This is a genomic window from Streptomyces albus subsp. albus (assembly GCF_000725885.1).
Classification (GTDB): domain Bacteria; phylum Actinomycetota; class Actinomycetes; order Streptomycetales; family Streptomycetaceae; genus Streptomyces; species Streptomyces albus.
In genome coordinates, this window is record NZ_JODR01000002.1 from 1 (window position 1) to 56,357 (window position 56,357).

The window sequence follows — 56,357 nt, forward strand, 5'->3', positions numbered from 1 at the left end:
AAACGCTCGGCTGGGAAACCCCAGCCGAGCGCCTGCATAAACTGCTCGCGGCCTGATCAACACAACCACGTGTTGCAACGACCGCTAGAAACCGCCGTCGCGGTGGGCCCCTCTTCGCGTTCGGGGGGGGGCTTCCCGCCCCGGCCCCGGAGGTCAGGAGGTCAGAGCCGGTCGGCGGCCAGCCGCTCGGCGAGGGCCTCCAGCAGCGGGCCCGCCTCGGCGATGCAGCGCTCCACGTCGGACTCGATGTCGGTCAGCGCGTAGGCCCGCTCGATCCCGGCGGCCTTCAGCCGGGCGGCGTCGATCGCCAGACGCCCGCACACGGCCACCACGGGCTTGCCCGCCCGCCGGGCCGCTGCGGCGACTCCGGCGGGGGCCTTGCCGTGCAGCGTCTGCTCGTCCAGCGAGCCCTCACCGGTGATCACCAGAGAGGCCCGCCCGATCGCGGCCTCGACGCCCAGCTCCTCCATCATGATCTCGATTCCGGGGCGGAACCGGGCGCGGAGCCCGACGAGGGCCGCGAAACCGATACCGCCGGCGGCACCGGCGCCCGGCGAGGCGGCGGCCTCCTGGGCGCCCAGCACCTCGGCGAGATGTGTGAGGGCGTCGTCGAGGAGCGTGACGTCGGCGTCGCTCGCGCCCTTCTGCGGGCCGTAGACGGCGGCGGCTCCCTTCGGACCCGTCAGCGGGTTGTCCACGTCGCTGGCGAGGACGAACTCGGTCTTGCCCAGCCGCTCGTCCAGACCGGACAGATCGGCCGTGACCAGCTCCCGCAGCCCGCCGCCGCCCCACGGCACGGTGTCCCCGTCGCGGTCCAGCAGACGGGCGCCGAGCGCGTCCAGCATGCCCGCGCCGCCGTCGGTGGTGGCCGAACCGCCGACGCCGAGGATGACGGTGTGCGCGCCGGCGTCCAGCGCCGCCAGCAGCAGTTCACCGACGCCGTAGGTGGTGGCGGTCAGCGGGACGAAGACGCCGCGCGGCAGGTGCTGGAGCCCGGCGGCCTCGGCCATCTCGACCACAGCGGTGCCCTCGCGGAGCGCGAACGCGGCCGTGACGGGGGCGCCTGTGGGGCCGGTGACCTCGACCTCGTGGCGGGTGAACCCGCCCGCGACGGCCGCGGCCACGGTGCCGTCGCCGCCGTCGGCCACCGGCACCGCCTCGATCCTGGCCTCGGGACGGGCCTTCCGGATCCCGGCACTCACGCGGTCGGCGACCTCGACGGCCGTCAGCGATCCCTTGAACTTGTCCGCGGCGATCAGTACGCGCGCCGGTGTGCTCCGCGCCGTCGTAGTCATGTTCTGCCCCTGGGTCTCTCAGTCGTTCGAACAGGCAGTCGCGCCGTGGGGACCCTATCCGCCGCAAGGGGCTCCCGACCATGGGGCCATGATCCGAAGGCGTCCCGCTACGCCCTGCGGCGCAGCCGGCGCCAGACGGCGCGGGCGGCGTGGTGGCCCGCCATGCCGTGCACGCCGGGACCGGGCGGGGCGGCGGAGGAGCACAGGTAGACGGAGGGGTGCGCCGTCTCGTAGGGGACGCGCTTGAGCTTGGGGCGGATCAGCAGTCGCAGTCCGGCGGCGGAGCCGCAGGCGATGTCGCCGCCCACGTAGTTGGCGTTGCGGGCCGCGAGCTGCGGGGGGCCCGCGGTGGCGCGGGCCAGCACCCGGTCGCGGAACCCGGGGGCGAAGCGTTCGATCTGCCGTTCGACCGCCTCGGTGGCGTCGCCCTCCCAGCCGTTGGGCAGATGGCCGTACGCCCAGAAGACGTGTTTGCCCTCGGGGGCGCGGCTCGGGTCCACCAGGCTGGGCTGGGCGGTGATGAGGAAGGGCCGCTCGGGGGCACGGCCGCGCACGACCGCGTCCCGCATCGCGGTGTCGATGTCGTCGATGGTGGGCCCGACGTGGACCGTTCCGGCCCGGGCCGCCTCGGGGGAGGTCCAGGGGACGGGCCCGTCCAGCGCGTAGTCGATCTTGAAGAGGCTGGCGCCGTAGCGCACGCCGTCGTAGGCGCTGCCCAGGCCCGCGATACGGGCGAGCGCGGTCGGCGAGGTGTCGAAGACGTAGGCGCGCGCGGGCGGGAGTTCGTCCAGCCGTCTGACCTCGACACCGGTGTGGATGGTGCCGCCCAGGGCCCGCAGATAGCCGGCCAGCGCGTCGGAGATGGCCTGCGAGCCCCCGCGCGGGACCGGCCAGCCGACCGCGTGGGCGGCCAGCGCGAAGACGAGCGCGGGCGCCGTCATGAACGGGTTGTTCATCGGCGCGATGACGTGCCCCGCCATCCCGGCAAGCAGCGCCGGGCCCTTGGCGTCCCGGAACCGGATCTTCGACCAGGTGACCGGCTGGAGCCCGGTCAGTCCGAACCGGACGAGCTGGACGGGGTCGGCCGGGAGACGGCCGTTGAGGGCGGAGCCGTAGCCGAAGAAGTCCTCCGCGAGGGTCTCCCAGCGGCCCAGGTAGGGGGCGACCAGCCGGCGGTAGGCACCCGCGTCGCGCGGTCCGAGCGACGCGGCCGTCTCGCCCACCGAGCGGGAGAGCACCGCGGCGCTGCCGTCCGGGAACGGATGGGCCATGGGCAGTTCGGGGTGCAGCCACTCCAGCCCGTGCTCCGCCAGCGGCATGGCACGGAAGGCGGGCGAGCCGGCACCGGTGGGGTGCACCGCGGAGCACGGGTCGTGGCGGAAGCCGGGCAGGGTCAGCTCCTCGGTGCGGGCGCCGCCGCCGACCGTCTCCAGCGCCTCGAACACCTCGACGGTGAAACCGCGGCGGGCCAACTCCACCGCCGCCGTCAGCCCGTTGGGCCCGGCACCTACGACGACCGCGTCCCGGATCGATGGCACGTGTGGCTCCCCTCGCCCGGCCCCGGCCCGGACACGGCGGGCCGGCTGATGTCGCTCTCGTCAGTCGTTCTGGTCGCGCAGCAGGCCCACCATACGCCGCGCGGTGGCGGCGTCCCGCGCCGCGGTGAACGGCAGCGCGTTGCCGCCGGCCAGCCGGAAGGGCGCGCCGGCGACCGTGCTGTGGGCGCCGCCCGCCTCGGTGACCACCAGCAGCCCCGCGGCATGGTCCCAGGCCGACTCCCAGGTGTAGGCGACGGCGTCCAGCCGGCCCCGCGCGATGGCGAGGTACTCCAGCCCGGCCGAGCCGGTGTCGCGCGGCGCGACGCCCTCGGTGTGCAGCCCGCTCAGCGCCCGCTTCTGCGACTCGTCGGTGAAGTCGGGGTGCGAGACGGCGACATGCAGCGGCGCGCCCTCGGCGGGCGAGCCGGCGTGCAGCGGCCGGCCGTCCAGCAGCACTCCCCCGCCGCGGCGTGCCGTGGCCGTCAGACCGAGCGCCGGCGCGTGTATCCAGGCGCCCAGCGTCTCGCCCCGCCGTGCCAGCGCCACCAGTGTGCAGAAGCCCTCGTCGCCGGCGACGAACTGACGGGTGCCGTCGATCGGGTCGATGATCCACACCGGATCGTCGCCCTCCAGCGCCGTGTAGGTCGCCGGGTGCGCGTGCACCGTCTCCTCTCCGACGACCACCGAACCGGGCAGCAGTTTGCGCAGGTCCTCGGAGAGCCGCTGTTCGGCACGCTGGTCGGCGACGGTGACCAGGTCGTGGCTGCCGGTCTTGGTGGTGACCTCGTCCTCGGCGAGCTGCCGCCAGCGCGGCATGACCTCCGCCCGTACGGCCGAAAGGACTGCTTCTTCCACCGCTGTCATCAGCTCGTCGTCGATCACACCTCCATACAAGCACGGTGTCCGACCGGGCGGCGAGGCCGCCTTCGGGCGCGCGGAGTCGTCCCCCGGGGCGGCGGCTACGCTGGGCGCATGGCCGAACGTGACAGCGCGCCGGGCGGCGGTGCGCCGCTGGTGGCGTTCCTGACCGGCGCGGGTATCTCCACGGATTCCGGCATCCCCGACTACCGGGGGCCGCAGGGTGTGTGGCGCAAGGACCCGGAAGCCGAGAAACTGGTCACCTACGACCACTACGTGACCGACCCCGACGTCCGCCGCCGCTCCTGGCTGATGCGCGGTGAGAGCCCGGTGTGGCGGGCCCGGCCCAACGCCGCGCACGAGGCCGTCGCCCGGCTGGAGGCCGCCGGGGTGCCGGTGCGGGTCATCACCCAGAACGTGGACGGGCTCCACCAGGCCGCGGGCGTCCCCGCGCGGAAGGTGCTGGAACTGCACGGCAACGCCCGTTCGGTGGTGTGCACGGAGTGCGGGGCGCGTTCCACGATGGCCGACGCGCTTGAGCGGGTCGCCGCCGGGGAGGAGGACCCGGACTGCCTGGCGTGCGGCGGCATCCTCAAATCCGCCACCGTGATGTTCGGTCAGGCCCTCGATCCAAAGGTGCTGGGCGAGGCGATGGCCGTGGCCCGGGCCTGCGAGATCTTCTACGCCGTGGGAACCAGTCTCCAGGTGCAGCCCGCCGCCTCGCTGGCGGGGCTGGCCGCCGAGCACGGTGCCCAACTCGTCGTCGTCAACGCGGAGCCGACGCCCTACGACGCGCTGGCCGACGAGGTGGTACGGGACCCCATCGGCACCGCCCTGCCCCGGTTGCTCGCCCGTCATATGACGGCCTGAGCCGGTTCCCGCTCAGCCTCCGGCCGCCTCGGCGCCGGCGGCCGTCGCGGTCGGCGCCGTCCGCGGCCCGAAGCGCAGCAGCCGGCTGTCGGCCCACATCAGCAGCGCGAGCACGGCTGCCGTCAGCGTGGCGTTGGCCGCGTACTTGGCCACGGGAGAGGTGTCGCCGCCCAGTGGTACGACCACGAACGAGAGCCCCGCGTTCACCACGAGGGCCGCGCCGCCGGCCATGAGCGCGTGGCGCCTGCCCCAGCCGGGGCGCCGCGACCAGCACAGCAGCGCACCGCCGCCCGCGCAGAGCACCACCAGGTCGAGCACGGTCCCCCACCAGCCGGCCGGCACCAGCTGGTGGACGGCCAGCGCGACCACGGCCCCGCCGCCGACGGACCACGGCGACGGCACCCGGCCCGGGGAGGGCGCGGGACGGCGCGGCAGGACGAACGCGGAGGCGACGAGGGCGGCGGCGACGGCCCCGGTGACGCCCAGCTGGGCGGGGCTCGCCATAAACGTCCTGGTGTGCTCGTGGAAGAAGACCACCACCGCGCACGCGTACAGCACCGCCATCGCCGTCAGGCCGACGCGTCCCAGCCAGGGGCGGTCGGCCAGTCGCGGAACGCAGGACTCGATCACGACGACCGGCGCCGTGAAGCTCCAGATGACGTGGCCGACGACGAAGCCCAGCAGATGGTGGACGCTGACACCGACGGCGGGCACGAGTGTGGGCTGCCGCTCCCGGGCCCAGGAGGCGTCGTCGACGAAGTGCGGGTTGAACAGGCTCTGGTCGATCAGCCCGGCCTGGATCAGCCCGAACGCCGCGCTCAGCAGCAGGATGCTCGGCCATCCCCGGCCGGTCCGCCGAACGGCCTCCCTGATGAGCACGGCGACCGAGCCGTAGAGCGGGGCGAGCAGCAGCAGTCCGGTCAGCAGTTCCCGCGGGCGGCCGATGATGCTGTCGTAGCCGATGAGGTACTCGGCGCAGACGGGAGAGAGCACGAGGAGTGCCAGTGCCGCCGTCAGCCGGCCGGACAGCGGTGTTCTTCCGGGCGGAACGGACCTGTTGTCTGCCATGCGGGCCCCTGGGGTGCGCGGTGCGGGAATCGGTGGCGGGGCGCCCCTTGTCGCGGGCGCCACCGCGGATTTCCCGACTGTAGGCACGGGGTCCGGGCCGGTGGATCAGTCTTCGGTCTGCCGCCGGACGACCAAAGTCGCCGTCTGGGGCGGGAGTCGGCTTCGAGGGTTTTTCCCGCCGCCCCGGAGGACGCTGCGGGGCGGCGGGCCCGGCCTCGTCCCGCCTGTGTCAGGCCGGAGTGGCGCGCAGGAGGCGGGAGGTGAGGACCGCCTCCGGGTTGCCGGCACTGAGGGCGTCGGTCAGGGCGCGGCCCGCGGCCTCCAGTGCGGCGTCGTCCATCGCGCCGAGCGCGTCGAGGATGAAGACCGCGCGTGTCGTCTGCGTCGTCAGGCGGGTGCGTACGCACTGGCGCCAGTTCCAGCGGCGGCAGGTGACGCCCGCGTCGTCCCGCCAGACCACCTCACCGGCGCGGGGGTGCTCGGTCACCGGTTCGCCGCCCGACATCAGCTCGAACGGTTCGGTCCCCTCGGCGCGGGTGAGGCGCAGCGGCCCCTGGTAGTGGTCGAGGTCCTCGCCGCCGAGCGGGACGACGTGGGCGACGGAGACCGCGTTGTAGATGTCGGTGAGCCGGTCCACGCGGGGCAGCCCCTCCGGGGCGCGGCGCAGCAGCGCGTCCACGCTGGAGCGGGTGCGCTTGGGCTTGGCGCCGAACGCGCGGAACGCCTCGCGCCACTCGGCGACGTGCGGGTGCTCCTCGGGATCGCACGCCTTCGCCTCGGCCTCGGCCAGCATCTCCTCGCTGAACGCGTCACCGGGTCCGGGGCGCAGCCCTTCGCCGACGATCAGCAGCGCGCGGTAGTCCGGGCGCAGGGCACCGACGGACGGGTCGATGGTGGCGGCGTGCAGCCACTCCTCGGTCGTGTTCATGGGTTGCGTCTCGCTCCTCGTCGCGGTGCCGTCGGCCGGCCACAGGCCGGCGCAGTGCAGCACACCGTACCAACAAGTCCAACGTACAGCACTGGCGAGAGCGGCCCGGCCTCACCCGATGCGGTGCCGCCGGGTGGCCCCGGGTGCGGGTCCGTGGTGCGCTGGTCGGGCGGACCGCCCGTGCCGCCGGACGGCTCGGGCCGGGGCACCGCCGCCCCCGAGGAGGCGCCATGAGGAACAGCGCGGAACAGGTCCCGGGCGCCGTGCCGGCGGCGCCGTCCGCCGCACGCCGGGGCGCGTCCTCGGCGGGCCGGGCGCCCGGCGGGCGCTGAACCGTACGCGACGGCACCGGGGCGCCCTCGGCGGTGTCCCGCACACTGTGACGGCGGGAGAGGCCATGACCGCGAACAGCTCCACCCCTCCGCCCGCACCCCACGGGCCCGCGTACCGCGCCGTGCAGTTCGCCGCCCGGGTGCTGTCCGCGGGCGGTCTGGCCGTGGTCGCGTACGTGCACGCCACGCTCGCCGGCCGGTTCGACCGCGTCACGGCGGACATCAGCCAGGGCGATCTGTTCCGCATCGAGGCCGGACTGGCGGCGCTCGGCGCCCTGCTGGTGCTGGTGTGGTGGCGCGCCTACTGCGATGCGTACGCCTGGCTGGTGGCCGCGGGCGGGATGGCGCTGCTGCTGGTCTACCAGTACGTCGACGTCGGCCGGCTGGGGCCGTTCCCCGGCATGCACGACCCGGTGTGGTCCGACGACAAGCGGCTGGCCCTCGTCGCGCAGGCAGTCACGCTGATCATGTCCACGTTTTTGCTGGTCAGCCACACACGGCGGTCGCGCAGGCTGACGACGGACGTATGGTTGGACCCCGACCGGACCAGATACGGAAGGTAGGGGGCCGGGGTGCACGGCGAGTACAAGATTCCGGGCGGCAAGCTCGTGGTGGTCGACCTCGACGACCGGGACGGCGTGCTGCGCGACGTCCGGGTCGCGGGGGACTTCTTCCTGGAGCCGGACGAGGCGCTCGCCGCCATCGACGGGGCCCTCGAAGGGGCGCCTTCGGACACCGACGCGGCCGGGCTGACCGCCCGTATCGAGGCGGCGCTGCCCGAGGGCACCGCGATGTACGGCGTCACGGCCGAGGGGATCGCGGTGGCCGTCCGCCGGGCGCTGGCGCAGGCCACCGACTGGTCCGACTACGACTGGCAGCTCATCCACGAGCCGCCGCAGTCGCCCGCGCTCCACATGGCGCTCGACCAGGTCCTCACCGAGGAGGTCGCCGCCGGACGCCGGGCCCCCACCCTGCGGGTGTGGGAGTGGGGTGCACCGGCGGTGATCATCGGCAGCTTCCAGTCGCTGCGCAACGAGGTGGACCCCGAGGGCGCCGCCCGGCACGGTGTCACCGTGGTGCGGCGCATCTCCGGTGGCGGCGCCATGTTCGTGGAGGCCGAGAACACCATCACCTACTCGCTGTCGGTGCCCGCCTCCTTGGTCTCCGGCCTCTCCTTCGCCGACTCCTACGCGTATCTGGACGACTGGGTCCTGGGGGCGCTGGGCGACATGGGCATCAAGGCGTGGTACATGCCGCTCAACGACATCGCGTCCAAGGAGGGCAAGATCGCCGGTGCCGCGCAGAAGCGGCTCACCAGCGGGGACGGCGCCGTCCTGCACCACGTGACGATGTCCTACGACATCGACGCGGAGAAGATGCTCGACGTGCTGCGCATCGGCAAGGAGAAGATGTCCGACAAGGGCACCAGGAGCGCCAAGAAGCGGGTGGACCCGCTGCGCCGGCAGACCGGGCTGCCCCGCGCGGACGTCATCGACCGGATGATCACCTCCTTCCGCACCCGCTACGGCCTCAGCGAGGGGCACGTCACGCCCCAGGAGATGGCGCGCGCGGAGGAGCTGGCCCTCACCAAGTTCAGCAGCGAGGAGTGGACGGCCCGGGTGCCGTAGGGGCCCCGCCCGCCGCCATGTGGTGACGGCGGGCGCAGCGCTCAGGTGAAGTCCGCCAGGTGGTCGGTGACCCACTCGCGGTAGGTGCGCGGCGGGCGGCCCAGGAGGGCTGCCGAGGCGGGCGCCGGGGATTCGGGCTCGGTCTCCATCGCCGCGTGGGCGTCGAGGATGCCGTCGGCGTAGGCGGGCGGCAGTCCGGCGGCCAGCAGTCCGGTGCGGGCCTCGGCGCGGGTGAGCCGTTCGACGGCGAGGGGGCGGCCCACGACCTCGCCGATGACGGCGATCTGTTCGGCCTGGGTGAGCACCTCGGGCCCCGTGAACTCGGGGACGGCGCCCAGCAGATCGTCGGTCAGCAGGGCGCGGACGGCGAGCGCGGCGATGTCGGCCTCGTGCACCAGGGGGCGGGCGGCCTTCGGGTACGCGGTGCGCACGGTGTCGCCGGAGCGCACCTGGGCCGCCCATTCCAGGGTGTTGCTCGCGAAGCCGCCGGGGCGCAGCAGTGTCCATGCGGGGACCGCCTCGCGCACCAGGCGTTCCAGTACGGCGTGGGTGCCCAGGATGTGGGCTGCCGGCTCGCTTCCGTCGCCGGGTGCCTCGGGAACGCCGCGTGCCGACAGGTAGACGATGCGGCCGGTGCGCCGGGCCAGGGCCGTGACCGCTTCCGCGGCGCCGCCGGGGCCGGGCAGCGGCCACATCAGGAAGACACCCGTCACCTCCTGTGTGAGGGCCGCGGTCAGGGCTGCCGGGTCGGCCAGATCGCCGCGGACGGGTTCGACCCCGGGGGGCAGCACGGCGGTCTCCGGGTTCCGGACGAGGGCACGTACGGGGACGCCCGCCGCCACGAGCTGCGCGGCCACCTGGCCGCCGACCTTCCCTGTCGCTCCGGTCACGAGTATCACGGGTGTCTCCTTCGTCGTACGGGTGCGCGAGGGGCGCTCCGCCCGCCTGTGCGGCGGCGCGTGCCCACACCCTCCGACTTGAAGTCGACTTGAAGTCAACCCTGATCCATCCGCGACGGGAGGGCGGAGGCCACCCCATCGGACCGCCACCCGTTGCCGCTCCCCCGCGCACCGGAGGAGGCTGGGGGACGGCACGGTGCGGCAGTCAGGAGTGGCGGTGAGCAGCATGGCCGGTCAGGAGCGGATCGAGATCGCGGACAACACCGCCGAGAGCCGGTACGAGGCCCGGATCGGCGGCACGCTCGCGGGCGTCGCGCAGTATCTGCGCGCCCCCGGGGTGGTGGCCGTGACCCACACCGAGGTGGAGCCCGCCTACGAGGGCCGGGGCGTGGGCAGCGCCCTGTCGCGGCACATCCTGGAGTCCGTCCAGGAGGCGGGCGAGAAGGTGGCGCCGGTCTGCCCGTTCTTCGCCGACTACATCCGCCGCCACCCCGACTACCGGCCGCTGGTCCACAACCGGGAGGGCCAGTAGTGCGCCCGCCTGACGCTCACTCCAGGGCGGCCAGCGCGGGGATCACGGTGGCGCCGTAGGCGTCGATGGTCGGCTCCTTCGCGTCGTGCATGGCGTAGAGCGCGAACTGGTCCACGCCCAGCCGGGCCAGCTCCCGCAGCCGGGCCGTGTGCGCCTGTTCGGGGCCCAGCAGGCAGAAGCGGTCCACGATGTCGTCGGGCACGAAGGCGGTGTCCGGGTTGCCGGCCCGGCCGTGGTGCGCGTAGTCGTAGCCCTGCCGTTCCTTGATGTAGGCGGTGAGCGCCGCCGGTACCGCGTCGGAGTGCTCGCCGTACCGCGCCACGAGGTCCGCGACGTGGTTGCCGACCATGCCGCCGAACCAGCGGCACTGCTCACGGGCGTGGGCGAGCGCGTCGGGGGTGTCCTCGCACACGTAGGCCGGCGCCGCCACGCAGATGGTGACCTCGGCCGGGTCCCGCCCCGCCTCGGCCGCCGCCTCGCGGACGGCGCGCACCATCCAGGCGGTCAGCACCGGGTCGGCGAGCTGGAGGATGAACCCGTCCGCCTCGCGGCCGGCCAGGGCGAGGGCCTTGGGGCCGTAGGCGGCCATCCACACCGGGAGCCGGCCGTCTCGCACCCACGGCAGCCGCATCGGGGTGCCGTCCACCACGGCCTCGCGGCCCTCGGCCAGATCCCGGATGGCGGCCATGGCCTTGCCGAGGCGGCCCAGCGTGCCGGGCGGGCGGCCGGCGACGCGCATCGCGGAGTCGCCGCGCCCGATGCCGCAGACGGTGCGGTTGCCGTACATCTCGTTGAGGGTGGCGAACGTGGAGGCGGTGACCTCCCAGGCGCGGGTGCCCGGGTTGGTGACCATGGGGCCCACGGTCAGCTGTGTGGTGTGGGCGAGGATGCGGCTGTGGATGACGTACGGTTCCTGCCACAGCACCGGCGAGTCGAACGTCCAGCCGTAGCGGAACCCGTTGCGTTCGGCGCGGCGCATCAGATCGACGGTCGCGTGGCCGGGGGGATCCGTCTGGAGCACGAGTCCGAAGTCCATCAGCATGACCCCTCAGTTGGTGTCGGAACGCATCCGGTCAGTCGAGGAACTGGCAGACCCCGCGCGGGACGTACCGGCCGTGCCCGGCGCGGCCCACCCAGGTGCGCCTGTCGAGCACCGTCTCGCCCCGGGAGAGCACCGTGACGACCTGACCCGTGACCGTCCTGCCCTCGTAGGCGGAGTAATCGACGTTCATGTGGTGGGTTTCCGCCGAAAGGGTCTGCTCGGCGTGCGGGTCGTAGAGGACGACGTCGGCGTCGGAGCCCGGCGCCAGCGTGCCCTTCTGCGGGTAGAGGCCGAACATCCGGGCGGGGGTGGCGCAGGCGAGGTCGATCCAGCGGCGGCGGGTCAGATGTCCGTCGACGACCGCCTGGTGCAGCAGGTCCATCCGGTGTTCCACGCCGGGCATCCCGTTGGGAATCCTGGAGAAGTCGCCCCGGCCCAGGTCCTTCTGGCCCGTGAAGCAGAACGGGCAGTGGTCGGTGGAGACGACCTGGAGGTCGTCGGTGCGCAGTGCGCGCCACAGTGCCGCCTGGTGCTCGCGGGGCCGCAGCGGTGTGCTGCACACGTACTTGGCGCCGCCGAAGTCCGGCTCGGCCAGGTTGTCGGTGCTCAAGTAGAGGTACTGGGGGCAGGTCTCGCCGAAGACCGGGAGGTCCAGCGCGCGGGCCGCGGCGAGCTGTTCGACGGCCTCCCGCGCCGAGACGTGCACCACGTACAGCGGCGATCCGGCGACCCGCGCCAGCTGGATCGCACGGTGCGTGGCCTCGGCCTCCAGCAGCGCCTTGCGGACCTCGCCGTGGTGGCGCGGGTCGGTGCGGCCGGCGGCCAGTGCCTGTTCGACCAGGACGTCGATGGCGATGCCGTTCTCCGCGTGCACCATGGCCAGCCCGCCGTTGCCGGCGGTGCGCTGCATGGCGCGGAGGATCTGCCCGTCGTCGCTGTAGAAGACGCCCGGGTAGGCCATGAACAGTTTGAACGAGGTGACGCCTTCGGCGACCAGGGCGTCCATCTCGCGCAGCGTGCCGTCGTTCACGTCGGAGAGGATCATGTGGAAGGCGTAGTCGACGGCGCAGCGTCCGTCGGCCTTGGCGTGCCACCGGTCCAGCCCCTCGCGCAGCGCCCGGCCTCTGGTCTGGACGGCGAAGTCCACGATCGTGGTCGTCCCGCCCCAGGCGGCGGCCCGGGTGCCGGTCTCGAAGTCGTCGCTGGAGAAGGTGCCGCCGAACGGGAAGTCCATGTGGGTGTGCCCGTCCACGCCGCCCGGGATGACGTACAGGCCGGTGGCGTCCAGCGTGCGGTCGGCGGTCAGGGAGGCGGCGACCGTGCTGTGCCGGTCCACGACGGCGGCGACGCGTCCGCCCTCGATGAGGACGTCGGCGGCCACCTCGTCGGCGGCGGTCACCACGAGGCCGCCCGTGATGAGGGTGGAGGTCATGCCTCGGCGCCTCCCGTCAGCCGGGCCTCGGCGGTACGCAGGGCGCTCTCCAGCACGGCGGCCCCCGCCTCGGCCTCCGCGACGGTGAGGGTCAGCGGCGGGGCGATGCGCAGCACGCTGGGGGTGGCGTGGCCGCCGCCCTTGCCGATGAGGACGCCGCCTTCCCTGGCCGCCTCCAGCACGAGGGAGGCCGCTTCGGGCGAGGGTTCGCCGGTGCCGGGCCGCACCAGTTCGATGCCGGCCATCAGTCCGCGCCCGCGCACCTCGCGGACGATGCCGACGCCGGCGGCGGCCGAACGCAGCCGCTCCAGCAGCAGTCCGCCGACGCGGCGTGCGTTGGCCTGGAGGTCGTGCTCCAGCAGATAGGCGAGGTTGGCGTTGGCCGCGGCCATGGTGACGGGGCTGCCGCCGAAGGTGGAGATGGAGTTGGCCCCCAGGCAGTTCATGACCTCGGCGCGGGCGACGACGCCGCCGATGGACATACCGTTGCCGATGCCCTTGGCGAAGGTGAGGATGTCGGGCGGGCCCGCGGCGGCGTGCGCCTGCCAGCCCCAGAAGTGGTCGCCGGTGCGGCCCCAGCCGGTCTGCACCTCGTCGCTGATCCACAGGATGTCGTGCTCGTCCAGCACTTCGCGGAAGGCGGCGTACAGTCCGTCGGGCGGCGAGGTGAACCCGCCCACGCCCTGCACGGGTTCGGCGATCAGTGCGGCGACGTTCCCGCCGGACTGGCCCAGCAGGTCCCGCAGGTCGGCGACGCAGGCGGCGGTGAACGCGGCGTCGTCCAGGTGCGCGAACGGGCCGCGGGTGCGTACGCCGCCGTGCACGTAGAAGGTCTGGAGCGGCGTGAGGGAGGTGGGCGACCAGGCGCGGTTGCCGGTGATGCCGACGGTGGTGAAGGAACGCCCGTGGTAGCTGTTGCGCATCGCCAGGACCTGGTTGGACCGCCGGTAGGTGGTGGCCAGCAGCAGGGCGGCGTCGTTGGCCTCGGTGCCCGAGGTGGTGAAGAAGACCCGCGCGTCGGGGATGCCGGAGAGGGAGGCGATCCGCTCGGCCAGCTCCACCATGGGCCGGTTGAGGTAGAGGGTGGAGGTGTGTAGGATGCGCCCGGCCTGTTCGGCGACCGCCTTGGTGACCTCGGGCAGCGCGTGGGCCGTCATGGTGGTGAGGATGCCGCCGAAGAAGTCGAGGTAGCGGCGCCCCTCGGCGTCCCACACATGGCGGCCCTCGCCGTGGGTGATCTCCAGGGGCTGTGCGTAGTACAGCGCCAGCCAGTCGGGCAGCACCGCCTTGTGACGGGCGTGGAGTTCCGCGTGGGCGGCGCCGCCGGCCGCCGTGGAGGGCGTCGGGGCGTTCACGGCCGCACCAGCCCTTCGTAGGCGTCGGGCCGCCTGTCGCGGTAGAAGGCCCACTGTTGGCGGACCTCGTCGATGAGCGCCAGGTCCAGGTCGCGGACGAGCAGTTCCTCCTCCTTGTCGGAGGCGGTCTCCCCGACGAACCGGCCGCGCGGGTCGACGAAGTAGCTGGTGCCGTAGAAGTCGTTGTCGCCCCACTCCTCGGTGCCCACGCGGTTGATGGCGGCGACGAAATAGGCGTTGGCGACGGCCGCCGCGGGCTGTTCGAGCTGCCACAGGTGGGCGGACAGACCGCGGGAGGTGGCCGAGGGGTTGTAGACGATCTGGGCGCCGCCCAGGCCGAGTGCCCGCCAGCCCTCGGGGAAGTGCCGGTCGTAGCAGATGGAGACCCCCACCTTGCCGACGGCCGTGTCGAAGACCGGCCAGCCGAGGTTGCCGGGGCGGAAGTAGAACTTCTCCCAGAAGCCCTTGAGCTGCGGGATGTGATGCTTGCGGTAGCTGCCCAGCACGGTGCCGTCGGCGTCGATGACGGCGGCGGTGTTGTAGTAGAAGCCCGGGCGCTCGACCTCGAACACCGGGGCGACGACGACCATCCCGGTCTCGCGGGCCAGCTCGCTCATCCGGCTGATCGTCGGTCCGCCGGGCACCGGCTCCGCCCAGCGGTAGTGCTCGGCGTCCTGGACCTGGCAGAAGTACGGGGCGTTGAAGACCTCTTGGAAACCGATGATGCGGGCGCCCCGGCGTGCGGCTTCCCGGGCGTGCTCCTCGTGCTTGGCGATCATCGATTCGGTGTCGCCCGTCCAGCTCGCCTGGACCAGCGCGGCACGTACAACGTCGGGCATGAGCAGCTCCTTTGTGAGCGCGGCAGCCTGTTCGACACGCGTAGATATACGTGAGATTGAGACCGTAAGCCCCCTCTGGGCACCTGACAAGAACCCCTGCGGGGCGGCGCGGGCGGCCACTCCTTTACTGGTCCGTAACCTACCGACGGGTTACCTCGGGTAGCCGCCGGTGCTTACTCTCCAGTCACTTCGCAGCCCGGTCGCCGACGACAACTGGAGACGTGCATGCGCCCCTCCCCCACCGCAGTGCGGTACGCCTCGGTCCTCCTCGCCGGAACACTCACCACCACCGGCCTCGCCCTCGCCCCCACCGCCACCGCCCTGCCGGCGCGCGACACTGCCGCGGCCACCACCGGCGCCGCCCCGGCCGTGGCCGGGATCGACTTCACCGACATCGAGGGCGACGGCGGCATCACCCTCAAGGCCAACGTCGCCCTGCCCGAGGGCGCCACCGCCGGGAGCACACGCAAATACCCCCTCATCGTGCTGCCCACCAGCTGGGGCATGCCGCAGATCGAATACCTCGTCCAGGCCAAGAAGCTCGCCGACGCCGGTTACGTCGTCGTCAGCTACAACTCACGCGGCTTCTGGCAGTCCGGCGGCCGGATCGAGACCGGCGGGCCCGAGGACATCGCCGACGCCTCCCGCGTCATCGACTGGGCCCTCGCCCACACCCCCGCCGACAAGGACCGCATCGGCATGGGCGGCGTCTCCTACGGCGCCGGCATCAGCCTGCTGGCGGCCGGCCACGACCCTCGCATCAAGGCCGTCGCCGCGCTCAGCGGCTGGGCCGACCTCATCGAGTCGATCTACAGCGGACGCACCCAGCACCTCCAGGCGGCCGGGCTGCTCGGCGGCGCCGGAGAACTGACCGGACGGCCCAGCCCCGAACTGCGGCAGATCCTCAAGGACTTCCTCGCCTCCGACCTCGACAAGGAGGACGAGATGATCGCCTGGGGCAAGAAGCGCTCGCCCGCGACCTACCTCGACAAGATCAACCGCAACGGCGCCGCCGTCATGCTCGGCAACGCCTGGGGCGACTCCATCTTCCCGCCCAACCAGTACGCCGACTTCTACGAGAAGCTGCGCGTGCCCAAGCGGCTGGAGTTCCGCCCCGGCGACCACGCCACCCCCGAGGCCACCGGCCTGCTCGGGCTGCCCAACGACACCTGGTCGCACGCCCACGACTGGTTCGACCACTACCTCAAGGGCGAGGACAACGGCATCGACACCCAGCCGCCCGTCCAGCTCAAGTCCCGCACCACCGGTGCCTACGAGGGCTACGCCGACTGGAAGGACGTCCCCTCCGGCGCCCGCACCCTCGCCCTGAACGACACCAGGAAACTGGCCACCGGCAAGGACTCGGGCGCCAACGGAGGGACGATGTTCCTCACCGGCATCCTCGACCAGTTCCTGAAGCTGCCGCCCGTCGTCAGCATGCCGCTGCTGCCCCGCTCCCGCGCCGCCGTCTGGGAGTCGGGCCGCTACGGAAGCGACACGGCGGTACGCGGCACCACCACGCTGCACACCACCGTCACCAGCACCGCGAGCAGCGGCACCTTCTACGCCTACCTCTACGACGTGGGCCCGCTGGGCACCGGGAAGCTGATCACCCACGCCCCCTACACCTTCCACGACCGCACCCCGGGCAAGCCGTTCGCCGTGGACCTCGACCTGTTCTCCACGGCGTACGACGTGCCCGCAGGACACCGACTCGCCCTCGTCGTCGACACCGCCGACCCGCTGTACGCGGAGTACAACCCCGACGGCGCACGGCTCACCTTCAGCTCGCCCGCCCAGGACCCCTCCCGGCTGACGGTACCCACCCGGGACGCGGACCGGCGCCAGTGACCGGGCGGCTCAGGGCCGGCGGAAGACGAGCGGGGGCGCATCGGCGGGCGTGGCCGGCGACATCCGCAGCTCGTCGTCACCGACTGCGGTGAGGGTCACGGAAATCCCCTTGGTGGAGCAGCCGGCGCGGGTACCGCCCCGGGTCACCACGTCCGGGCCGTAGGAGAGCGTGTTCCCGTCCGCTGCGGCCAGTTCGCTCTCCCACTCGCAGTCGCCGCTCGGCCCTCTGCCCGACACCACCAGCCTGGCCGAACCGACCCGGCCCCGCTCCACGGAAAGGGTGCGCTCCCGCCCGTCCGCGGCAACGCCCTTCCACTCACCGGCCAGCCTCGCCGGCACGGGCCGGGCCGGATCGCCCACCCTGTGCAGCTTCGCCGAGAGGGAACCGGCCGGATAGGTCCACGACAGACTGCCGTCACCGCGCAGCACAAGCCGCTGCTCCCTGTACGGGGAGCAGGGTTTGTGCATCGGGTGGCTCTGGGTGATGGTGCTGGTGATGCGCAGTCCGGCGGCGCCGCCGTCGAACGCCACCAAAGTGGCCCTCCCCTCGCACATCATGCCCGCGCGGAGGTTCACCGTCTTGGCGATCACCTCGCCCTTCCGTCCCTGCCGGATCTCGAAACGGCGCGTGATGGTCGAGCCGTCCGCGTCCTGGACACTGCCCTGCCAGGCCCCCAGATAGCCCCTCGGCAGGGCGCCGCCCGGGGCCGGGCTGCTGATGTCCCGCTCGGAGGGCTCGGGCACCGCGGCCCCGCCGCTTGCCCCCTCCCCCTGCTCTCCCCGGCCGGGCGAACGCCCCGCCTCCGAGCCCGGCTTCCCGCCGCCGCCGTCCTGGTCGTAGACCTGCAACGCCACGAAGGTGCCGGCCCCGGCGGCCACCGCCAGCACCACGCCGAGCGCCCCGAGCAGCACCGCGCGCCCCCGCCGGCGCCCCTGCGCGGGCGGCTCCCCCGGCGCCGGGAAGTGCGCCTGGGGGCCGCCGGGCCCGCCCGGCACCGCCCACTGCCCCGACGGTGGGGTGTGCTGCACCGGCCCGGTGACGGTGAGCATGCCGTGCACATCCGTACCGTGCGGACCGCCGAGGCCGCCCGGCGGAGGCGGCGGCGTGCCCCCGCCCGGCGAACCGCCCGGCGCGGCGGCGCCATCCGCGCTCGCGGCGCCGGGCGCCCCGACGCCGGCGGGGCCGGCCCCAGACGCCGGGGAGGGCGCCGTCCCGGAACCGGACGCCGGGGCCGTGCTTGGTGGGGCGGCCGACGCCGAGTCGTCGGCCGATGCGGACTTCGCGGCCGACGCGGACTTCGCGGCCGGTCCGGACGTCGTTGCCGACTCGGACGCCGCGGCCGGCGTGGCGGACGTGGCCGGCTTGGAGGTCGTGGCTGACGTGCCTGACGTGGCTGCGGTGGGCGACGTGGCTGATGTGGGCGACGTGGGTGCGGTGGGTGTCGTGGTCGCCGTGACGACTGCCGTCTTCGAGCCGGTGTCGGTCACCGGTTGGACGGCGGTCACCGGTTCGGAGGCGTCCGTGGTTCCGCCCGCGTCCGTGGCTCCGGCCTCCGTCGTTCCGACCGCGTCCGTGGGTCCGGCGTCCGCCGGTCCAGCGGCGTTTGTCGTCGAGTCGGCGGTGTCCGCCGGGTCCGTGCCGCTGTCCGGTGCGGCGCCGCGCCCGGCCTGCCCGGTACCGGTCTCTTCCGCCGCGTCCTCCGTGGCCGCCCCGTCCGCCGTCCCCTCGCCCCTCCCGGAATCCGTCCCGGCGCTCGTCGCGGGCTCTTCCGGGGTGCGCCCTCCGGCTGCCGGGGCGTCCGCGTCCGGTGCGGGGCCGGCCGCGACGCGGGTGGGCGGCGGTACGGCGGGGGCCTCGGCGGCGCGGTCGGCGGCGGCCTGGGCGCCGGGGACCTCCATGTCCAGCAGTTGTGCGGCGTGTCTGCCCAGTTGGGCCACCAGGGCTGCGGGCAGCCAGGGTTCGGCGGCGTCCGCAGCGGCGGGGCCGGGGCCCGGCGCGTCCTGCGGGTCGGCGGTCCGCTCCAGCAGGCTGCCGATGTCCGGGCGCCGGGCGGGGTCCTTGGCGAGGCAGTCGGCGACCAGTTCGCGCAGGGCGTCGGGCACGCCCTCCAGGCGGGGCTCCTCCTGGGTGATGCGGTACATCTGCACGTGCCCGGCGACGCCGTCGCCGCCGAAGGGGGTGCGCCCCGTCGCGGCGAAGGCGAGGACGGAGCCGAGCGAGAAGATGTCGCTCGCCCCGGTCAGCCGCTCGCCGCGCACCTGCTCGGGCGACATGAACCCGGGCGAGCCGACGACGGCGCCGGTGCGGGTGAGTTCGGCGTCCGCCGCGACGGTCTCCAGCGCGCGGGCGATGCCGAAGTCGATGACGCGCGGCCCGTCGATGGTGACCAGGATGTTGGAGGGTTTGACGTCGCGGTGGACGATGCCCGCGGCGTGGACGGCGCGCAGGGCCAGCCCGAGCCGGTTGGCGAGGATGCGCAGGGTGCGCCCGGGCAGCGGTGCGCTGCGTCCGGCGACGGCTTCCTGGAGGGTGATGCCGGGGATGTAGCCGGTGGCGACCCACGGCTGTTCGGCCCCGGTGTCGGCGTCCAGCACGGGCGCGGTCCACTCGCCGCCGACCCGGCGTGCCGCGCCGACCTCCTGTTCGAAGCGGTGCCGGAACTCGGCGTGTGCGGCCAGTTCGCGCCGCACCAGTTTGACGGCGACGGTGCGTCCGCGCGGGGACTGGGCGAGGTAGACGCTGCCCATGCCGCCCTCGCCCAGCCGCGCCAGAAGCCGGTAGTCACCGATGCGTTCAGGATCCTCCGCGCGCAGGGACCGCATGCCCTCTCCCCCGGGTCCGTGGCCAGTAGCTCAGCCGCTGTCAGCAGATGAAGAGCGATGGTACGGCCTGCGACGAGGGGGCAACCACGCGCCGGTCGGCCGTCTCGGCGGACCCGCCGGGATCGACAGGCAAACTTGCAAGTCTGTCTGTCGAACTCGTACTGTCGGTGTATGCCCCGTGAGAACCCGGCCACCAGGAAGCCCGCCCCCCGGGAGCCCACCGGGGCCCCGGTGGGCGGGACCGGCGGGGAGACGGCGGAACTCGCGGCACAGACCGCCGCCGCCGTGGCCGCGCTCGGCAGACGCCTGCGTGCCGCGTCCCCCGCCGGGGCGCTCACCCCCACCCAGCGTTCGGTGCTCGCCCGAATCCTGCGCACCGGCCCCACCACCATCGCCGCCCTGGCCCGCGCCGAACTGGTGCGGCCCCAGTCGATGCGGGTGACGGTGGGTGCACTGGAGGAGCGCGGGGTGCTCACCCGCAGCCCGCACCCGACCGACGGCCGGCAGGTCGTCTTCGCCCTCACCGAGGAGGGCCACCAAACGCTCAGGGCCGTGCAGCGCGCCAAGCACGACTGGCTCACCGAGGCCCTGGCCACCCGCCTCGACGCCGCCGAGCAGCGCACCCTCGCCGAGGCCGTCGTACTGCTCCGGCGCCTGGTTTCGGAGCAGCACGACGGCCCGGAACCGGACGGCAGTGCCCCGCGGGACGCCGGGTGAACCGGCGGGCGGACCGGAGCGGCCGGCTGTCCCTCGCCCGGGAAGAGGTACGGCCGCGGCCGGAGCCCGGCCCTCTCCCCGGACCGGCCCGCGGCTTCGGCGCCCGGCTGATGACGCCGCTGCTGCTGGGCTCCCTCCTCAATCCGGTCAACTCGACGATGATCGCCACCGCGCTGGTGGCGATCGGCCGGGGCTTCGGCGTCGGCGCGGCCGACACCGCCTGGCTGGTGGCCTCCCTGTACCTGGCCAGCGCCGTGGCGCAGCCGGCCATGGGCAGGCTGGCCGATCTGCTCGGCCCGCGCCGGGTGTTCCTCGCCGGGCTGCTGATCGTCGCGACGGCCGGTGCGGTGGGGGCGGCGGCGCCCGCCTTCGGCTGGCTGATCGCCTCCCGGGCGCTGCTGGGCGTGGGCACCTCGGCCGCCTATCCGTGCGCGATGGCGCTGCTACGCGCCGAGGCGGCCCGGCTGGGCACCCAGGTGCCGCGGCCGGTGCTGGCGCGGCTGTCGCTGGCGGCACTGGGCAGCGCCGCCGCCGGCCCGGTGCTGGGCGGTCTGCTGGCCGCGACCGCCGGCTGGCGGGCGATCTTCGCGGTGAACGTTCCGGTGTCGCTCGTCGGGCTGGTGCTGGCGCTGCTGTGGCTGCCCCGGGACACGCCCCGCGCGGCGCGGCCGGCCGGCGGGCGGGGCCCGTCCGTCGACGGCCTCGGCATCGCGCTGTTCGCCGGGACGCTGACGACGGTGATGCTCTTCCTGATGGAACTCACCGCCCCGCGCTGGCCGTTGCTGGCCCCGTTCGCGGTGCTGGCGTGCGCCTTCGTGTGGTGGGAGCTGCGGTGCCGGGCACCGTTCCTGGACCTGCGGGTGCTGGCCCGGCACCGGCCGCTGGTGCTCACCTATCTGCGGCACGGGCTGACCTATCTGGTCGTCTACTGCGTCATGTACGGCTACGCGCAGTGGCTGGAGGAGTCGCGCGGACTGTCCTCGTTCCACGCCGGGCTGCTGATGCTGCCCATGTCCCTGGCCGCCGCGGTCTGTTCGCTGCTGGGTGCCCGGACGAAGGGCATCCGCGGGCCCCTCACGCTGGCCGCCGTGCTGCTGCTCGCCGGGGCGGGGGCGCTGGCCCTCGCGCACGGTGACACGCCCGTGGCGGCGCTGCTGTCGGCCTCCGTCCTTTTCGGGCTGCCGCAGGGTCTGGCCGGCACCGGCAACCAGGCGGCTGTCGCCCGTCAGGCCCCCGCCGACGGGATCGGCGCGGCGGCCGGGCTCCAGCGCACCTCCCAGTACCTGGGTGCCATCACCGCCTCCGGTCTGATCGCCCTGTTCTACGGGCAGCGGGCCGGCGACGCGGGACTGCACTCGATAGCCGTGACGGCGGCGGGGCTCGGCCTCGTTCTGCTCGTGCTGACCGTCACCGACCGCGCGCTGCGCGGCCGTTCGTAGGATCCTCCCCCTCTCCAGGAGCACCACCCATGCCTCTCACCACGCTGGACGCGCAGACGGCGCTCGTCCTCATCGACCTCCAGAAGGGCATCGTCGGGCTGCCGACCGCGCCCTACCCTGCCCAGGACGTCGTGGCGCGTGCCGCGCGGCTGGCCGCGGAGTTCCGGCGGCGCCGGCTGCCCGTCGTCCTCGTCAACGTCGCGGGCAACGCGCCGGGACGCACGGCGGCATCTTTGGGCGGGGGCGGCGAGCGCCCGGCCGACCACGCCGAGCTGTGCCCCGAACTCGGCCCGCAGGACGGCGACATCCGCGTCACCAAGCAGAACTGGGGCGCCTTCTACGGCACCGCCCTCGATCTGGAACTGCGGCGGCGCGGGGTCACCCAGATCGTGCTGGGCGGTATCGCCACCCGCTTCGGTGTCGAGTCCACCGCCCGCTCCGCGCACGAGCACGGCTACCACGTGACGATCGCCGAGGACCTGTGCACCGACATGGACGCGGACGGTCACCGCGCCAGTGTCGAGGGCGTCTTCCCGCTGCTGGGCGAGACCGGCACGACCGAGGAGGTGCTGGCGGCCCTGCCGGCTGTCTGACGGCGGGCCCGGCCAGGTGGCCGCCCCGGGGGCGGGGCGGCCACGGGCCCGTCAGTGCGCGGCCGGGGCCAGGCCGGGCAGCAGATCGGGCACCCCGATCGGCAGGTCGCGGACCCGGACGCCGGTGGCGTGGAAGACCGCGTTGGCGACGGCGGCCGAGACGCCGACGGCGCCCAGTTCGCCTATGCCCTTCGACCCCAGCGCGCTGGCGTGGTGGTCGACCTCGTCGACGAAGGAGACGTCGATGTCGGGCACGTCGGCATTGACGGGCACGGCGTACCCGGCCAGGTTCTTGCTGCGGAACCGCCCGTGCCGCGCGTCGAACCGCGAGTCCTCCAGCAGCGCCTGGCCGAGCCCCCAGATGATCCCGCCCGTCATCTGGCCGCGGGCGGTCAGCGGGTTGATGATGCGGCCCGCCGAGTAGACGCCCGTCACCCGGCGCACCCGTACGGTGCCCAGCAGCGCGTCCACCCGCACCTCGGCGAAGACCGCGCCGTAGGTGTGGATGGCCACCTCGGGGTGCCGGCCCAGCCCGTCCGAGCCCTCCTGCGGCGCCCACGAGCCGGTCGCCTCCGCCTCGGCGGCGCCCGCCGCCAGCCGGTCGCGGACCTCGGTGGCCGCCGCGTGGACGGCGGAGCCGACGCTGCCGGTGGCGCTGGAACCGGCCGTCATCGCGGCGGCCGGCAGCCGGGTGTCGCCGATGCGGACCTCCACCGTCGCGGGCGGTACGCCCAGCACCTCGGAGACGATCGTGGCGATCACCCCCGGCTGGCCGGTGCCGATCTCCTGGGTACCGGTCTCCACGACGGTGCGGCCGTCGGCGGTGTGGCGGACCCGGGCGGTGGAGGCGGAACGGTAGGTGTCCATCGTGGCCGCCGCCATGCCCCAGCCGACCAGTTCGTCGCCGTCGCGCATGCTGCCGGTGCGCGGGTCGCGCTCGCGCCAGCCGAAGAGTTCGGCGCCGCGCAGCAGACAGGCCCGCTGCTCCCGGGAGGAGAAGGGGCGGCCGGTGAGCGGTTCGCGGTCCGGCTCGTTGCGCAGCCGCAGCTCCACCGGGTCGATACCGGCCTCGTGCGCCAGCTCGTCCAGCGCCGACTCCAGCGCGAACATGCCCGGCCCCTCGTGCGGGGCGCGCATCGGGGTGGGGTGGGCCCGGTCGGTGTGCCGGATGCGGCGGCGCAGCCTGAGGGCGGGCGTGGCGTACATCCAGCCGCTGGCGGCGGTGGCGTCCTCGCCGTACTCGTCGTCGCGCGAGGCGGCGTTGACGCTGTGGTGCTCGACGGCGGTGAGCCGGCCCTCGGCGTCCGCGCCCAGTGTCACGGTCTGCCGTGTGGTCGGCTGGTGCCCGCAGGAGGTGAACATCTGGGCGCGGGTGAGCGGCAGCCGCACCCCGCGCCCGACGACGCGGGCCGCCGCCGCGGTCAGGTACTGGTGCGGCCACACATAGCCCTTGCAGCCGAACCCGCCGCCGATGTACGGGCACACGACGCGGATCTGCCCGGCGTCGATGCCGAGCACCTCGGCCAGTGCCGTCCTGGCGAGGGATATGCCCTGCACCGAGTCGTACAGCGTCAGCGTGTCGCCGTCCCACCGGGCGTGGGTGACGGAGGGCTCGATGGGGCTGTGGTGCCGGTCGGCCGTGGTGTAGGTGCGGGTGACGCGGTGGCGGGCGGCGGCCAGGCCCGCCTCCACCTCGCCCCGCTCCTCGTCCGTGGGCGACATGCTCGGCGCGCTCTCGACGGCGTCCTCGGCGTCGTCGAAGCCGGTGGCCGCCCGGAGCCCCTCGTAGGAGACGCGCACGAGCGAGGCCGCGTACCGGGCCTGTTCGACGCTCTCGGCGAGTACGAGCGCCACCGGCTGCCCCTCGTAGCGGACGCGTTCGTCCTGGAGGGGCATGACGGTGGTGCCCAGCAGCGGCGAGGGGTGGAGCCGGGGCATGTCGGCTGCGGTCAGCACGGCCACCACACCGTCCGCGGCGCGGGCCTCGTCGGCGTGCACGACGGCACGGTCGGCGCGCGGTACGGTCGCGCACACCAGCGTGCCCACGGCGGAGCCTTCCAGCGGCAGGTCCCCGGTGTAGCGCGCGGCCCCGGTCAGCTTGGCGAGCCCGTCCGGACGGCGCAGTCCCGCGTCCGGGCCGGGCGGCGCGGGGCGCGCGGCGGTGCTGGACGGGGCGACGGTCGGTGCGCTCATCAGCGGTCCCCTTCCCGGACGGCGGCGGCGTCGCGCAGCGCGCGCACGGTGGCGCGCCGGGCGAGGTCCGCCTTGAACCCTTCGCCGGCCGGTGGCCGGGCTTCCTCGAACAGCGGCCCGACGGCCGCGTGCAGCGCGGCCGTGTCGGCCGGCCGCAGCCCCTTCACCAGCGGGGTGATCCCGTCCAGCACCCAGGGCTTGTGGGCGACGCCGCCGAGCGCGACCCGGGCCGCGCGCAGGGTGCCGTCGTCGGCGAGGTCCACCAGTGCGGCGGCGGAGACCAGGGCGAACTCGTAGGAGGCGCGCTCCCGCACCTTCACGTACGCGGACGGCCATGCGGTGCCGGGCACCTCGACGGCGGTGATCAGTTCGTCGTCGCGGAGCACGGTGTGCCGCTGGACGGGCGCTTCCTGCGGCGTCAGGTGGAAGGCGTCGGCCGGCACCCGCCGTTCGGTGCCGCCCGGCCCGCACACCACCACGGTGGCGTCCAGCGCGGCCAGGGCAACCGCCATGTCGGACGGGTGGGTGGCCACGCACTCCTCGGTCCAGCCGAAGAGGGCGGCGGTGTCCTCCGCGCCGGCGGCGAGGGCCGCGCAGCCCGACCCGGGGGTGCGCTTGTTGCACGGCAGCGCACCGGTCTCCGCGCGGAAGTAGGGGCAGCGGGTGCGCTGCTGGAGGTTGCCCCCGAGCGTGGCCATGTTCCGCAGCTGCGGCGAGGCCGCCAGCAGCAGCGACCGGGCGAGGGCCGGGAAGCGGCGCACCACATCGGGGTGCCGGGCCACGTCGGCCATCTTCTGCAACGCCCCGATGCGCAGCCCGCCGTCGGCCGTCTCCTCGATGTCGTACAGCGGCAGGCCGCCTATGTCGATGAGGTGGTCGGGGGCCTCGATGCCTTCCTTGAGCCAGTTGAGCAGCTCGGTGCCGCCGGCCAGCAGCGCGACGCCCGGCCGCTCGGCGAGGGCGGCCAGCACGCTGCCGGTGTCGGCGGCACGCGTGTAGGTGAACTCCTTCATGCCCGCTCCCCCTTGCTGCCGGCCCGCTCGGCGTCCCGGCGCCGTACGTCGGGTGCCGCCTGGGCGACGGCCGCGGTGATCTGGGAGTAGGCGGCGCAGCGGCACAGGTTGCCGCTCATCCACTCGCGGATCTCAGCGGCGGAGCCAGCGTGCCCCTCGCGGACGCAGGCGATGGCGGACATCAGCTGTCCGGGGGTGCAGAAGCCGCACTGGAAGGCGTCGTTGGCGTGGAACGCCTCCTGCATGGGGTGCGGGGTGCCGTCCGGTGCGGCCAGTCCCTCGACGGTGGTGACCTCACCGCCGTGCGCGGAGGCCGCCAGTGTCAGACAGGAGAGGACGCGGCGCCCGTCCAGGTGCACGGTGCAGGCGCCGCACTCCCCCTGTCACATCCCTTCTTCGCCCCGGTCAGCCCGAGGCGTTCCCTCAGTACGTCCAGGAGGGTGGCCCGCACGTCGCAGGCCGGCACCTCCCTCTTCTCCCCGTTGACAGTCAGCAGCAGGTGGTTTCCGGTGCGTTGTTCAGCGCTGTAGTCCACGACGGACATTGGTACAGCCTGGAGCGCACTCGAAGGCAAGAGGCCGTACGGAAGGTCAACTTCCTTTGCTGGAGTGTCAATTCATCGTTCGTGCGGTGTGCGGGCCGGACGGACGACCATCGCGGAGCCGCCGCCCCGCCGTTCGGTCTCGGCCGCCGCGCGCCAGCGCCCGTCCGGCAGCCGCTGCACCCCGGTGGCCGCGCCGATCTCCTTCGTCTCCTTGAAGGCGTGTCCCAGCTTCTCCAGCCGCTGCCGCACGGGGCTGTTCAGCAGTCCCGGCTCGGCCTCGGTCTGTGCGGCGTTGCGCTGGCTGGCGCGGGGCGCGGCGATCGCGTCCACCAGCGGCATGCCCCGGTCGAGGTGGTTGGTGAGGGTCTGGAGGACGGTGGTGATGATGGTCGCGCCGCCGGGTGAACCGAGGGCCAGCACCGGCTTGCCGTGCTTGAGCACGATGGTCGGCGACATGGAGGAGCGGGGCCGCTTGCCGGGGCCGGGCAGGTTCGGGTCGTGGACACCGGGGCTGACCGGGGTGAAGGAGAAGTCCGTCAGCTCGTTGTTGAGCAGGAAACCGCGGCCCGGCACGGTGATGCCGCTGCCGCCGGTCTGCTCGATGGTCAGCGTGTAGGCGGCGACGTTGCCCCACTTGTCGGCGACGGTCAGGTGGGTGGTGTTCTCACCCTCGTAGGTGGTGGGCGCCGCCTGGTCCGCGTCACCCCGCTCGCACGCGGCCGGGTTTCGCGGATCGCCCGGCGGAACCGGGCTGGTGAGGGCCTTCTTGTCGTCGATCAGGCACTCCCGCGCGTCAGCGAACCGCTGCGAGGTCAGGCCCTTGGTGGGCACGTCCTCCTGCGTCGGGTCGCCCACCCAGCGGCCCCGGTCGGCGAACGCGATCCGGCTGGCCTCCAGATAGCGGTGCAGGTACTCCTTCTCGCTCAGCTTGCCCAGATCGCTGCGCTCCAGGATGTTGAGCGCCTCGGCGACGCTGGTGCCGCCGGAGGAGGACGGCGCCATGCCGTAGACGTCCAGCCCCCGGTAGCCGGTACGGGTCGGCTGCTGGGAGCGGGTCGTGTAGGCGGCCAGGTCCTTGTCCGTCAGATCACCGGGCCGCACCCGGCGCCCGGAGTCCGGGGCCACCGGCGGCTTGCGCACGGTGCGGACGATGTCGCGGCCCAGCTCGCCGCGGTAGACGGCCTTGGTGCCCTTGCGGGCCAGCAGGTCGTAGGTGCGGGCCAGGTCCGGGTTCTTGAGGGTGGAGCCCACCTTCGGCAACTCGCCGCCGGGCAGGAACAGCCGCGCCGTCGCGGGGAAGTCGCGGAACCGCTCCTCGTTCTCGGCGGTCTGCTGACGGAACGTCCTGTCGACGGTGAAGCCCTGCCGGGCGAGTTTCGTGGCGGGCCTGAGCACCTGGGCCAGCGACTTGGTGCCGTGGTCGCGCAGCGCCTTCTCCCAGGTCGCCGGGGTGCCGGGGGTGCCGACGCTCAGCCCGCTGGTGACGGCCTGGTCGAACGGGATGGCCTTGCCGTCCTCGGTGAACAGGTCCTTGCCGGCGCTCAGCGGCGCCTTCTCCCGGCCGTCGATCGTGCTCACCTTGCGGGTGGCCGCGTCGTAGTACACGAAGTACCCGCCGCCGCCCACCCCCGCCGAGTACGGTTCGGTCACCCCGAGCGCCGCCGCCGTGGCCACCGCCGCGTCGGCCGCGGTACCGCCGCGCTTGAGGACCTCGATGCCCGCCGCCGACGCGTCGGCATCGACGCTGGAGACGGCGCCCCCGTACCCGGTGGCCACCGGCGACTTCGCGGGCTGCCCGCCCGCCTCGCGGGACGCCGCCCCGGCCGGTGCGGCACCCATCAGGCCGGCCACCACGGCGCCGGTCGCGAACAGGGCGAGGACGCGCCGCTGCCGCACCGCCACGCGGGGACGGCGCGCCACGGACGCCGGGGACGGGACGGACCACGGGGCCGCTTTCCCGGCCGTGGCGAGCTGCTCCCTTCCGGCGGCGGGCCGTGGCGCGGTACGGCGCCACCGTGCCCGCCCCACAGCGGCGGACGAGCGGCGCTCACCGCCGTCGGCACCGGGCGAAGAGGACGTCATACAGGGGCCTCCTTCTGTGCGGACTCCGCGCGTCGTGCGCGTGATCCGCGCAGCCTAATGTGCTTGTCGCGAATGCGTCAGCACCCCCGTCCGCCGCCCGGTCACGTACCGGGCACGGGCCGGCGGCGGACGGGCACGGGCCGGCCCTCGACGGCCCCGCGCCGCAGCAGGCCCGTCCGTCAGGGGCGGGCGCCCGGCATGGTGGAGCCGGCCTGGGCGGGGGCGACGGCGACGGCCTCGTTCTTGAGGTTGCCCCTCTCCCGCCGGGCGACCCAGTTGGCGAACCAGGACAGCAGCATGCACAGACCGATGTAGATGGCGGAGACGACGATCACCACGGGGATGAACGGCATCGTGTAGTCCATGTTGATGGCGATGAGCCGGCCCGCGTGCAGGAACTCCTCGTAGGTGATGAGGAAGCCGAGGGAGGTGTCCTTGAGGGCGACCACGAGCTGGCTGATGATCGTCGGCATCATGGCCCGGACCGCCTGCGGCACCAGGACGTGCACCATCACCTGCGTCTTGCGCATGCCGAGCGCGTAGGCGGCCTCCCGCTGGCCCCGGTCCACGGACTGCACCCCGGAGCGGAACACCTCGGCGAGCACCGACCCGTTGTAGAGCGTCAGCCCCGTCACCAGCGCGGGCAGCGCCTGGACCCGCAGCGCGACGAAGACGAAGAAGATCATGACGAGGACGGGCATGGCCCGGAAGAACTCGACCAGCAGCGTGCTCACCCAGCGCACGGGCCGGTGGTCCGAGAGCCGGCCGGCCGCCAGCACGGCGCCGAGCGCCAGGGCGAGGACGGCGGCCATGGCGAACGCCTTGAGGGTGTTGCCCAGTCCGCCCAGCAGCAGTTCCTGCACGCCCTCGTAGGCGAACGGGCGCCATTTGACGTGGGCGAACTGGCCGGTGTCGGTGAGCAGGTAGAACACTCCGGCCAGCAGCACGGCGAGCGCGGCGGTGGTGAGGAGTCCGTAGACCAGGTGACGGGCGCGGGCGCGGGGGCCGGGGATGTCGTAGAGCGCGGACGCGGCCCCCGGCGCCGGCTGGCCGCCGCGACCGCGCAGCAGCGTGGCCAGCCCCGACGGCTTTCCCGAGGGCTTGGGTCCGGACGGCGGCGTGGCGGGACTGCGCGTGGTCACCTGGCCACCCCCCAGCGCCGCTCCATCAGGTGGAAGAGTCCGCTGATCGCCAGGGTGAGGATGAGGTAGCCCAGCGCGATCCACACGAAGCTCCACACGACGCTGTAGCCGTTCTCGCTGAGCGTCTTGTAGGTGCTCAGCAGCTCCACCACGCTGAACGAACCGGCGATGGCGGAGTTCTTGGCGAGCGCGATCAGGGTGGAGCCGATGGGCGCGATGACGGTGCGGAACGCCTGCGGCAGCACGATGGTGCCCAGCGTCTGGCCGAAGGTCATGCCCAGGCTGCGGGCCGCCTCGCCCTGGCCGAGCGGCACGGTGTTGATGCCGGAGCGCACCGCCTCGCAGATGAAGGCCGAGGTGTAGCAGCCCAGCGCCAGCACCGCGAACAGTTCGAACGGCAGTGCCACCCCGAACCGGGGCAGGCCCAGCAGCATGGCGAAGAACAGCAGCGTGAGCGGGGTGTTGCGGAGCACCGTCACCCAGGTGGTGCCCACGGCGCGCAGCGCGGCCACGGGCGCCACCCGGAAGCCCGCCATCACGACGCCGAGGGCCAGCGCCAGCAGCGAGGAGTAGACCGTCAGCCGTACGGTGCCCAAGAAGCCCTCGCCGTAGAGGGAGAAGTTGTTCGTCAGTACGTCCATTTCGAGCCGCTCGGCTCCTCTCGCCTGGTCGGGTTGGCGCTCGTCTCCTGCGGCGTCGCCCTGCGTCTCAGCCGGTCAGGGAGCGGTCCACGCGGGGCGGCCTGGGCGCCGGGGTGCCGGAGAGGCCGAGGGTGGCGTCGTAGGCGCGCTTCCAGTCGCCGCTGCGTTCCCGCCCGGTGAGCGCGTCGTCGAGGGCGCGGGCGAACGCACGGTCCGTGCGCGGGACCCCGATGCCGTACGGCTCCTTCGAGAACGCCCGGCCGACGACCTTGAGATGGGCGGGGTCCTTGGCCGCGTAGCCCAGCAGGATGGTGTCGTCCGTGGTGACCGCGTCGACCTGGTTGTTGAGCAGGTTGTCGACACAGATGGCATAGCTGTCGTAGGCGACGGGCCTGGCACGCGGGTAGTCGGACTGGATCCGCTGCAACGGGGTGGAGCCGACGGCCGAGCAGATCTTCTTGCCCGCCATGTCCTGCGGCCCCTTGAGGTGCTTCTCGTCGGTGCGGACCAGCAGCCGCTGCCCGGCGATGTAGTACGGCCCGGCGAAGCCGACGAGCTTCCTGCGGCCCCCGTTGATCGTGTAGGTGCCGACGTAGTAGTCGACCTGGCCGTTTTGCAGAGACGTCTCACGGTTGGCGGAGGCGATGGCCTTGTACTCGACCTGCCGGTGCGGATCGAAGCCGAGGGAGGCCGCCATCATCTTGGCGATCTCGATGTCGAAGCCCGTGTACGTGCCGGTGGCCGGGTTCTTCTCCCCCATGCCCGGCTGGTCCTCCTTGACGCCGATGACCAGGTGTCCGCGCTGCCGGGCGGCCCGCCAGGTGGGCGAGGAGGGCAGGGAGAAGTCCCGGTCCACCGCGTAGTGCGGCAGCCGGGCCGGCTGCGGGCCGCGCGCGGGCGGGCTGCCCGGCGCCCCGCAGGCGGCGAGGGCGAGCAGCAGGACGAGGGCCGGACCGCGGGCCGGCCGGGCCCCGGTGCGTGATGCGGTGGGCGTGCGCACGAGGGACCGCCTCTCAGTGCTTGAGGATCTTGGAGAGGAAGTCCTTGGCGCGCTCGCTGCGGGGCGCCGTGAAGAACTCCTCGGGCGAGCGGTCCTCCACGATCCGGCCGTCCGCCATGAAGACCACGCGGTTGGCGGCCGAGCGGGCGAACCCCATCTCGTGGGTGACGACCACCATCGTCATACCGTCCCGGGCCAGCTGCTGCATGACCTCCAGCACCTCGCTGATCATCTCCGGGTCGAGCGCCGAGGTCGGCTCGTCGAACAGCAGCGCCTGCGGGTCCATCGCCAGCGCCCGGGCGATCGCCACCCGCTGCTGCTGGCCCCCCGACAGCTGCGCCGGATACTTGTGCGCCTGCTCCAGCAGCCCCACCCTCTCCAGCAGCTCACGGGCCCGCCGCTCGGCCTCGTCCTTCTTCTTGCGGCGCACCTTGACCGGCGCCAGCATCACGTTGGCCAGCACCGTCTTGTGGGCGAAGAGGTTGAACGACTGGAAGACCATGCCGACTTCGGTGCGCAGCCGGGCCAGTTCCCTGCCCTCCTCCGGGAGGGGGTGCCCCGCCAGGCTGATGGTGCCGGAGCCGATGGCCTCCAGCCGGTTGATGGTGCGGCACAGCGTGGACTTGCCGGAGCCGGACGGGCCGATCACGACCACGACCTCGCCGCGGCCCACCGTCAGGTCGATGTCCTTGAGCACGTGGAGCGGGCCGTAGTGCTTGTTGACTCCGCGCAGCTCGATCAGCGGTTCCATAGGAAAGGGAAACTATCGGGCTGAATGGGTCACTACCGGGATGACACGCAGCGAGCGCGGACAACGGCGGCCCGGCCGCTCCCCGCCCCGCGGCAAGGTCCGCGGGCCCCCGCCGTCAGGCCTCGCTGACCTCGGCGTACACCTGCGACAGCTCCGGCGAGCCGGTCTCCGCCCAGGCGCCGCCCTCCGCCAGCACGTCCACCTCACGGCCCGAGGGCAGCCGCACCACGGGCTGCCCGTCGGGCCAGCGCGCCCAGCGGGCACCCGGCACCGTGCGCACCATCACGGTGCCCAGGTAGAGCCCGGCGTCGGTCCCCAGCCAGGGGGTCACCTCCGGGTCCTCGCGCCAGTGCGGCAGCAACTGGTCGAGGGCGGCCAAGGATTCGACGGAGTCGTCGAGCCCGACCCCGGCGGCACGCGCGTGCTCGCGCAACAGTTCGCATTCGGAGAGGAGCTGCGCCGCGCTCTCCTGCTCACCCGGCAGCCCCTCGGCCGCCGCTGCCCCTTCGGCATCCAGGTGGGGCTTGCGCCAGTTGTCCAGAAAGGGGAAGTGCATGCGCATCAGCGTGGCATTCTCACGGCCCCGGGCACCATAGGCGCGCGGCACAAGAACACCACCCGGACGGCACATCCGACATCTTGACGCCGCGTCAGGGCCTCCCTAGCTTCACCCCGCCCCGGTTGGATACGGGGTGCGCACCACGCCGTCGGAGTCCCACGAGAGGGCATCACGTGCACAGACGTACCCGGACCCGCTCCCTCACCGTCCTGACGACCGTCACCCTGGCCACGGCACCCGCGCTGACCGCCACCGCGACCGCGCGGCAACCCGCACCGCCCCCACGCCCCCTCCCCCTGGAGAGGCTCTACGACAACCGCGCCGTCAGCGACGACGGCGACCCCGGCGCCGCCGACTTCGACGGAGCCGGCCGCTCCCTGTCCGCGCAGGACCTGAAGGCCGCCGGCTGGGAGCCCGGCGCCCGCCTGGATCTGGACGCCGCCCGGCTGCGCCGGCCCGACCGGGCCCCCGGCCGCCCCGACAACGTCCGCGCCGACGGCCAGCAGGTGAAGCTCACCGGCCGCGGCAACGCCCTCTCCTTCCTCGCCGCCGCCACCTCCCCGCACGGCCCCGGCGACACCGCGGCCGGCCGGGTGACCCTCCACTACCGCGACGGCTCCCGCGCCGGCCACACCCTCACCGTCGGCGACTGGCGCGGCGGCCCGCTGGCCACCAAGGCCGTCGCCCTCCCGCACCTCAACAGCCGCGAGGGCGGACAGGCACAGGAGAAGACCCGGCTGTACGCGGTGACCGTCCCCCTCGACCCCGGCCGCACTCTCTCCTCCGTCACCCTCCCCGAGGACCCCGGCCCCGACAGCGACCTGCACATCTTCGACGTCGCCGTACGCCCCGCCGCCGACGGCTGGACGGGCAGCTGGGCCGCCTCCACCGGCGGCTACACCAAGGTGGGGCCCTGGCGGGACCGCACGCTGCGGCTGGTGGTCCACGCCTCAGCCGGCGGCCCGGCGGCCCGCATCCGGCTGGAGAACACCTTCGCCGCCCAACCCGTGCGCATCGGACACGCCTCCCTCGCCGTCCGGCGCGACGGTGCCACCGCCGACCGCCGCCCCGTGCCGCTCACCTTCGACGGAGGGCGCCCGGGCACCCGCATCCCCGCCGGGGCCCGCGCCGTCAGCGACCCCGTCGGCTTCGACGTACCCGCCGGCGCCGACCTGCTGATCAGCATCCACCTGCCCGGCCCCGTCAGCGCCGCCCCCGTGCACAGCGAAGCCGCCCAGCGCTCCTACCTGAGCGCGGACGGCAGCGGCGACCGCACCCGGGACGCGGCCGGTGACGCCTTCACCGGCTCCCTCACCACTTGGCCGTTCCTCACCGGTGTCGACGTCAGGGGCGGGCCCGGCTCCGTCGTCGCCCTCGGCGACTCCATCACCGACGGCGTCCGCTCCACCCCCGGCGCCAACCGGCGCTGGCCGGACGTGCTGGCCGGGCGGCTGCGGGAGCAGCACGACGTGCCCCGGCTCGGCGTGCTCAACCACGGCATCTCCGCCAACCGCATCGTCACCGACCGCTACCCCGGCGACGGCGTCAGCACCGACACCGCCGGCGTCAGCGCCCAGCACCGGCTGGAGCGGGACGTCCTGGCCCAGACCGGGGCCCGGACCGTCGTCCTGTTCGAAGGCATCAACGATGTGCGGTGGGGAGCGTCCGCGGAGGCCGTCATCGCCGGGATGAAAGCCATCGCCTCCCGTGCGCGGGAGCGGGGCCTGCGGGTGGTCGGAGCGACGATCACCCCCTGCGAGGGGTACAAGGACTGCACGGCGGACGTCGACGCGCGGCGGGAGGCCGTCAACGCCTTCGTCCGGCAGAACGGCGGGGTGTTCGACGCGGTGATCGACTTCGATGCCGTCGTACGGGATCCCGCGAGGCCCTCGCGGATGCTGGCGGCGTACGACTCGGGGGATCACCTCCACCCCGGTGACGAGGGCCTCGAAGCCATGGGCAACGCCGTCGATCTCCCCCTCCTGACGGGGTGATGCCGGCCCCCTTCACCGGGGCAGCGGCCCCGGCACCTGCGCGCAGGTGCCGGGGGCCGCTGCCCTCGCAGGATGCGGGAGGGCCTCAGAGGGTGAGGTCGACCACGACGGGGGCGTGATCGGAGGCGCCCTTGCCCTTGCGCGCCTCGCGGTCGACGTACGCGTCGCCGACGGCGTTGCGGAACGCCTCGTTCCCGTAGACGAGGTCGATCCGCATCCCCCGGTTCTTGGGGAAGCACAGCTGGCGGTAGTCCCAGTACGTGAAGGGGATGTCGTACTTCAAGGGCCGCGGGTACACGTCCGAGATCCCCGCGGCCTCCAGCGCGGCCAGCGCCTCCCGCTCCCGGGAGGTCACATGCGTGGCCCCGGCGAACTCGTCGATGTCGTGCACATCGGCATCCGTCGGCGCGATGTTGAAGTCCCCCAGGACGGCGAACGGCGTCGCCGCGGACGCGAACTTCTCCGCGCTGTCGCGCAGCGCGGCCAGCCACTGGAGCTTGTACTCGTAGTGGGGGTGACCGACCTCACGCCCGTTGGGCACGTACACGGACCACACCCGCACTCCCCCGCAGGTGGCCGCCGCGGCGCGGGCCTCCACGGCGCCCTCCCACTCGGGCGCCCCGGGCAGGCTGAGAGCGGGGTCCTCGATGCCGACGCGGGAGAGGACGGCGACCCCGTTCCAGCGGCCCTGCGCGCTGACGACCGATTCGTAGCCCAGGGCGCGCAGTTCCTGCTGCGGAAAGGCGTCGTCGGACACCTTCAGCTCCTGGAGGCACAGCACGTCGGGCTGTGCGGTCTCCAGCCACTGGGTGAGGCGCGGCAGGCGGGCTGTTATCGAGTTGACGTTCCAGGTGGCGATACGCATGCAGACTCCGTCGGGGACTTCGGGGGTCGTCCCCCCGGAGAATGCAGGCTACCGCGCCAGCCTGACACGCTCCCCGGGCTTGAGGTGTCCGTGTTCCGCGCCACCCGTTCCGGGACCGCCCTCGCCCAGCATCCGGCCGAAGAGGCCGAGGCCGTTGTCGTTGAGCAGCCCGTCGTGGACGTCCCAGACCTGCTCGGGGTCGACGGCGCGGACGTAGTCGAGGACCTCGGAGAACTTGTTCCAGGGGGCGTGCACGGGCAGCAGCAGGGTGTGCACGGGGCGCTCGGGCACGGTGAGCGCGTCGCCGGGGTGGAAGACCAGGCCGTCGACGACGAAGCCGATGTTGGTGATGCGCGGGATGTCGGGGTGGATGACGGCGTGCAGTTCGCCGTGCACCTCGACCCGGAAGCCGGCGGCCTCGAAGGTGTCACCGTTGCCGACGGTGTGGACGCGGCCGGGGAAGGCCCCGGAGATCTTCTCGGCGACGCTGCGCAGCGTCCAGATCTGCGCCTCGGGGTTGGCTTCCATGGCGGCGCGCAGCCGCAGCTCGTCGAAGTGGTCGGGGTGCTCGTGGGTGACCAGCAGCGCGTCCGCGCCGAGTGCGGCTTCCTGCTCGCTGAAGCCGCCCGGGTCGATGACGAGGGTGCGGCCGTCCTTCTCCAGCCGGACGCAGGCGTGCCCCTTCTTGGTGAGGTCGATCGGGGCGGTCCCGGCGGCGTTCGCGTCAGTTCCCATGGGGCTCATTCTCCCTCGCGGGCTGCCGGTGGTCCTCCAAGGTGGTCTCCTCGCGGATGACGCGTTGCGCGACGGCGAAGGCGGCGTTGGCGGCGGGCACCCCGCAGTAGACCGCGGTCTGGAGCAGCACTTCCTTGATCTCGTCGGGGGTGAGCCCGTTGCGCAGCGCGGCCCGGGTGTGGGTGCCCAGCTCGTCGTGGTGGCCGCGGGCCACGAGCGCGGTGAGGGTGATCACCGAGCGGGTGCGCCGGTCGATGCCGGTGCGGGTCCACACCTCGCCCCACGCGTACCGGGTGATGAAGTGCTGGAACTCCTCGGTGAAGGCGTCCGAGCCGGCCAGGGAGCGGTCGACGTGGGCGTCGCCGAGGACCTCGCGGCGGACTTTCATGCCGGTGTCGTAGGCGTCGGTGCGCAGTGCGACACGCTGGGGGGATTCCAGTTCGGCCACGGCCGAGACCTGGGGCGGGACGTGGGTGATGACGGGGGCCGGGGCCGGCGGTCCGGCGGCGGATTCCTGCCAGGTGGTGGTGAAGTGCCTGATGAGCAGGTCGGTGACGGCGCCGGGCTGCTCGACGGGGGTCAGATGGGAGGCGCCGGGGACGATGGCCAGCCGGGCGTCGTGGATGCCGGCGACCAGGGCCCGGGCCTCGGCGGGCGGGGTGACCTGGTCCTCGGCGCCGGCGACGACCAGCGTGCCCACTCCTATCCGGCCCAGGGCCTCCTTCGCGTCGAAGGAGGCGAGCGCTTCGCAGGCGGCGATGTAGCAGCCGGGGTCGGTGGTGCGGACCATCTGGATGGCCCATTCGACGATGGCGGGCTGCGCGGCGGCGAAGGCGGGGGTGAACCAGTGCTCGGGGGTGGTGCGGGCGATCGGGTCGAGGCCGTTGGTGCGGATGACCACGCCGCGCTGCCGCCAGCTGTCGGGGGTGGCGAACCGCGGCGAGGAGGAGATCAGCGCGAGCGAGGTGACGCGCTGGGGGGCGCGCAGCGCGAGCTGGATGCCGATGGCGCCGCCCAGGGCGCAGCCGGCGTAGCCGAAGCGTTCGACGCCGAGCCGGTCGAGGGTGGCCAGCAGCCGTTCGGCGAAGGCGTCGGTGGAGTCGGCGGAGTAGGCGGGTGAGCCGCCGTGGCCGGGCAGGTCGAAGCGGAGCACCCGCCAGTGCCGGGTGAGCTCGGGGATCTGCCGGTCCCACATGTGCCACGTGGTGCCGAGGGCGGGGCCGAGGACGAGTACCGGCGCGTCTTCGGGGCCGTCGGTCCGGTGCTGGAGCGTCTGGGCGGGGGTCACCGTGCTTCACCTCGACGAGCGGACGTGCGGGACTGGGTTCGGGTCAGGCGGCCGTTACTCACGCGTTCACGCTACCGAGCCCGGCGCCGGGGCGCCTGCCCGGGGGCGCCCCGGAGAGGGGCCGGCGGGCCCGTCCGCGGGCAGTGGTGAAGGCCGCGTGGGCGCGCTGTGGAGGCTCAGAAGGCGGTGGTGGAGACGACGTAGACCCGGGGGCGTTTCTTGTACGTCATGTCCACGGTGATGGTCACGTCCGGTTTGCTCTTCGGCTGCTTGTAGACCGTGCTCCAGTAGTGGCTCTCGGGTTTCTCGAACCGCCAGCCGACCTCGGTGGCCATCCGGTCGCTGATGGCGACGTGGCCGGGCCGCAGCTTCGTGTAGTCGGTGCCCACGTCGTCCAGGAACTCCCGCAGCCGCTGGTCGCTGGTGCGGAACTGCACCCACATCGTGCTCTTCTTCCACGAGTTCGTCTCGTAGAAGCCCACCCGGGTCGCGGTGAGCGGCACCGGCACGTCGTAGATGCGCTGGCTCACTTTGGGGGGGTGGTTGTAGACGAGGTTGGTCGCCGCCGCGGCGCGCTCCTTGTCCTTGCCGCTGGCGCGGCTCTGGAACGCGGACTGGACCAGATAACCGGCCGGCAGCGCGATCAGCAGCACGACGATCAGCAGCACGACGAGACGGTGCCGCGGCCGGTGGGGCGGGCGGTCGTACTGCGGGCGGGGGCGGGAGCTGTCATCCGTGTGCGGCATGGCGCTGGGCGTCTTCGGTGTCGGGGCGGATGTGGTGGTGGTTCGGCGGGGCCGCCGCGATCACTGTCCGACGGCCCGGCGCAGGTTGTCGGCCGCGCGTTCGTAGCGTTCGTAGCGCTCCAGCCGGCGGCGGTTGGCTCGTCTGAACCTGCGGGCCACCAGCCGGGCGAGGTCGGCGGCACCGACCATACCGGCCTCGGGACCCAGCTGTGCCTTCACGATACGGGCCTCCGGCCGGTAGCCGCGGCCGGTCAGCTGGCGGCGGAACGCCTCCCGCGCCGGTTCGATCAGCAGTTCGTCGGCGGCGCTGACGCCGCCGCCGATCACGAAGCAGGAGGGGTCGAGGGCGGCGGCGAGGTTGGCGATGCCGACGCCGAGCCAGGAGCCGATCTCGTGGAACAGCTCCGTGCACATGGCGTCGCCGGAGCGGGCGAGTTCCGTGATGAGCGGGCCGGTGATGTCGCCGACCTGGCCGCCCACGCGGTCGATGATGCCGTACGCGACGGGCGACTCGGCGGCGGCCAGTTCCCGGGCCTCCCGCACCAGCGCGTTGCCCGAGCTGTACTGCTCCCAGCACCCTCGGTTGCCGCACGGGCAGCGGTGTCCGCCCGGCACCACCTGCATATGGCCGAATTCGCCGGCCACCCCGTACTTGCCGCGCTTGACCCGGCCGTCCTCCAGGATGGCGCCGCCGATGCCGGTACCCAGGGTGATCATGACGAGGTGGTCCTCGCCCCGGCCCGCGCCGAAGCGCCACTCCCCCCAGGCGGCGGTGTTGGCGTCGTTGTCGACCATCACCGGGACGGCCAGCCGTGCGGTCAGCGCGTCCTTGAGGGGCTCGTCGCGCCACGCCAGGTGGGGGGCGAACAGGACGCGGGAGCGGTTCGCGTCGATCCAGCCGGCCGCACCGATGCCGACGGCGTGCACGTCGTGCCGGTCCGAGAGGTCCAGCACCAGTTCGGCGATGGTGTCCTCGACGACCTTGGGGCTCTTGGACTTCTCGGGCGTCTCGGCCCGCACCTTCTCCAGGATCGTTCCGTCAGCGTCCACGACGCCCGCCATGACCTTGGTGCCGCCGATGTCGATCCCGACGGTGGGGACGCGGGGCGCCGACAGGTGGGAGCGCCGCTCGCGGGTGCTGACGGTGCGCAGAACGCTGGCGCTGGGTGCGGTACGCCGTCGGTAGACCCTGTCTGCCCGGTCTGCTCGCTGGAAACTGTCCGCGTTCAAGAGTGGTCGTCTCTCTGGGAGGGGTCTTACGGGCGGGCTCGATTCTGCCAGGGATCAACCGTACGTCCTGCGGTGCGGGGGTGCCGCCGGGTCCGTGCGCGGCGGCCGGACCCGGCGCTCCGGCGGCCTCCGGGCCGCGTCCGCCGGACACTGCGGCGACGGCGCCGCGCCCCGCGGCGGGACGCGGCACGGGGCTCGGCCAGGGCGCGGTCAGCGGCGCAGTTCGTGGCTGAGTTCCTCCAGTTCGGAGCCGCCCGCCATCTGGCGGACGAGTTCGTCCAGTTCCAGTTCGGCCTTCTCGTAGGACCCGGCCATGGTGCCGCGCTTGAGGAGCACGAACCGGTCGCCCACCAGGTGGGCGTGGTGCGGGTTGTGTGTGATCAGGACGACACCCAGGCCGGCGTCGCGGGCGGCGGCGACGTACTTGAGGACGACGCCGCTCTGCTTGACGCCGAGTGCCGCCGTCGGCTCGTCCAGCACCAGCACCTTCGCCCCGAAGTGCACCGCCCGCGCGATGGCGACCGACTGCCGCTCGCCGCCGGAGAGGGTGCCGATGGGCTGGTCCACGTCCCGCAGGTCGATGCCCATGCGCAGCAGCTCGCTGCGGGTGGTGCGGCGCATCGTGCGCACGTCCATCCGGCGCAGCGGGCCCCATCCCACGGTCGGCTCGGAGCCCAGGAAGAAGTTGCGCCACACCGGCATCAGCGGCACGACGGCCAGGTCCTGGTAGACGGTGGCGATGCCGCGGTCGAGCGCCTCGCGCGGAGAGCCGAGCCGGGTCTCCTCGCCCTGGATGCGGAAGGTGCCGGCGTCGTGCTGGTGCAGCCCCGAGACGATCTTGATGAGGGTGGATTTGCCGGCGCCGTTGTCGCCCAGCACACAGGTGATCCGCCCGGGGTGGACGGTCAGGGAGATGTCCTCCAGGGCCTTGATGTTGCCGTAGAACTTGCTGACGCCGCTCAGCTCCACCAGCGGCAGGTCCTCGGGCATCGGCAGGTCCTCGTGCTTGCGGTCACTCATCGGGTCGCCTCCGCCCGCTTCCGGATCCACGCGTTCAGCAGCGTCGCGAGCAGCAGCATCGCGCCGAGGAAGAACTTGAACCAGTCCGGGTTCCACTGCGCGTAGACGATGCCCTTGTTGGCCATGCCGAAGATGAGCGCGCCGACGGCCGCGCCGATCGCCGAACCGTAGCCGCCGGTGAGCAGGCAGCCGCCGATGACGGCGGCGGCGATGTAGATCAGCTCGTTGCCGACGCCCTCGGAGGACTGCACGGTGTCGTAGTTGAACAGCAGGTGCTGGCCGGAGATCCAGGCCGCGAAGGCGACCCCGAGATACAGGCCGATCTTGGTACGGGCCACCGGGACGCCGACCGCGCGGGCCGCGTCCACCCCGCCGCCGACGGCGAAGATCCAGTTGCCGGCCCGGGTCCGCAGCAGGATCCAGGTCGCGACCGCCACCAGCAGCAGCCACCACAGGACGGTGATCTGGAGGTGGGCACCGCCGATGGTCACGGAGGACGCGAAGACGGCGCGGGCCGAGTCGAAGCCCTCCATGTCGCTGATGCTCTTGGTGGCGACCGTGCCGCTGATCAGTTTGGTGAGTCCGAGATTGAGGCCGGTCAGCATCAGGAAGGTGGCCAGCGTGATGATGAAACTGGGCAGTTTCGTCCGGGTGAGCATGAACCCGTTGAAGAAGCCGATCGCCAGGGTGACCAGCAAGGACACCCCGACGCCCACCCAGGTGTTGGCGGTCATCTGGTAGCTGAACATCGAGGAGACGAGCGCCGAGGAGGTGACCATCACCCCGGTGGACAGGTCGAACTCGCCGCCGATCATCAGCAGCGCCACCGGCACCGCCATGATCCCGATGGTGGACGAGAAGTACAGGACGGTGGAGAGGCTGGAGGTCCGCAGGAAGCTGTCGGCGATCAGCGAGAAGAAGACGAACAGCGCGACGGCGCCGACCACGGCGCCCAGCTCGGGCCGCCGCAGCAGCCGTACGGGCAGCGGGCGGTGCGCCGGCCGCTCCGCCTCGCTCCCGGCCGAGGGGGCGGGAGCCGTGCCGGAAGGGCCGCCGGGCTGCCGGGCGCCGGAGCCCTCCTCGGTTCCGCCGGTGTTGCCGGGTCCGGTCGTGACCGTCATCGGGTGCCTCGCTCGGTCAGCTTCTCCAGCTTGCCCGCGTCCTTCTTGGTGAGGATCTGCGGGCCGGTGAGCACCGGCTTGCCGCCGCCCAGCATGTCGGCGTTGTAGCGGTGCAGCCACAGCAGGTCGACGGCCTCGTAGCCCTGGAGGTAGGGCTGCTGGTCGACGGCGAAACCGATGGTGCCGTCCTTGAGGCCGGAGGCCACCTTGGCGTTGAGGTCGAAGGTGTCGACCTCCGCGTCGCTGCCGGCCTCCTTCTTGGCCTCGGCAGCGGTGGCGGCGAAGGGCGCGCCGAGGGTGACGACGGTGTCCACCTTCTTGTCGGACTGGAGCTTGGCCTCCACGGAGGACTTGACGCCCGGCATGTTGGTGCCGTCCACGTACAGGTTCTCGACCTTGCCGTCGAAGGTCTTCTTGACGCCGTCGCAGCGCTGCTCGTGGCCGACGTTGCCCTGCTCGTGGAGGATGCAGAGGGCCTTCTTCTTCCCGCGTTCGTTCAGTTCGCGGCCCACCGCCTCACCGGCGACGGTCTCGTCCTGGCCGATGTGGGTCAGGGCGCCGAAAGCGCGGGAGACCTCCTGGCCCGAGTTGATGGTGATGACCGGAATGCCCGCCTTGACCGCCCTTTTCACCACGCTCTTCATGGCGTCCGGCTTGGCGAGGGTGACGATCAGGCCGTCCACCTTCTTGTCGATCGCCGTCTGCACGAGCTGCGCCTGGCGGCCGGCTTCCTTGTCGTGCGAGTAGAGGAACTCGATGTTGTCCTTGGCCGCGGCCTGGCGCGCGCCCTCCTGCACGATGTCCCAGTAGGTGTCGCCGTCACCGGAGTGGGTGACCATCGCGAACTTCCAGCGGGGCGTCGTCACATTGGCCTTGCCGGACGCGGCCTGCTGCCGCGCCTCCTCGGCCCGCTTCCCGCCGGTGCTGCTGCATCCCGCGAGCGAGGCCGTCACGGCGAGCACCGCCGCCGCCATGACCCCCATCGCGCGTATGGATCTGCGGGACGTACGGGACCTCTCCCGGGACCTGTGCACGCTGGCCACCTGTTCTGCTCTCTCGGTACGGATCGGTACGGACTGCGGACGCTGCCGAAAAGCCCCCGGATCTTCGCACAAGTATCCGTCACCGTGGCGGGAAACCGACCGACGGGTCCGCACCGGCCCCCGCCGCCGTCCCCTCCGGCCGCCCGCCCTCCTTGTAGCCGCGCGGCCGGTGCCCGTCAATGGCCGGGGCGCCCGCCCGAGGACGGCACCGGTCAGGGGCGCACCAGCAGCTGGAACTCGAAGGAGTAGCGCGAGGCCCGGTAGAGGTGCGAGCCGTACTCGACGGGGCGCCCGGTGTCGTCGTAGGCGGTGCGCCGCATGGTCAGCAGCGGGGCCCCGGCGGGCTCCCCCAGCAGTTCGGCCTCGGCCGTACCGGCGCTGCGGGCGCCCACGGTCTGCCGGGCGGAGTGCAGCGTCACCCCGGCCGTGCGCATCAGGCGGTAGAGGCCGGTGGACTCCAGATCGGCCCCCTCCGCGGGCAGCAGATCGGCGGGCAGGTGGTTGCGCATGTAGGCCATCGGCTCGCCGTGGGTCAGACGCAGCCGCTCCACCCGCCGCACCTGGGTGCCCTCGGGCACCGACAGCGCCGCGGCGACCTCGGCCGTCGCCTCCTCCACGGTGTCGCGCAGCACACGGGTGGCGGGGCGCTGCCCGGCGGCCTCCAGATCGTCGTAGAGGCTGCTCAGCTCCATGGGGCGCTTGACCTGGCTGTGCACGACCTGGGTGCCGATGCCGCGCCGGCGCACGAGCAGCCCCTTGTCCACCAGCGACTGGATGGCCTGCCGGACGGTGGGACGGGAGAGCCCGAGGCGGCCGGCGAGGTCGATCTCGTTCCCCAGCAGGCTGCCCGGCGCCAGCGCGCCCTGCTCGATGGCGCTCTCCAGCTGCTGGGAGAGCTGGAAGTAGAGCGGCACGGGGCTCGCGCGGTCCACACTCAGCGGCAGGTCCACCGGATCATTCTTGGCCACGGTGGGAGCGTAGTGGTCTTCTGCGCGACCGGAAACCATACATTCGATTGTCAGGACGAAATGACAACGCGTTGACACGGTGCGGCACGGGGCGACAGCGTAGGGTCATGCGCATCGGACTCGTCGGCGCCGGCCGGACCGGCACCCTGCACGCCCGCACCCTCAGCGCGCACCCCGAGGTGACCGAACTGGTCGTCGCGGACGCGGATCCGATGCGTGCCGTCGAGGCCGCCGCCGCGCTCGACGCTACCCCGGTGCCGGGCGTACGCGAACTGCTGGAGCTGGACATCCACGCCCTCGTCGTGGCCACCGCACCCGAGGCGCAGGCCGGGCTGCTGACGGCCGCGGCCCGGCGCGGGCTGCCCGCCTTCTGCGAGACGCCGCTGGCGCCCGACGCGGAAGGCACCCGGGAGGTGCTGGCCGAGGTCGCCGCGGCCGGCACCCTGCTCCAGGCCGGCTTCCCCCGGCGGTTCGACGCGGGGCACGCCGCCGCCCGGGACGCCGTACGCTCCGGGCGGCTGGGACGGCTGCACACGGTGCGCGCCCTCACCTCGGCGCCCACACCGCCGTTCACCGGGCACGCGCCCTGCCCCGGAGGGCTCTTCCGGCACTGCCTCGTCCACGACATCGACGCCGTCCGGTGGGTGACCGGACGCGAGATCGTCTCCGTCTACGCCACCGGCGCACCCGGCGGCGCGGACGGCGGGGAGCGGGAGACGCAGCCCGACACGGTCGCCACCCTCCTCACCCTGGACGACGGCGGACTGTGCACCCTGACCGGCACCCGCCGCAACGGAGCCGGCTACGACATGCGGATGGAACTGGCCGGCGAACGGGACCAGATCGCCGTCGGACTGGACGTGCACACCCCGCTCAGCTCCGTCGAGCCGGCCGCGCCGCCCGGGGTCGCCGAGCGGGCGTGGCCCGGCTTCCTCGACCGCTTCGGCCCCGCGTACGAGGCGCAGCTCGCCGCCTTCGTCCGCGCGCTGCGCGGTCAGATCCCCAACCCGTGCGACGGCCGGCAGGCCCTGGCCGCCGTCCTGGTCGCGGAGAGCTGCGAACGCTCCCGCCTCACCGGTGCCCCGGTGCGGCCGGCCGCCTTGGACTCCGTACCCCTGTGACGTCGCCGCGAGGCCGCGCCGGCGTCACAGCCGTTTGACCATGAACACGCACGCGTCCGCGACCCGGTGGGCCACCCCGGCGCCGTCCTCGTAGCTCCAGCAGTCCAGGTACGGCAGCGAGGGCCGGTAGCCGAGCCGCTGGTACAGCGCGTGCGCGCGGGGGTTGTTCTTCTCGACGCCCAGCCCGATGGCCCGGCACTCGCGCTGGGCGGCCAGCCGCTCCGCCTCACGGATGAGGGCGGTACCGATGCCCTGCGAGCGCAGGATCTCCGGCCAGACCCCGAGCCCGTTCACCTCCGGACAGCCGGGATGGGCGGCCCGCACCTCGGGGGCCTCGCACCCCTCCCAGCGGACCTCGCAACTGCCCACCGGGACCCGTTCGCGCCAGGCGACGAGGAAGGTGCCGCGGCCCTCGCGCTGACGCGCGTAGCGGGCCGAGTGGTGCGAGGTCGCACTGCGGGACGGCATGTGCTGGTCGAGGAGTTCGACATCTTCTTCCCGGCACTGGCTGATCCGCATACACGTACCCTACGCAGCCCGTCGGCGGCGCAGGGCACGTGTCGGCAACCTCCCCGGAACCCGCGTAAGCGTGTCCTTCGGCCCACCGGACGACCGCCAGCGGAGCGGCCCCTTCCCCTTCGTGTTCCCCTTCGTGTGGGGCCGCCTCGTACGAGTGAGCCCGCCCCGGCGGCTGCCGCTCAACGCCGCCAGCGCACCGGCAGCCTGCGGACGCCGCGCAGCAGCAGGCCCTCCCGCCACTCCAGCGCCGCCGGGTCGGTGTCCAGCTCCAGCGACGAGGTGCGCTCCAGCAGCATCCCGACCGCGACGCGGGCCTCCAGCCTGGCCAGCGGCGCGCCCAGACAGAAGTGGAGACCGTGCCCGAACGCCAGGTGGCCCCGGGAGTCGCGGCGGATGTCGAAGCGCTCCGCGTCGGGGAAGCGGGCCGGGTCGTGGTCGGCGTCGGCCAGTGCGGGGATGACCAGCTGGCCGTCGCCCGGGATCACGGTGTCGCCGATCGTCATCGGCTCGGTCGTGAAGCGGTAGGTGGAGGTCTCCACGGGGCCGTCGTAGCGCAGCATCTCCTCGACGGCCGAGGGCAGCAGCCCGGGGTCGGCGCGGAGTGCGGCGAGCTGGTCGGGGTGGTTGAGCAGGGCGAGGGTGCCGTTGGAGATGAGCCCGACGGTGGTCTCGTAGCCGGCGATCAGCAACAGCCAGGCCATGCCGTGCAGTTCGGAGGTCGAGAGCCGGTCGCCGTCCTCGTCGCTGGTGCGGATCAGTGCGCTGAGCAGGTCGTCGCCCGGCCGGGCACGGAGCTCGTCCAGCAGCGTCATCAGGTACGCGCCGAGTTTCGCGGCGGACTCCTTGCGCTCCGCCTCCGGTGCGGCGCCCAGGACGTGGTCGGAAAGCTCCTTGAACCGGTCACGCTCCAGGTACGGCACGCCCAGCAGTTCGCAGATGACCGCGATGGGCAGCGGGAAGGCGAGGGAGGCCACCAGATCGCCGCGGCCGTCGGGCGCCGCCAGCATGGTGTCGAGGAGTTCGCCGGTCAGCTCGCGGATGCGCGGCTCCAGCGCCGCGATACGGCGTGCGGTGAACTCCCTGGCGACCAGTTTGCGCAGCCGGGTGTGGTCGGGCGGGTCGGAGATGAGCATGTGGTAGCCGGCGGAGACGGAGACCGCCGCGGCGTCGGGCGAGGCGTTGGCCCAGTTCTTCGACAGCCGGCTGTCGTTGAGCGTCGCGCGGGCCGCCTCATGGCCGACCACCAGCCAGCCGAGCGCGCCTTCGGGGATACGGACCCGGTGGACGGGTCCGCGTGCGCGCAGGGCCGCGTACACCGGGTAGGGGTTCCGGACGAAGTCCTCGCCCAGCGCTGCCAGATCGATGACACCGTCCGCGTCCGGGCGGAGGTCTTGCACGCTCTGCTCAGTCATGCACGGATCGTACGGATCCGGTGTGCAGATGTGTTCAGTCGGCGAACGGTTCCGGCCAGGGACCGACGGCCCCTGACCGGAGGTTCAGGCCTGCGCGGCGGCAGCGGCGTCCTCCAGCCGCTGGAGGAGGTCGGTGGCACGCTTGGCCACCGTCTCCCGGTCGCCCTCGGTCAGCGCCGAGCCCATCCCGCAGGCCACCGCGCCCGCCGCGATCCACTCCGGCGCCGTCTCCACGGTGATGCCGCCGGTGGGCAGCACGGGCGCCTGGGGCAGCGCCGCCCTCACGTCCCGCAGCCAGCGGGGGCCGTGGGCCGAGGCGGGGAACAGCTTCAGCCCGTCGGCACCCGCCTCCAGCGCCCGCACCATCTCGGTGGGGGTGGCCACACCGGGGAAGACGGGCACCCCGTAGCGGTGCCCGGTGCGTATGACCTCCTCGTGCAGGCTGGGCGAGACGAGGAACTGGGCGCCGGCGTCCACGGCCTGCCGGGCGGCGGCCCCGTCCAGGACGGTGCCCGCGCCGATCACCGTCTCCTGGCCGGTCTCCCGGCGCAGGGTGCTGATCGCGTCCAGCGCGTACGGGGTGGTGAGCGAGATCTCCAGGCTCGTGAGGCCGGCGCCGAGCAGGATGTCGGCGGTCGCGGTGGCTTTCTCGTAGCTGTCCGCACGGACGATGGCGAAGACGCGCTGTGCCAGCGCCGCTCTGGTGATCTGCCAACGGTACACGGCAGTTCGCCGCCTCTCTTGGTCTGTCGGATGCCGGCGACCGGCTCACCGGACGGGACCGGATCGGGTTCTTCTCCGGTGTGCGGGGCCGGCTCCGGTGCGCGGGTCGGGAAGGGGAGCGGAACGGGGAGCGGGGACGAAGCGCAAATCAGCGGTGGACCGGGTCGGTGCCCCGGGTGAACGCCTCCAGTGCGCGGTCCCGGGCGGCGGCCGTGGGCAGTCCGTCGGTGTCGCCCGGCGCCTGGATGACGAGCGCCGCCACGCAGGCCGCCTCGGCGAGGGCGCGCTGCTGGTCGAGTCCGCGCAGCCGGGCCGAGAGCCAGCCGGCGGCGAACGCGTCCCCCGCGCCCACGGGGTCCACCACGGGGACGTCGAACGGCTCCTGCCGCCAGCGGCCCTCGGCGGTGTGGGCGACGGCGCTGTGGTCGCGGTGCTTGACGACGACCGTGGTGGCGCGGCCCAGCGTCAGCAGGGCCTTGGCGCCCTCCTCCGGGCCCGCGCCCAGCAGGAGTTCCAGCTCGTCCTCCCCCGCGAGTACGAGATCGGCCTCCCGCAGCAGCGGGCCGACGCGGCGTATCCACTCGTGGTCGGTGCCCAGTTTGCGTCGCACGTTGGGGTCGAAGGAGACGGCGGCGCCGGCCTGGCGGGCACGCTCGACCAGGGCGTGGGTGGCCTGTTCCGCGTCGTCGGACAGCATCGGTGTGATGCCGGTGACGTGGACGAGCCGCACCCCGGCCAGTGCCTCGGGGGTGATCTGGGCCGGACTGAGGAGGGAGGCGGCCGAACCGGTGCGGTAGTACTGCACGTCGATCGCCCGGTTGGGGTGGCTGTCGCGCATCAGCAGACCGGTCGGCGACTCGGGGTCCATCTCGGCGCAGGAGACGTCCACGCCGTCGGCCCGCAGCTCGCGCAGCACGGCCTCGCCCGCGGGGTCGTCACCGACCCGGCCGATCCAGCGGGCCCAGTGGCCGAGCCGGGCCAGGCCCGCCGCGACGTTGGACTCGGCGCCCGCCACGGAACGCCGGAAATGGGTGGCTCGTTCGAGTGGGAGGCCGGGCTCGGCGAGCATCAGCAGCATGGCCTCACCGCACGTGACCGCCTCCGGGCCGTTTCTCACCGGTAACTCCCCATATCTACCGCCGATGCATCACTCTCTGTGGGGAACGTTACCCGTTCACGGCGCGTTAGCCACCCCCGGGGCTGAAGGAGGCCGGTGATGAGAGCCGAACGTTACACACAAAACGGCGGCTGTCGCCCTCTCGGGGAACGACAGCCGCCGCGGACTGTGGGGCACGCGCTCCCGCCACCCAGCAGGCGGGGGCGCGCACCGCGCGCCGCCGGGGCGGGAGGCCCGGCCTGCGCCGGCCGGGCCTTCGCGCGGGGTCAGCAGGTGTAGTCGACCAGGTCGAACGACGCGTAGTGGTCGGCCGTGTAGTAGTCCTCCTGCTGCTTCTCCCCGGTCACGATGCGGCGGGCGCCGCGGTCGTCGGAGCCGGGGGTCTCGACCGTGTACTCGTGGTAGTAGCCGTCGGGCTGGTCGGGCAGGATGCCTTCACGGTTCTGGAAGACCGTGCCGTCCTGCGGGTACGGGAAGGGGCCGCCTTGTTCGATGAGGTCCAGGGTCTCGTGCGCCTCGGGCGGGAGTTTCGACTCACAGATGTCGCCCACGGCCGCGATCCGCACGGCTGCCGTGGGGGGCGCCGCGGTGGCGGTGGGGAGGGCCGGGCCGCCGAGGAGAACGGCGGCGACGAGGGTGGAGACCGCGCCGATGCGCTTGATTCGTGGGGGGAATCTCATGGCACCTATGCTGACGCGCGTAGATGACATGTCAATGCCAATTCACTGAATTTCGCGGGCATTCGCTCTTCCCGGTACTGCCGCCGGGGCGGGCGCACCGCCCCGACGGCAGCTTCGGCTCAGCTCAGTTCGGCATGGCGCGCCGCCAGCCGCCGAGCGCCCTCCTCGGTGAGGGAGCCGTGCAGCCGCAGCCGGGCCACGGCACCGTCCGGGTAGATGTCCATCCGGACGTGCGTGACCGGCGCCGCGTCCGACAGCAGGAAGCGGTGGACGGTGTCGGGCTGGAGCCGGGTGCGCGGCAGCAGTTCGGCCCACTCACCGTCCGCACCGTCCTTGCCCAGCAGGGCCACCCAGCCGGCCGCGTTGCCCCGGTAGCAGGCGGTGTCCACCTCCACGGCCCGGATACGGCCCTGCCCGGCCAGCGCGTAGCTGATCCAGTCGTGGCCCTTGTCGCGCCGGCGGCGGGTCTCCCAGCCCTCGTCCATCTTCTGCGAACGGCCCGGCAGGATGGTGTTGACCGGCGGCGAGAAGAAGCGGTCCGAGGCGTCCTCGGCCAGCCCGCCGTTCTCCAGTGCCACCAGGTCGAAGGTGCCCAGCGCGGTCAGCCACTCGGGGTCCGGCGCCACTTCGCCGTACACCCGCAGCCGGGCGACGCCGCCGTCGGGGTACTGGCGCAGCCGCAGGTGGGTGAAGCGGCGCTCCTCCGTGACGGCGAACCCGTTGGCGGCGTGCCCGCCCACGGGGGTGCGCGGCACCAGCGTCGTCCACTTCACGTCCTCGGCCAGCAGTTCCTCGGGCGAGGGCTCGCCGGGGAACGCGGTGGCCTCCACGGAGACGGCCTGCGGGTAGTTGCCGCGGAAGTGCGCGGTGTCGACGACCACTCCGCGTACGACACCGGGGGCGCCGAGCTTGACGAGCGCCCAGTCGTGGTCGTCCTCGGCCGGGTGCGGTGCTTCGGCCTCCTCGCCGCGCCGGCGGCGGGTCTCCCAGCCGTCCATGACCTTGCCCTTGTGCTGGAAGGCGTGCGGGTCGAAGACGGGACGCTCGGGGTTGAGCAGGTTCTCCCGCTCGGCGAAGAACTCGTCGTTGGCGGCGATGACAGTGGCGCCCAGCCTGCGGTCGGCCAGGTCGGGAAGGTGCTCGAAGGGGAAACCGCCCTCGGGGGCACGGTAGTCGGCGAAGGTGTCGCCGCCGCCGTAGGGCTTGGCGTCCCCGGTGAAGCTGGGTATTCCGGCGGTCTGCGCCGCTGTCATGCGCTCTTCCTTTCGATGAGTCGGCCGGTCTTGCCGGTGGGAACCCCGTTCTCGGCGACGCGCTCGCCGCGCAGCCAGGCTGACCGCACCACGCCGTGCAGCGTCCTGCCCGCGTAGGCAGTCACCTGGTTGCGGTGGTGGAGGCGGGCCGGGTCCACGGTGAAGGTCTCCTCGGGCGCCAGGACGGCGAAGTCGGCGTCACGGCCCGGCGCGATGGCCCCCTTGGTGTCGAGCCCCGCGAGCCGGGCGGGCGCCTCGGACATCCAGCGGGCCACGTCGGTGAGGGGCAGACCGCGGCGGCGGGCCTCCGTCCAGACGGCGGGCAGTCCGAGCTGGAGGGAGGAGATGCCGCCCCACGCGGTGGCGAAGTCGGGGGTCTTCAGGTCGGTGGTGCACGGCGAGTGGTCGGAGACGACACAGTCGAGGGTGCCGTCGGCCAGCCCCTGCCAGAGCGCGTCCTGGTTCTCCTTCTCCCGGATGGGCGGGCAGCACTTGAACTCGGTGGCGCCGTCCGGTACTTCCTCGGCGGTGAGGGTGAGGAAGTGCGGGCAGGTCTCGGCGGTCAGCCGCAGCCCCTCGGCACGGGCCTTGGCGAGCATCGGCAGCGCGTCGCTGGAGGACAGGTGCAGCACGTGGACGCGGGTGCCGTGTTCGGCCGCCAGCTCGATCAGCAGGGCGATCGCGTCGTTCTCCGCCGAACGGGGACGGGAGGCGAGGAAGTCGCGGTAGGCGGGGCCGCTGCGCTGAGGGGCGGCGGAGAGCCGGCCGGGGTCCTCGGCGTGCACGATCAGCAGTCCGTCGAAGGAGGCGATCTCGGCCATGGCCGCGGACAGTTGCTCCCGGTTCAGCTCGGGGAACTCGTCCACGCCGGAGGGCGACAGGAAGCACTTGAAGCCAAAGACGCCGGCCTCGTGCAGGGGGCGCAGTTCCGCGACGTTGCCGGGGATGGCGCCGCCCCAGAAGCCGACGTCCACATGGGCCTTGGGCTCGGCGACCTCGCGCTTGATCCGCAGGTTGTCCGCGGTGGTGGTGGGCGGGAGGGAGTTGAGCGGCATGTCCACGAGGGTGGTGATGCCGCCGGCCGCGGCGGCCCGGGTGGCCGTCCAGAAGCCCTCCCATTCGGCGCGGCCGGGGTCGTTGACGTGGACGTGGGTGTCGACGAGGCCGGGCAGCAGCGCGTCGTCGCCGATGTCCTCCAGCGCCGCCCCGGGGGGTGTCTGTGCGTCATGGGGCAGTACCGCCTCGATGCGGCCTTCGCCGTTCACGGTGACGGTCGCCGGGCGCTCACCTTCGGGGGTGAGGACGCGCCGTGAGCGCAGGACGAGCCGCACGTCGGACAAACCGGCCTCCTTCAGCAACTTCAACGTTCTGTTGAAAAGGTTCTGGTGAACGAATCTTCATCCGGCCGAAGTGGCCCGTCAAGGGTCCTCCGCTTGGAGAAATCCACAAATCGGAACTAGAATTTCGCAATACAGAAGTGAACCGGTGTCTGGGCCGGGGTGCATACGGGTAGGGCGATCCCTCGGAGGGCGGTCCCTCACGACCCGCCCCCGATACCATGCGCCTGACCGCAGGCCAGGAAAGGAACGCGACGTGCCGCCGTCCGCAGAGCGCAAGCCCACAGCCAGTACAGCCCAGGCTGCCACGGCCCCTGCCGCATCCGGCGGGGTGCAGTCCCTCGAGCGGGCCTTCGACCTGCTGGAGCGGATGGCCGACGCCGGGGGCGAGGTCGGCCTCAGCGAGCTGTCGACCGCCAGCGGGCTGCCCCTGCCCACCATCCACCGCCTGATGCGCACCCTGGTGTCCTGCGGTTACGTCCGCCAGCAGCCCAACCGCCGCTACGCGCTGGGCCCCCGCCTGATCCGCCTCGGCGAGAGCGCCTCCCGCCTGCTGGGCACCTGGGCCCGGCCCTATCTGGCCCGGCTGGTCGAGGAGACCGGCGAGACGGCGAACATGGCGATGCTCGACGGCGACGAGGTCGTCTACGTCGCACAGGTCCCCTCCCGCCACTCGATGCGGATGTTCACCGAAGTCGGGCGGCGCGTCCTGCCGCACTCCACCGGAGTCGGCAAGGTACTGCTGGCGCACACCCCGGAGGACCAGGTGCGCGCCCTCCTCGGCCGGACCGGGATGCCCGCGGCCACCGAGAAGACCATCACCACACCGGAGGGCTTCCTGGAGGCCCTGGCCCACGTCCGCGAGGCCGGGTACGCCACCGACGACAACGAACAGGAGATCGGCGTACGGTGCATCGCCGTCTCCGTGCCCGACTCCCCCACCGCCGCCGCGATCTCCATCTCCGGCCCGGCGGGCCGGGTCACGGACGCGGCCACCGACAAGTTCGTACCGCTGCTGCACGAGGTCGCCGCCGACCTGTCCGCCGCGCTCGCCACCTCGACGGCCACCACGCAGTGAGCCGCACCGGCCCGTCCGCGGCGTACGGTCGCACTGCGCCGCGAACGGGCCGGTGTGGAGGGTCACTTGCGGTGCGGCGCCCGGGACTTACGGGCCGAGCCGGCCCCGGCCGGCTTCCCGGCCTGCCGGTTCCGGCGCCGGGCGAGTCCGGGCACCGCGCGCTTCCGGCACCGGGGCGGCTGCTCGTGGCGCCGGCCGACGGCTCTCGTGGCCGGGCCGGCTGCCTTGCGGTGTCAGGCCGTTGCCGCGGCCGGTCGCGGGCGCGCATGCCCGGTGGCAGCACGCTCGGCCCGTCGGCCGGAGCGCTGCGGTCGGCCGCCGGCCGGGGTCCGCACGGGCGAGGCGTACGGGGGCCAAGCGTGCGCGGCGCGGACGCGGAGGCGTCAGGCCTATCCGGGCTGCCGGCACCCGGCCGGCAGCACTCCCGGCCGACGGCCTGACAGACCGACGAGCTGACGGACCGACAGGCTGACGGACCGACGGCCTGACGGCGGCACCGGCACCTCCCGGTACGGGAACGGGCGCGAAGAAGGCCGCCCGGGTCCGTATCGGCGCCGACCAACCGCCCGCCGGCAGCGCGCCGTTGGTCAGCGGGTGGCGCGCGGGGCCGCCCCGAAGAGTTCGACGGCCGCGCGCACGGCGGCCAGCGGACGGGACAGGGCGCTGACGGAGCCGACAGCCGCGGCCAGCACCAGCAACGAGTCCCGCAGTTCCTCCGGCGCGGGAACGCCGGAGCGCACGGTGGCGGCCAGCGCGTCCAGCACGCGCTCCGCCTCCCGGCGGTCGCGCAGATCGGCGGGGTAGGCGTCCAGTTCCCGCCGCGTCCAGCGCACGGCGTTGCCCAGCTCCACCACCCGCGGATCCGTCTCCGTCCGGCGCCCGGCGGATACGGCTCCCCACTGCTCCATCGTCTCGCTTCGCACGGTCTCCCCCCACATGGGATCTCCCCGGGCCGCGCGGGCCCCAGGGTGCCTGTTCCTCCGAGGCGGGTGCCGCCGCCGTCGGAGGTTCCGACAGTAAACGCCACTCTCCGCGTGTAGCGCCACACGGAAAGCGAGATTCAGGGCCCGCCTTTCCGATGATCGTCCCCAAGGAGGAGACGACCGGTCCGCCCAGCGCGGTATGCGGGCGGTATCCATGGACGCATGAGACGAGAACGACGGGTGGGACCCGGCCCCGAGGACGCCGCGGTCCGGGGCGCAGGGCACGAAGGACCGCGGGTCGCCGGGCTGCTGCTGGCCGCCGGCGGCGGGCGGCGGCTGGGGGGCCGGCCCAAGGCGCTGCTGCCCCACGGGGAACGTCTGCTGGTGGAGCACGCGGCGGCGGTGCTGCGCGCGGGCGGCTGCGAAGTGGTGTACGTGGTGCTGGGGGCGGCCCGTGAACAAGTGCGGCGGCAGGCCAGGCTGCCGGGGTGCGTCCTGGTGGACAACCCGGAGTGGGCGGCGGGGATGGGCGGTTCACTGCACCGCGGGCTGACGGCGCTGAGGGACGCGGGCACGGACGTCGACGCGGCCCTGGTCTCGCTGGTGGACCAGCCGGGGATCGGTGCGGCGGCCGTGGCCCGGGTGCGGGCGGCCTGCCGCTCCTCCGCCTCCCTCGCGGCGGCGGCGTACGGAGGGCGCCGGGGCCATCCCGTGCTGCTGGGCGCAGACCACTGGGCGGGCGTCGCCGACAGCGCGCGGGCGGACTCCGGGGCGCGCGGCTATCTGCGGGCGCGGGCAGGCCAGTTGACCCTTGTCGAGTGCGCCGACGTCGCCGACCCCGCCGACATCGACACCCCGGAGGACCTGCGCCGGCTGGAGGGACCGCCCTCCGCCGGGTGACCGCACCGCGGGCGGGTACCCCGTGCGGCGTTGACCCGTGCGGCGCCGGCCCGCACACGTACCCCGCGTGCGCACCCCGCGTGCGCGCTCCCGCACAGGAAGAGCGCCCTTCACGCGCGGGGTCCGTGCGCCGCATGGGAAGCCCGTTCCGCGTGGGGTTGCCGCGTACGCGGTGGCACCCCGGGTCAGCGGAACGACACCTTCCGGGGCCGGACAGGGGTGAGAGATATCTCGACGTCAACAAACTCTTGAAGTTCCACTATGAGAAAACTAATCTCCACTGTTCAGAAGCGCCTTCCTGTCCCGGAGGTGCCCTGACCGCGTTTGCGCGCGCCCGGCGCCCCACGCGGCACCCAGTGCCGCCCCGTCCCGTCCAGCGGACCCGGCGGCCACATATTCCGCTGTCCGAAGGAGTGACCCACCATGTCCGCATCAGCGCCCTCTCCGCTCGAAGTCGTCGGTGTCGAACCCGGGCAGCGGCCCGCGAGGCAGGACGAGGTGCTGACCGGGGCCGCGCTGGAGTTCCTCGCCGCGCTGCACCGCAAGTTCGCCGGACGCCGTGACGAGCTGCTCGCGCGCCGGGCCGAGAAGCGCGCCGAGATCGCCCGCACCGCCACCCTCGACTTCCTGCCCGAGACCGCCCATGTGCGCCAGGGCGACTGGCAGGTGGCCGACTGCCCGCCGGCGCTGCTGGACCGCAGGGTGGAGATCACCGGCCCAACCGACCGCAAGATGACCATCAACGCGCTCAACTCGGGCGCCCGGGTGTGGCTCGCCGACTTCGAGGACGCGTCCGCCCCCACCTGGCAGAACGTCATCGGCGGCCAGCTGAACCTGCGGGACGCCTACGAACGGCGCATCGACTTCACCGACGAGCGCACCGGCAAGAGCTACGCGCTGCGCCCCGCCGAGGAGCTGGCCACCGTGGTGGTCAGGCCCCGCGGCTGGCACATGGACGAGCGGCACCTGGTGTGCGACGGCAAGCCGGTGCCGGGCGCGCTGGTGGACTTCGGCCTCTACTTCTTCCACAACGCGCAGCGTCTGATCGACATGGGCAAGGGCCCCTACTTCTACCTGCCCAAGACCGAGTCGCACCTGGAAGCGCGGCTGTGGAACGAGGTGTTCGTCTTCGCGCAGGACTACTGCGGCATCCCGCAGGGCACCGTCCGGGCCACCGTCCTGATCGAGACCATCACCGCCGCCTACGAGATGGAGGAGATCCTCTACGAGCTGCGCGACCACGCCTCCGGGCTGAACGCGGGCCGCTGGGACTACCTCTTCTCCATCGTCAAGAACTTCCGTGACGCCGGCTCCCGGTTCGTGCTGCCGGACCGCAACGCGGTGACGATGACCGCACCGTTCATGCGGGCCTACACAGAACTGCTGGTGCGCACCTGCCACAAGCGCGGCGCCCACGCGATCGGCGGCATGGCCGCGTTCATCCCCTCCCGCAAGGACCCGAAGGTCAACGAGGTGGCGTTCGAGAAGGTGCGCGCCGACAAGGACCGGGAGGCCGGTGACGGCTTCGACGGCTCCTGGGTCGCCCACCCGGACCTGGTGCCGATCGCCAAGGCGTCCTTCGACGCCGTCCTGGGGGACCGTCCGCACCAGAAGGACCGGCTGCGCGAGGACGTGGAGGTCAAGGCGGGCGATCTGATCGCGATCGACTCGCTGGACGCCCGACCGACGTTCGAGGGGCTGCGCAACGCCGTGCAGGTGGGCATCCGCTACATCGAGGCGTGGCTGCGCGGGCTGGGCGCGGTGGCCATCTTCAACCTGATGGAGGACGCGGCGACCGCGGAGATCTCCCGTTCGCAGATCTGGCAGTGGATCAACGCCGAGGTGGTGCTGGACGACGGCCGGCAGGTCACCGCGGAGCTGGCCCGTCAGGTCGCCGCCGAGGAACTGGCCGCGATCCGCGCGGAGATCGGCGAGGAGGCCTTCACGGCGGGCAACTGGCAGCAGGCGCACGATCTGCTGCTGCGGGTGGCGCTGGACGAGAGCTACGAGGACTTCCTCACCACGCCCGCCTACGAGATCCTGCGAGGCTGACGGTCCGCACGGCCGGGCCGGGATGATCCGTCCCCGGCCCGGCCCCCTCCCGGCAAGACGTGAGGAGGGACTGAGAGGGGCTGGGAGGGCGGCGACCCGGGCCGGGGTTCGCCGCCCTCTCGGCTGTTTCAACAGTTTGTCGACAGATGGTTGCACCGGCCACTGGAGACGGCTAGCGTCCCGCCAGTTCGAATCTACGCGCGTCACATCGACGGGTGTCGCACACCATCGTGTGGCGGGCGAGTACCGAAGAGCAATGAGAGGCTGA

Annotated in this window: 49 protein-coding genes and 1 pseudogene; 13 read left to right on the plus strand and 37 right to left on the minus strand. The window is 73.2% G+C overall.

The window, feature by feature from the left end; all coding sequences use genetic code 11:
- Positions 1-161: 161 nt before the first annotated feature.
- The 3 genes from IO40_RS0101875 to IO40_RS0101885 all read right to left on the minus strand — a co-directional run bounded on the left by IO40_RS0101875 (position 162) and on the right by IO40_RS0101885 (position 3,715).
- The gene (locus IO40_RS0101875; RefSeq protein ID WP_016470657.1) at positions 162-1,295 is read right to left on the minus strand and encodes a glycerate kinase; all 1,134 of its coding nucleotides are present in this window, start codon (positions 1,293-1,295) and stop codon (positions 162-164) included.
- Between the two features lie 107 nt (positions 1,296-1,402).
- Positions 1,403-2,833: a phytoene desaturase family protein gene (locus tag IO40_RS0101880; RefSeq protein ID WP_016470656.1), complete on the minus strand. Its 1,431-nt coding sequence runs from the start codon at positions 2,831-2,833 to the stop codon at positions 1,403-1,405.
- A gap of 60 nt (positions 2,834-2,893) precedes the next feature.
- The gene (locus tag IO40_RS0101885) at positions 2,894-3,715 is read right to left on the minus strand and encodes an inositol monophosphatase family protein (protein WP_031174743.1); all 822 of its coding nucleotides are present in this window, start codon (positions 3,713-3,715) and stop codon (positions 2,894-2,896) included.
- Between the two features lie 90 nt (positions 3,716-3,805).
- Here IO40_RS0101885 and IO40_RS0101890 point away from each other — a divergent pair, with 90 nt between their 5' ends.
- A complete protein-coding gene (locus IO40_RS0101890) occupies positions 3,806-4,561 on the plus strand; it encodes an SIR2 family NAD-dependent protein deacylase (RefSeq protein WP_031174744.1) in 756 nt (251 codons plus the stop codon).
- A gap of 12 nt (positions 4,562-4,573) precedes the next feature.
- Here IO40_RS0101890 and IO40_RS0101895 read toward each other — a convergent pair whose 3' ends face one another.
- Together IO40_RS0101895 and IO40_RS0101900 are read right to left on the minus strand one after the other, a co-directional pair.
- The gene (locus IO40_RS0101895; RefSeq protein ID WP_016470653.1) at positions 4,574-5,629 is read right to left on the minus strand and encodes a hypothetical protein; all 1,056 of its coding nucleotides are present in this window, start codon (positions 5,627-5,629) and stop codon (positions 4,574-4,576) included.
- 229 nt (positions 5,630-5,858) lie between these two features.
- A complete protein-coding gene (locus tag IO40_RS0101900) occupies positions 5,859-6,557 on the minus strand; it encodes a B3/B4 domain-containing protein (RefSeq protein ID WP_033228344.1) in 699 nt (232 codons plus the stop codon).
- Between the two features lie 397 nt (positions 6,558-6,954).
- Between IO40_RS0101900 and IO40_RS0101905 the strand changes: the two genes are divergently transcribed.
- Together IO40_RS0101905 and lplAB are read left to right on the plus strand one after the other, a co-directional pair.
- Positions 6,955-7,452 carry a hypothetical protein gene (locus tag IO40_RS0101905; protein WP_030405857.1) on the plus strand — a complete coding sequence of 166 codons (498 nt, stop codon included), beginning with the start codon at positions 6,955-6,957 and terminating at the stop codon, positions 7,450-7,452.
- A gap of 9 nt (positions 7,453-7,461) precedes the next feature.
- Positions 7,462-8,517, plus strand: a complete 1,056-nt coding sequence (lplAB, locus tag IO40_RS0101910) for a lipoate-protein ligase LplAB (RefSeq protein ID WP_016470650.1) — start codon at positions 7,462-7,464, stop codon at positions 8,515-8,517.
- Positions 8,518-8,558: 41 nt separating this feature from the next.
- Here the strand turns inward: lplAB and IO40_RS0101915 are convergent, their stop codons facing one another.
- A complete protein-coding gene (locus IO40_RS0101915; protein WP_031174745.1) occupies positions 8,559-9,416 on the minus strand; it encodes an NAD(P)H-binding protein in 858 nt (285 codons plus the stop codon).
- A gap of 226 nt (positions 9,417-9,642) precedes the next feature.
- Here IO40_RS0101915 and IO40_RS0101920 point away from each other — a divergent pair, with 226 nt between their 5' ends.
- A complete protein-coding gene (locus tag IO40_RS0101920; protein WP_031174746.1) occupies positions 9,643-9,948 on the plus strand; it encodes a GNAT family N-acetyltransferase in 306 nt (101 codons plus the stop codon).
- A gap of 16 nt (positions 9,949-9,964) precedes the next feature.
- On the opposite strand, the gene IO40_RS0101925 is transcribed toward IO40_RS0101920, so the two are convergent.
- Genes IO40_RS0101925 through IO40_RS0101940 form a run of 4 tightly spaced genes read right to left on the minus strand, consistent with a single transcriptional unit; the run spans position 9,965 to position 14,616 of the window.
- On the minus strand, positions 9,965-10,984 hold the full coding sequence (locus tag IO40_RS0101925) for a TIGR03842 family LLM class F420-dependent oxidoreductase (RefSeq protein ID WP_031025226.1): 1,020 nt from the start codon (positions 10,982-10,984) through the stop codon (positions 9,965-9,967).
- A 37-nt stretch (positions 10,985-11,021) separates the two neighbouring features.
- Positions 11,022-12,422 carry a dihydropyrimidinase gene (gene hydA / locus IO40_RS0101930; RefSeq protein WP_030405852.1) on the minus strand — a complete coding sequence of 467 codons (1,401 nt, stop codon included), beginning with the start codon at positions 12,420-12,422 and terminating at the stop codon, positions 11,022-11,024.
- A complete protein-coding gene (locus IO40_RS0101935; protein WP_031174747.1) occupies positions 12,419-13,777 on the minus strand; it encodes an aspartate aminotransferase family protein in 1,359 nt (452 codons plus the stop codon). Before IO40_RS0101935 ends, hydA begins: the two co-directional genes overlap by 4 nt.
- The gene (locus tag IO40_RS0101940) at positions 13,774-14,616 is read right to left on the minus strand and encodes a nitrilase-related carbon-nitrogen hydrolase (RefSeq protein ID WP_030405850.1); all 843 of its coding nucleotides are present in this window, start codon (positions 14,614-14,616) and stop codon (positions 13,774-13,776) included. The genes IO40_RS0101935 and IO40_RS0101940 overlap by 4 nt, the downstream gene beginning before the upstream one ends.
- Positions 14,617-14,841: 225 nt before the next feature.
- On the opposite strand from IO40_RS0101940, the gene IO40_RS0101945 reads away from it, so the two are divergent.
- The gene (locus IO40_RS0101945; protein ID WP_031174748.1) at positions 14,842-16,467 is read left to right on the plus strand and encodes an alpha/beta fold hydrolase; all 1,626 of its coding nucleotides are present in this window, start codon (positions 14,842-14,844) and stop codon (positions 16,465-16,467) included.
- Positions 16,468-16,476: 9 nt separating this feature from the next.
- Here the strand turns inward: IO40_RS0101945 and IO40_RS0101950 are convergent, their stop codons facing one another.
- Entirely contained in the window at positions 16,477-19,290 is a 2,814-nt protein-coding gene (locus tag IO40_RS0101950) for a serine/threonine-protein kinase (RefSeq protein ID WP_051719233.1), read from the minus strand.
- Between the two features lie 171 nt (positions 19,291-19,461).
- On the opposite strand from IO40_RS0101950, the gene IO40_RS33015 reads away from it, so the two are divergent.
- From IO40_RS33015 to IO40_RS0101965, 3 genes are read left to right on the plus strand one after another with little or no spacing between them, the layout of a single operon-like run.
- Positions 19,462-20,007, plus strand: coding sequence for a MarR family winged helix-turn-helix transcriptional regulator (locus IO40_RS33015; protein ID WP_016470641.1), 546 nt, complete (start codon positions 19,462-19,464; stop codon positions 20,005-20,007).
- Positions 20,004-21,446, plus strand: coding sequence for an MFS transporter (locus IO40_RS0101960; protein ID WP_078659691.1), 1,443 nt, complete (start codon positions 20,004-20,006; stop codon positions 21,444-21,446). The genes IO40_RS33015 and IO40_RS0101960 overlap by 4 nt, the downstream gene beginning before the upstream one ends.
- A 29-nt stretch (positions 21,447-21,475) precedes the next feature.
- A complete protein-coding gene (locus tag IO40_RS0101965) occupies positions 21,476-22,039 on the plus strand; it encodes an isochorismatase family protein (protein WP_016470639.1) in 564 nt (187 codons plus the stop codon).
- Positions 22,040-22,090: 51 nt separating this feature from the next.
- On the opposite strand, the gene IO40_RS0101970 is transcribed toward IO40_RS0101965, so the two are convergent.
- From IO40_RS0101970 to IO40_RS0102010, 9 genes and pseudogenes are all read right to left on the minus strand, one after another.
- Positions 22,091-24,232, minus strand: a complete 2,142-nt coding sequence (locus IO40_RS0101970) for a xanthine dehydrogenase family protein molybdopterin-binding subunit (RefSeq protein WP_051719232.1) — start codon at positions 24,230-24,232, stop codon at positions 22,091-22,093.
- Positions 24,232-25,245 (minus strand): FAD binding domain-containing protein, encoded by a 1,014-nt coding sequence (locus tag IO40_RS0101975; RefSeq protein WP_030405844.1) that lies wholly within the window; start codon positions 25,243-25,245, stop codon positions 24,232-24,234. The genes IO40_RS0101970 and IO40_RS0101975 overlap by 1 nt, the downstream gene beginning before the upstream one ends.
- Positions 25,242-25,789, minus strand: a pseudogene (locus tag IO40_RS33020) ((2Fe-2S)-binding protein). Before IO40_RS33020 ends, IO40_RS0101975 begins: the two are co-directional and overlap by 4 nt.
- Before the next feature lie 72 nt (positions 25,790-25,861).
- Positions 25,862-27,628, minus strand: a complete 1,767-nt coding sequence (gene ggt / locus IO40_RS0101985) for a gamma-glutamyltransferase (RefSeq protein ID WP_106963826.1) — start codon at positions 27,626-27,628, stop codon at positions 25,862-25,864.
- Positions 27,629-28,050: 422 nt separating this feature from the next.
- On the minus strand, positions 28,051-28,950 hold the full coding sequence (locus IO40_RS0101990) for an amino acid ABC transporter permease (protein ID WP_391614723.1): 900 nt from the start codon (positions 28,948-28,950) through the stop codon (positions 28,051-28,053).
- A gap of 59 nt (positions 28,951-29,009) precedes the next feature.
- Positions 29,010-29,654: an amino acid ABC transporter permease gene (locus tag IO40_RS0101995; protein WP_016470632.1), complete on the minus strand. Its 645-nt coding sequence runs from the start codon at positions 29,652-29,654 to the stop codon at positions 29,010-29,012.
- A gap of 67 nt (positions 29,655-29,721) precedes the next feature.
- The gene (locus tag IO40_RS0102000; RefSeq protein WP_031174754.1) at positions 29,722-30,654 is read right to left on the minus strand and encodes a glutamate ABC transporter substrate-binding protein; all 933 of its coding nucleotides are present in this window, start codon (positions 30,652-30,654) and stop codon (positions 29,722-29,724) included.
- Between the two features lie 13 nt (positions 30,655-30,667).
- Complete coding sequence (locus IO40_RS0102005; RefSeq protein WP_016470630.1) at positions 30,668-31,405, minus strand: amino acid ABC transporter ATP-binding protein; 738 nt, start codon at positions 31,403-31,405, stop codon at positions 30,668-30,670.
- Positions 31,406-31,520: 115 nt separating this feature from the next.
- Positions 31,521-31,961 (minus strand): DUF6278 family protein, encoded by a 441-nt coding sequence (locus IO40_RS0102010; protein ID WP_030405841.1) that lies wholly within the window; start codon positions 31,959-31,961, stop codon positions 31,521-31,523.
- A 176-nt stretch (positions 31,962-32,137) separates the two neighbouring features.
- On the opposite strand from IO40_RS0102010, the gene IO40_RS0102015 reads away from it, so the two are divergent.
- Complete coding sequence (locus IO40_RS0102015) at positions 32,138-33,958, plus strand: SGNH/GDSL hydrolase family protein (protein WP_031174755.1); 1,821 nt, start codon at positions 32,138-32,140, stop codon at positions 33,956-33,958.
- Between the two features lie 85 nt (positions 33,959-34,043).
- Here the strand turns inward: IO40_RS0102015 and IO40_RS0102020 are convergent, their stop codons facing one another.
- The 9 genes from IO40_RS0102020 to IO40_RS0102060 all read right to left on the minus strand — a co-directional run bounded on the left by IO40_RS0102020 (position 34,044) and on the right by IO40_RS0102060 (position 42,938).
- Positions 34,044-34,823: an exodeoxyribonuclease III gene (locus tag IO40_RS0102020; RefSeq protein ID WP_016470627.1), complete on the minus strand. Its 780-nt coding sequence runs from the start codon at positions 34,821-34,823 to the stop codon at positions 34,044-34,046.
- 48 nt (positions 34,824-34,871) lie between these two features.
- Entirely contained in the window at positions 34,872-35,558 is a 687-nt protein-coding gene (locus IO40_RS0102025) for an MBL fold metallo-hydrolase (RefSeq protein ID WP_016470626.1), read from the minus strand.
- Positions 35,548-36,846, minus strand: coding sequence for a bifunctional 3-oxoadipate enol-lactonase/4-carboxymuconolactone decarboxylase PcaDC (gene pcaDC / locus IO40_RS0102030; protein WP_016470625.1), 1,299 nt, complete (start codon positions 36,844-36,846; stop codon positions 35,548-35,550). Before pcaDC ends, IO40_RS0102025 begins: the two co-directional genes overlap by 11 nt.
- A gap of 176 nt (positions 36,847-37,022) precedes the next feature.
- The gene (locus IO40_RS0102035; RefSeq protein ID WP_016470624.1) at positions 37,023-37,592 is read right to left on the minus strand and encodes a hypothetical protein; all 570 of its coding nucleotides are present in this window, start codon (positions 37,590-37,592) and stop codon (positions 37,023-37,025) included.
- Positions 37,593-37,652: 60 nt separating this feature from the next.
- On the minus strand, positions 37,653-38,744 hold the full coding sequence (locus tag IO40_RS0102040) for an ROK family glucokinase (RefSeq protein ID WP_041968422.1): 1,092 nt from the start codon (positions 38,742-38,744) through the stop codon (positions 37,653-37,655).
- A 288-nt stretch (positions 38,745-39,032) separates the two neighbouring features.
- Positions 39,033-39,842, minus strand: a complete 810-nt coding sequence (locus IO40_RS0102045; protein WP_016470622.1) for an ATP-binding cassette domain-containing protein — start codon at positions 39,840-39,842, stop codon at positions 39,033-39,035.
- Entirely contained in the window at positions 39,839-40,963 is a 1,125-nt protein-coding gene (locus tag IO40_RS0102050) for an ABC transporter permease (RefSeq protein ID WP_031025245.1), read from the minus strand. The genes IO40_RS0102045 and IO40_RS0102050 overlap by 4 nt, the downstream gene beginning before the upstream one ends.
- The gene (locus IO40_RS0102055; RefSeq protein WP_031174757.1) at positions 40,960-41,946 is read right to left on the minus strand and encodes a sugar ABC transporter substrate-binding protein; all 987 of its coding nucleotides are present in this window, start codon (positions 41,944-41,946) and stop codon (positions 40,960-40,962) included. Before IO40_RS0102055 ends, IO40_RS0102050 begins: the two co-directional genes overlap by 4 nt.
- Positions 41,947-42,218: 272 nt before the next feature.
- On the minus strand, positions 42,219-42,938 hold the full coding sequence (locus tag IO40_RS0102060) for a GntR family transcriptional regulator (RefSeq protein ID WP_033228375.1): 720 nt from the start codon (positions 42,936-42,938) through the stop codon (positions 42,219-42,221).
- 143 nt (positions 42,939-43,081) lie between these two features.
- Here IO40_RS0102060 and IO40_RS0102065 point away from each other — a divergent pair, with 143 nt between their 5' ends.
- Positions 43,082-44,095 carry a Gfo/Idh/MocA family protein gene (locus tag IO40_RS0102065; protein WP_016470618.1) on the plus strand — a complete coding sequence of 338 codons (1,014 nt, stop codon included), beginning with the start codon at positions 43,082-43,084 and terminating at the stop codon, positions 44,093-44,095.
- A 24-nt stretch (positions 44,096-44,119) separates the two neighbouring features.
- Here the strand turns inward: IO40_RS0102065 and IO40_RS0102070 are convergent, their stop codons facing one another.
- The 7 genes from IO40_RS0102070 to allB form a co-directional block, all read right to left on the minus strand.
- The gene (locus IO40_RS0102070) at positions 44,120-44,614 is read right to left on the minus strand and encodes a GNAT family N-acetyltransferase (protein ID WP_016470617.1); all 495 of its coding nucleotides are present in this window, start codon (positions 44,612-44,614) and stop codon (positions 44,120-44,122) included.
- Between the two features lie 179 nt (positions 44,615-44,793).
- Complete coding sequence (locus IO40_RS0102075; protein ID WP_016470616.1) at positions 44,794-46,026, minus strand: cytochrome P450 family protein; 1,233 nt, start codon at positions 46,024-46,026, stop codon at positions 44,794-44,796.
- A gap of 84 nt (positions 46,027-46,110) precedes the next feature.
- Entirely contained in the window at positions 46,111-46,749 is a 639-nt protein-coding gene (locus IO40_RS0102080) for a bifunctional 4-hydroxy-2-oxoglutarate aldolase/2-dehydro-3-deoxy-phosphogluconate aldolase (protein WP_016470615.1), read from the minus strand.
- Between the two features lie 148 nt (positions 46,750-46,897).
- Positions 46,898-47,827 (minus strand): sugar kinase, encoded by a 930-nt coding sequence (locus IO40_RS0102085; RefSeq protein WP_078565898.1) that lies wholly within the window; start codon positions 47,825-47,827, stop codon positions 46,898-46,900.
- Positions 47,828-48,132: 305 nt separating this feature from the next.
- Positions 48,133-48,546 (minus strand): guanyl-specific ribonuclease, encoded by a 414-nt coding sequence (locus IO40_RS0102090; RefSeq protein ID WP_016470613.1) that lies wholly within the window; start codon positions 48,544-48,546, stop codon positions 48,133-48,135.
- Positions 48,547-48,665: 119 nt separating this feature from the next.
- Positions 48,666-49,799: an allantoicase gene (gene alc / locus IO40_RS0102095; protein WP_016470612.1), complete on the minus strand. Its 1,134-nt coding sequence runs from the start codon at positions 49,797-49,799 to the stop codon at positions 48,666-48,668.
- The gene (allB, locus tag IO40_RS0102100) at positions 49,796-51,139 is read right to left on the minus strand and encodes an allantoinase AllB (RefSeq protein ID WP_016470611.1); all 1,344 of its coding nucleotides are present in this window, start codon (positions 51,137-51,139) and stop codon (positions 49,796-49,798) included. Before allB ends, alc begins: the two co-directional genes overlap by 4 nt.
- 253 nt (positions 51,140-51,392) lie before the next feature.
- Between allB and IO40_RS0102105 the strand changes: the two genes are divergently transcribed.
- Entirely contained in the window at positions 51,393-52,214 is an 822-nt protein-coding gene (locus IO40_RS0102105; protein ID WP_016470610.1) for an IclR family transcriptional regulator, read from the plus strand.
- 587 nt (positions 52,215-52,801) lie between these two features.
- On the opposite strand, the gene IO40_RS0102110 is transcribed toward IO40_RS0102105, so the two are convergent.
- Positions 52,802-53,152, minus strand: a complete 351-nt coding sequence (locus IO40_RS0102110) for a DUF5955 family protein (protein ID WP_016470609.1) — start codon at positions 53,150-53,152, stop codon at positions 52,802-52,804.
- A 207-nt stretch (positions 53,153-53,359) separates the two neighbouring features.
- On the opposite strand from IO40_RS0102110, the gene IO40_RS0102115 reads away from it, so the two are divergent.
- Both IO40_RS0102115 and aceB read left to right on the plus strand, forming a co-directional pair.
- Positions 53,360-54,037, plus strand: coding sequence for a nucleotidyltransferase family protein (locus tag IO40_RS0102115; RefSeq protein WP_078565810.1), 678 nt, complete (start codon positions 53,360-53,362; stop codon positions 54,035-54,037).
- 423 nt (positions 54,038-54,460) lie between these two features.
- On the plus strand, positions 54,461-56,089 hold the full coding sequence (gene aceB, locus IO40_RS0102120) for a malate synthase A (RefSeq protein ID WP_016470607.1): 1,629 nt from the start codon (positions 54,461-54,463) through the stop codon (positions 56,087-56,089).
- Positions 56,090-56,357 lie beyond the last annotated feature (268 nt).

Bases quoted from the DNA above. Each gene is read 5' to 3' on its own strand.
- IO40_RS0101890 (WP_031174744.1), top strand. From the start codon at position 3,806: ATGGCCGAACGTGACAGCGCGCCGGGCGGCGGTGCGCCGCTGGTGGCG.
- IO40_RS0101995 (WP_016470632.1), bottom strand. From the start codon at position 29,654: ATGGACGTACTGACGAACAACTTCTCCCTCTACGGCGAGGGCTTCTTG.
- IO40_RS0101875 (WP_016470657.1), bottom strand. From the start codon at position 1,295: ATGACTACGACGGCGCGGAGCACACCGGCGCGCGTACTGATCGCCGCG.
- IO40_RS0102070 (WP_016470617.1), bottom strand. From the start codon at position 44,614: ATGCGGATCAGCCAGTGCCGGGAAGAAGATGTCGAACTCCTCGACCAG.
- IO40_RS0101905 (WP_030405857.1), top strand. From the start codon at position 6,955: ATGACCGCGAACAGCTCCACCCCTCCGCCCGCACCCCACGGGCCCGCG.
- IO40_RS0102090 (WP_016470613.1), bottom strand. From the start codon at position 48,546: ATGAGATTCCCCCCACGAATCAAGCGCATCGGCGCGGTCTCCACCCTC.
- IO40_RS0102085 (WP_078565898.1), bottom strand. From the start codon at position 47,827: ATGCTGCTGATGCTCGCCGAGCCCGGCCTCCCACTCGAACGAGCCACC.
- IO40_RS0102010 (WP_030405841.1), bottom strand. From the start codon at position 31,961: ATGCACTTCCCCTTTCTGGACAACTGGCGCAAGCCCCACCTGGATGCC.
- IO40_RS0102020 (WP_016470627.1), bottom strand. From the start codon at position 34,823: ATGCGTATCGCCACCTGGAACGTCAACTCGATAACAGCCCGCCTGCCG.
- IO40_RS33015 (WP_016470641.1), top strand. From the start codon at position 19,462: ATGCCCCGTGAGAACCCGGCCACCAGGAAGCCCGCCCCCCGGGAGCCC.
- IO40_RS0102110 (WP_016470609.1), bottom strand. From the start codon at position 53,152: ATGTGGGGGGAGACCGTGCGAAGCGAGACGATGGAGCAGTGGGGAGCC.
- IO40_RS0101945 (WP_031174748.1), top strand. From the start codon at position 14,842: ATGCGCCCCTCCCCCACCGCAGTGCGGTACGCCTCGGTCCTCCTCGCC.
- IO40_RS0101920 (WP_031174746.1), top strand. From the start codon at position 9,643: ATGGCCGGTCAGGAGCGGATCGAGATCGCGGACAACACCGCCGAGAGC.
- IO40_RS0102045 (WP_016470622.1), bottom strand. From the start codon at position 39,842: ATGAGTGACCGCAAGCACGAGGACCTGCCGATGCCCGAGGACCTGCCG.
- IO40_RS0101965 (WP_016470639.1), top strand. From the start codon at position 21,476: ATGCCTCTCACCACGCTGGACGCGCAGACGGCGCTCGTCCTCATCGAC.
- IO40_RS0102115 (WP_078565810.1), top strand. From the start codon at position 53,360: ATGAGACGAGAACGACGGGTGGGACCCGGCCCCGAGGACGCCGCGGTC.
- ggt (WP_106963826.1), bottom strand. From the start codon at position 27,628: ATGGGTGCCGCACCGGCCGGGGCGGCGTCCCGCGAGGCGGGCGGGCAG.
- IO40_RS0102050 (WP_031025245.1), bottom strand. From the start codon at position 40,963: ATGACGGTCACGACCGGACCCGGCAACACCGGCGGAACCGAGGAGGGC.
- IO40_RS0102025 (WP_016470626.1), bottom strand. From the start codon at position 35,558: ATGGGAACTGACGCGAACGCCGCCGGGACCGCCCCGATCGACCTCACC.
- IO40_RS0101925 (WP_031025226.1), bottom strand. From the start codon at position 10,984: ATGGACTTCGGACTCGTGCTCCAGACGGATCCCCCCGGCCACGCGACC.
- IO40_RS0102075 (WP_016470616.1), bottom strand. From the start codon at position 46,026: ATGACTGAGCAGAGCGTGCAAGACCTCCGCCCGGACGCGGACGGTGTC.
- IO40_RS0102065 (WP_016470618.1), top strand. From the start codon at position 43,082: ATGCGCATCGGACTCGTCGGCGCCGGCCGGACCGGCACCCTGCACGCC.
- IO40_RS0101940 (WP_030405850.1), bottom strand. From the start codon at position 14,616: ATGCCCGACGTTGTACGTGCCGCGCTGGTCCAGGCGAGCTGGACGGGC.
- IO40_RS0101895 (WP_016470653.1), bottom strand. From the start codon at position 5,629: ATGGCAGACAACAGGTCCGTTCCGCCCGGAAGAACACCGCTGTCCGGC.
- IO40_RS0101950 (WP_051719233.1), bottom strand. From the start codon at position 19,290: ATGCGGTCCCTGCGCGCGGAGGATCCTGAACGCATCGGTGACTACCGG.
- hydA (WP_030405852.1), bottom strand. From the start codon at position 12,422: ATGACCTCCACCCTCATCACGGGCGGCCTCGTGGTGACCGCCGCCGAC.
- alc (WP_016470612.1), bottom strand. From the start codon at position 49,799: ATGACAGCGGCGCAGACCGCCGGAATACCCAGCTTCACCGGGGACGCC.
- aceB (WP_016470607.1), top strand. From the start codon at position 54,461: ATGTCCGCATCAGCGCCCTCTCCGCTCGAAGTCGTCGGTGTCGAACCC.
- IO40_RS0102005 (WP_016470630.1), bottom strand. From the start codon at position 31,405: ATGGAACCGCTGATCGAGCTGCGCGGAGTCAACAAGCACTACGGCCCG.
- IO40_RS0102055 (WP_031174757.1), bottom strand. From the start codon at position 41,946: ATGGGGGTCATGGCGGCGGCGGTGCTCGCCGTGACGGCCTCGCTCGCG.
- IO40_RS0101975 (WP_030405844.1), bottom strand. From the start codon at position 25,245: ATGAAGGAGTTCACCTACACGCGTGCCGCCGACACCGGCAGCGTGCTG.
- IO40_RS0101970 (WP_051719232.1), bottom strand. From the start codon at position 24,232: ATGAGCGCACCGACCGTCGCCCCGTCCAGCACCGCCGCGCGCCCCGCG.
- IO40_RS0102035 (WP_016470624.1), bottom strand. From the start codon at position 37,592: ATGCCGCACACGGATGACAGCTCCCGCCCCCGCCCGCAGTACGACCGC.
- IO40_RS0101900 (WP_033228344.1), bottom strand. From the start codon at position 6,557: ATGAACACGACCGAGGAGTGGCTGCACGCCGCCACCATCGACCCGTCC.